Source organism: Burkholderia sp. AU18528 (assembly GCF_002223215.2).
Classification (GTDB): Bacteria; Pseudomonadota; Gammaproteobacteria; order Burkholderiales; family Burkholderiaceae; genus Burkholderia; species Burkholderia semiarida.
On sequence record NZ_NKFC02000006.1, the window covers coordinates 456,156 to 513,826 of the forward strand.

The following is a 57,671-nucleotide window of genomic DNA, read 5'->3' on the forward strand; positions in this document are numbered from 1 at the left end:
AATACGCGGCCGTGTAGTCGATGAACGCCTTCACCTTCGCGGGCAGCAGCGAGCGGTTCGCGTACGCGAGCTTGATTTCGACGAACGCATCGACGAGATCGGCGCCTTCCAGCAACTGCACGAGCGCGCCCGACGCGAGTTGGGCCTCGACGAGCGTTTTCGGGACGACGCCGATGCCGAAGTCGTGCATCACCATTTCGCGGTTGAACACGGGGCTGTTCGACGAGATGTCGAAACGGAACGGCACGGTGACCGTGTCGCCGTCGACGCGGAAGGACAGCGCCGGGCGGCGCAGCGACGGCGAGATCGGCACGAACGGATGATCGGCGAGGTCGGCCGGGCTTTCGGGGCGCGCATGCGCGTGCAGATACGCAGGCGTGGCGACGATCACGACCGGAATGCGCTCGATCAGCCGTACGACGGTCGATTCGCTCGTCAGCATGTACGGCACGACGATGCCGATGTCGTAGCCTTCGCCGACCAGATCGACAGGGCGCTCGGTCAGCGTGACGTCGAGGCGCACGTTCGGGTGCGCGGCCTTGAAGCCGGCGATCAGCGGCACGAGCCGGTTCAGCGCGGCCGTCGTATGCGCGACGAGGCGCAGCAGGCCCTCGGGCTCGCGCGTGTGTGCCTGCGCTTGAACTTCCAGCGCGTCGAGCTCGTCGAGCACGGCCGCGCAACGCTCGTAGATGCGCTCGGCCGTCTCGGTCAGCGACACCTGGCGCGTGGTCCGGTGCAGCAGACGGCTGCCGAAACGCGCCTCCAGATCGGCCACCGCGCGCGAGACGACTGGCCGCGCGAGGCCGTGCATGTCGGCGGCGCGCGTGAAGCTGCGCATCTCCACCACCGACCGGAAGATCCGCAGCTTGTCGATGTAGTCCATGTCCGTCTCCTTGACGCGATGGCCGGCCGCCGGCCGTTGTTACCGCGGAGTGTACATTGACTTTATGCATATGCACATATAGATTCCGGAACATGAACGACATTCCGATTTCCGAGGCGTGCAACTGTCTCGCGCTGCGCCAGGCGGCGCGCTTCGTCACGCAACTGTACGAACGCCATCTGGCCCCGGTTGGCGTCACGCCCGCCCAATTCTCGATCATGGTGAACCTCAAACGCCGGCCCGGCCTGCTGATGAGCGAACTCGCCGACACGCTCGTGATGGATCGCACGACCTTGCTGCGCGCGCTGAAGCCGTTGCAGCGCGATGGCTTCGTCGCGACGGCTGCATCCGAGCACGATGCGCGTGCGCATGCGCTCCATCTCACGAAGCTCGGCGAGCGCACGTTCGCGCAGGCGAAAGTTGCGTGGCAGGCCGCGCAGGACGAATTCGACGCGCAGTTCGGCCGCGATCGCGCGAAGGCGCTGCGTGACGAGTTGTTCAGCCTGACTGCGGAGCGTTAGGGGGAATTGGATCGGAATGCGAGCCATTATGTGATTTGGTCGCCGAATTTCGCTGAAAGTGGTTTTGTTTGGGTCCGGATTCGTGAAAATCTGGACAGTTTTTATTTCCAGTTGTAGAGTCCTCTGACGGATTTCGCGCAGCCGCCGCCGCCGGCACGCGTCACGAGGAGCAACCGATGCTGCAGTTGAGTGACCGCGACGACGCCATGTTGCGCGGGGATTTCGGCGACGGCGTCGCGCGCGCGATGCGGATCGTCGCGCGCACCGCGCAAGTCATGGCCGCGCCGCACCTGATCGACATTACGTCCGCCCATATCGACGGCTGTCTGTATCACGGCCAGACGAGCCTCGACTTCGTCGACTATTTCGTCGACACGGGCGCGAAGGTCGCGGTGCCGACCACGTTGAACGTCGGGTCGCTCGACCTGATCCATCCCGAGCTGTACCACGGCGACCGCACGATCCAGCGCGATGCGCAGCGCCTGATGGACGCGCATTTGCGGCTCGGCTGCGAATCGAGCTTCACGTGCGCGCCGTATCAACTGAAGCATCGTCCCGCGCTGGGCGAGCAGATCGCGTGGGCCGAATCGAATGCGATCGTGTTCGCGAACTCGGTGCTCGGCGCGCGCACGAGCCGCTACGGCGATTTTCTGGACCTGGCCGCCGCGATCACTGGGCGCGCGCCGTATGCGGGGCTGCATGTCGACGCGAACCGCGCCGCGCGGATCGTGTTCAATGCGCCGGACTTCAGCGGCCTGCCGTCGCGCGACATCTATTTCGCCGCGCTCGGGCTGGCGGTCGGCAAGATCGCGGGCGCGGTCGTGCCGGCGATCGTCGGGCTGCCGGCGGACACCACCGAGGACGAACTCAAGGCGCTCGGCGCGGCCGCCGCGTCGAGCGGGGCCGTCGCGCTGTTCCATGCAGTGGGCGTGACGCCGGAGGCGCCGACGCTCGACGCCGCGTTGCATGGGCACGCGGCGCAGCGCACGGTCGATATCACGATGGCCGATCTCGACGAGATTCGCCGCACGCTGAACCACGCCGCGGCCGGCGACGCGCTCGTCGCGGTCGCGCTCGGCACGCCGCATTTGTCTTTGGCCGAGTTCCGCACGCTCGACACATTGCTCGACGCCTTCGACGGCAAGCCGGCCTGCGATTTCTACGTGAACACGAGCCGTTTCATTTTGTGGGAACTGGAAGAAGCCGGCCTCGCGGAGAAATTCGCCGCGCGCGGCATCCAGATCGTCGTTGATACCTGCACGTACATCACGCCGGTGATGAAGCAGTTGTCGGGGCTGGTGATGACCAACTCGGGGAAGTGGGCGTCATATGCGCCCGCGAACATCGGCGTGACGGTCGCGTACGGCAGCATGCGCGAATGCGTGCGGTCCGCGTACGAAGGCAAGGTGCGATTCGATGACTGAAGCGACGGGCAAGTTCTTGGCGGGCGACACGCTCGTGCCGGGCAGCGCGTGTGCGCGTCCGTTCGTGCTCGACAAGCCGCTGAGCTTCTGGGGCGGCTACGACTCGGGCGCGGGCAGGATCGTCGATCGTGGGCATCCGCAAGCCGGCGCGAGCCTTGCCGGCAAGGTGATGGTGATGCCGCACGCGAAGGGCTCGAGTTCGAGCAGCAGCGTGCTCGCGGAAGCGGTGCGCAACGGCACGGGGCCGGTCGGGATCGTGCTGAAGGAGCGCGACCTGATCGTCTCGATCGGCGCGATCGTGGCCGCCGAGCTGTATGCGATCGCGGTGCCGGTGGTGTGCGTGACGGACGACGTGTACGACGCGATCGCCGCCGCGACGGGCGACGTGCGTATCGAGGCTGGGGAGGGGGACGGCGGGGCGCGGATTGATATCGGCTGCTGATACGTCGCGCGCTCGTCGCGGCATGCACCTCGGGCCACACGATCAAGCTGAACGCGACGCGCAGTACCGGTGAAATCGCGGGACGGTGTCTCGTGTCGCCAGTGGTTGCGTATCAGTCGCGCGCCGCACCCGCTTCCCGGTATGCGCTTGGCGTTTGCCCGGCCCACCGCCGGAACGCGCGCGTGAAATTCGCCGGGTCGGTGAACTGCAGCCGCTCGGCGATCGTCTTCAGGTCGAGGTCCGACGCGGCGAGCAACTGCTTCGCGTCGCGAAACCGCGCTTCGTCGAGCAATTGCCGATAGCTCGAACCGGCTTCCTCCAGCCGGCGCCGCAACGTGCGCGTCGACACGAGCAGCGCCTCGGCGAGCATGTCGGGCCCCGGGTATTCGCCGGCGGCGCGCGCCAGCTCCGCGCGAACCCGCTCGACCAGATCGCCTTCCTCCTGCCGCACCTGCGCATATTCGCGTTCCACCTGCACGAGCGCCTGCCGGTGCGCGACTTCATCGGCGAGCGGCAGCGGCCAGTCGAGCACGTCGTGCGCGACCCACAGCGCATTGGCCGCGCAGCCGAATTCGACCGGCGGCAACTTATCGCGGTAGCGCGCGAAATACGCGGGCTCCGGCCACGCGAATTGCAGCCTGATCGGCGGCGACGGGCGACCGGCCCATTGCGCGATGTTCTGCGCGAGCCCCGTCAGCACGAATTCGAACATCACGTGATGCTGCAGCACGGGATTCGCCTGCACGCCGTGCAGTTCGAGCGTCGCGCCGCGTTCGTCTTCCGCATAGGTCAGCCGGTACTGGCGATTGCGCATGCGGAAGTAGCGCTGCGTGACCGACAGTGCTTCGCGGATGTCCCGCGCGGTCAGCGTCGCATAGCCGAGAAAGCCGTGCACGGTCGGCTTCAGCAGCAGCCCGAACGCGAGCCCGATGCCCGGATCGCCGCCGATCTCGATCGCGTTGAGCACGAGCCGCCCCCATTGCGACGGCGCGACGCGCGCATCCGGTTCGGCCAGCACCGCGTCGCGCAGGCCCGTGCCGGCACGCACGGCGGCCAGATCGACGCCGCGTGCGGCCAGCGCCTGCAGCAGCAGGCGCGTATAGGCGACCGGAATCGTCGGCCGGCGCAGCCCGAGGCGGTCCTTGCGAGACGGGGAGGTCATGTCGTTTTGGCCGGAAATGACAAGCATTATGGCTGTTTGCCCCCTCACGTTCAAGGCGCCGCCCGCCTACGATGGCAGGCATCGCTTACTGGCCGAATCATCATGACGACCCCCTTTCCCCACCTGCTCGCTCCGCTCGATCTCGGCTTCACGACGCTGAAGAACCGCGTGTTGATGGGCTCGATGCATACCGGCCTCGAGGACAGCCGCAAGACGCTGCCGCGCCTCGCCGAGTATTTCGCCGAGCGCGCGCGCGGCGGCGTCGGCCTGATCGTGACGGGCGGCTTCGCGCCGAACGTGGCCGGCTGGACCAAGCCGTTCGGCGGCACGCTGATGACGTCGGCCGCCGCGCGCCGGCATCGCGAGATCACGGATGCGGTGCATGCGGAGGACGGCAAGATCGCGCTGCAGATCCTGCATACGGGCCGCTACGGTTATCACCCGTTCGCGGTCGCGCCGTCGAAGATCAAGTCGCCGATCTCGCCGTTCGCGCCGCACGAACTGAGCGCGCGCGGCGTCGAGCGGCAGATCCGCGCGTTCGTGCGTTGCGCGAAGCTGGCGCGCGAAGCCGGTTATGACGGCGTCGAGATCATGGGCTCCGAAGGCTACCTGATCAACCAGTTCATCTCGATGCATACGAACAAGCGCAGCGACCAGTGGGGCGGTGCGTACGAGAACCGCATCCGCTTGCCGATCGAGATCATCGAGCGCACGCGCGAAGCGGTTGGCCGCGACTTCATCCTGATCTACCGGCTGTCGATGCTCGACCTGATTCCGGATGGCAGCGACTGGAACGAAACCGTGCAGCTCGCGAAGGCGGTCGAGCGCGCGGGTGCGACCATCATCAACACGGGGATCGGCTGGCACGAGGCGCGCGTGCCGACGATCGCGACGTCGGTGCCGCGCGGCGCGTTTGCGTGGGTGACGAAGAAGATGAAGGGCAAGGTCGGCATTCCGCTCGTGACGACCAACCGGATCAACCGGCCCGAAGTGGCCGAGCAGATTCTCGCGGACGGCTGCGCGGACATGGTGTCGATGGCGCGCCCGTTGCTCGCGGATCCCGAGTTCGTCGTCAAGGCGGCGCAGGGCCGGGCCGACGAAATCAACACGTGCATCGGCTGCAACCAGGCGTGCCTCGATCATGCGTTCAAGAACCGAATCGCGTCGTGCCTGCTGAATCCGCGTGCGTGCCACGAGACGGAGCTGAAATACACGCCCGCGCCGCAGTCGAAGCGCATCGCGGTGGTGGGCGCGGGGCCGGCCGGGCTCGCGTGCTCGACGGTGCTCGCGCAGCGCGGCCATCAGGTCGACCTGTTCGACGCGGCGCCGGAGATCGGCGGCCAGTTCAACATGGCGAAGCGGATCCCGGGCAAGGAGGAGTTTCACGAAGCGTTGCGCTACTTCGGCCGGCAGGTCGAGTTGACCGGCGTGAAGCTGCACCTGAACCGCCGCGTCGACGCGAGCGACCTGATCGCGGGCGGCTACGACGAAATCGTGCTCGCGACCGGCGTCGCGCCGCGCGACCCGAAGATTCCGGGGCAGGACGGGCCGAACGTGCTCAGCTATATCGACGTGCTCGCGGGCAGGCAGCCGGTCGGCCGGCGGGTCGCGGTGGTGGGCGCGGGCGGGATCGGCTTCGATGTCGCCGAATATCTGGTACAGGACGGCGAGTCGCCGGCGCTCGATCTGGACGCGTGGAAGGCCGAGTGGGGCGTGACCGACCCGGCCGCGACGCGCGGCGGTGTGACGCGTGCGCGGGTGTCGGCGCCCGCACGGGAGGTGACGTTGCTGCAGCGCAAGGCCGCACCGCTCGGCAAGGGCCTCGGCAAGACGACCGGCTGGATTCACCGTGCGACGCTGAAGATGAAGCAGGTGAAGATGATCGGCGGCGTGAATTACGAACTGATCGATGCACGCGGATTGCACGTGTCGTATGGCGAGCAGCGCACCGATCACGAATTGATCGAAGCCGACACGGTCGTGCTCTGCACGGGGCAGGAGCCGCAGCGCGCTTTGCTCGCGCCGCTGCAGGCGGCCGGGCGCTCGGTGCACCTGATCGGCGGCGCGGAACTGGCCGCCGAACTCGATGCGAAGCGTGCGATCGATCAGGGGGCGCGGCTGGCGGCGCGGCTGTAACGGGCGTTGCTGCGCCGTTCGCCCGGTGGCAGTCACCGGCGGTGATCCGCGGCGGGCGGGGCTTGTCGCGCGCTGCGCCGATGCGTCGAACCGCGGAAGCCGAACCGCGATGAGCGGCCGCGTCGATCGCGCTGCCACCCGACGTGCGGCAGAACGCAGCCGCGCAAGGCCCGCGCGGCTCAGGCCGCTTCGGCCCGTTCTTCCTCTTCCGCTTCGAGCATCGCCTTGACGATCAGATAGACGGCCGGCAGGTCGTCGTCGTCGCGGCGCCAGTCGACCGGCTCCTCGACGTCCGCGGCGACCAGCCGACTGTCGCGCAGTCGGATGAATGCATCGACGACGGCCGGCTCGTTGCGGCTCAGGAAACCGGCATTCGAGAATGCCAGCTCCTCGACGTTCAGCAACGCCTGCCAGCTCATCGTGCGGACGGCGGCCGGGTGGGTGCGGCGCCGCAGGCCGAGCGCCCGCTGGGCAGGGCCGCTGACGACACGCTGCAGATCGACGACCGCCCGCTGCGCGGCGCGCTCGAAATGGACGGGATTGAAGCCGGGTTGCTCGGGATCGAATGCGGATGACTGGAACATGGTCGCCTCACTAAAGACCGTCTCGGGATGATGGAATTCGGGTCAAATGACGCAGAAACACTGTAAATATATACAGTGATCGACCGACTTTCAAGCCCCCGGTGACAGCAGATGTCAGCCGCGTCATGACCGGCGTGTCAGACTGCCGCCGCGATCGTCTCCCGCAGCCATCGATGCGCCGGATCGCGATGCATGCGCTCGTGCCACAGCATCGACATTTCATAGCCGGGCACCTCGACCGGGGCGTCCACCACGCGCAGCGCGGGCACGTCGCGCACCAGCCGTTCGGGCACCATCGCGACGAGATCGGTACTCGCGACGGCCGACATCACGAACAGAAAGTGCGGCACCGACAGCACGACGCGCCGGGCGGCGCCGACCTTCGCGAGCGCTTCGTCCGTCACGCCGAAGAAGCCGCCGCCGTCGGGCGACACGATCACGTGTTCGAGCGAGCCGAACTGCGCGAGCGTGGGGCGCCGCTTCAGCTTCGGATGGCCGGCACGGCCGATCAGGACGTAACGCTCGACGAACAGCGGCAGGCGCCGCATGCCGGGCGGCGAGCCTTCGGTCGTGTGAAAAGCCAGGTCGATGCCGTTTCGTTCGGCATCCTGCTCGATGCGCGGCGGCACGAGCTCGACGACGGCGAGCCGCGTGGCGGGCGCGGTCGAGCGCAGCGTGTGCAGCGCGGGCAGCACGATCGTCGATTCGCCGTAGTCGGTCGCGGCCACGCGCCACGTGTTCGTCGCGGTTGCAGGGTCGAACGGCGTGGCCGGAAGCACGGCCCGCTCGACGGCCTCGAGCGCCTCCCGCAACGGCTCGCGCAGCGCTTCCGCGCGCGCGGTCGGCCGCATCCCGCGGGGCCCCGGCAGCAGCAGCGGATCGCCGAACACGTCGCGCAGTTTTTGCAGCTGGACGCTGACCGACGGTTGCGACATGTTCAGTTTCTCGGCCGCCCGCGTGACGTTGTGCTCGGCGAGCAGGACGTCGAGCGTGACGAGCAGGTTCAGATCGAGCCTTCTGAGATTATTCATCGCTATACCTGGGATATCAGGAATTCATTTCAAATATACCGTTGAAGGCGGCATCCTGCAGTCATTCAATCCACGGAGTGACGAACATGAATGTGCTGATCGTGTATGCCCATCCCGAGCCGCGCTCGCTGAACGGCGCGCTGCGCGACTTCGCCGTCGCGCACCTCGAAGCGGCCGGCCACACGGTGCAAGTGACCGACCTCTATGCGATGAACTGGAAGGCGACGCTCGATGCGCACGACATGGCCGGCCGTGCACCCGACGATCGCTTCGATCCGGCGCTCGATTCGAAGCGCGCGTTCGAGACGGGCACACAGCGCGACGACATCGCGCGCGAACAGGGCAAGCTGAAGTGGGCGGACGCGGTGATTCTGCAGTTTCCGCTGTGGTGGTTCTCGATGCCGGCGATCATGAAGGGCTGGTTCGAGCGCGTGTACGCGTACGGGTTTGCTTATGGTGTCGGCGAGCATTCCGACACGCATTGGGGCGATCGCTACGGCGAAGGGTCGCTCGCCGGCAAGCGGGCGATGGTGATCGTCACGACGGGCGGGTGGGAACCGCACTACAGCCCGCGCGGTATCAACGGGCCGATCGACGACCTGCTGTTCCCGATCCAGCACGGCATGCTGTATTACCCGGGGTTCGACGTGCTGCCGCCGTTCGTGATCTATCGGACGGGCAAGATGAACGCGGCGCGCTTCGACGAAACGCGCGCGGCGCTCGGCCGGCGTCTCGACGATCTGTGGACCACGCAGCCGATTCCGTTTCGCCGGCAGAACGCGGGCGATTACGAGATTCCGGCACTGACGCTGAAGGACGGGATCGCGCCGGGGAAGGTTGGATTTAGTGCGCATCTGGCGCACGAGGGTTGATCGTGCGCGATCACGATGGGTCGATGCGCCGGACGACGTGCAGGCGGCCCGGCGGCTCGAAGTAGGTGCCGAAGCGTACGAGCCCGGCGTTCTTCAGATGGCAGGTCATCTCGAAGCTGACGAGAATGCCGGGATCGCGGTTGTCGACGATCGCGACGTCGATCGCGCGAATGCGCGGTTCGTATTTCAACAGCGTCGCTTCCATCTGCTGCTTGAGTAGATGCGCGGACGCGGGCAATGCCTTGTAGATGTTCGTCAGGTCGGGCAGCCCGTAGTCGGGTAGATGCTTGAGCGCGCCGGCTCGCGTATTGAGAATACGGCGGACGTTCTGCTGGACGCTCAGGCATTCAAGCGTGCGATCGTCGTAGGCGCCGATCGGTTCGCCGCCGATCTGGCCGAGCAGCATGTCGTACAGCGACGGGCCGGCTGTCATTGTCGGCTCCATCGTTCGGTGCCGTCGTCGGCCGTCGGCGCATCGACGAAATCGATCGTCAACGTGCCTTCGGCAGTCGCGGACAACGAGATCTGCCGTGGCGCGATGCCCGATGCCATCCGCGCAAGCAATTCGCGGGACACGACGGGCAGCACGCGCTGGTTCAGGAACGCATCGACGCTGCGTGCGCCCGATTCCCGCGATACGCAGTGCCGCGCGATCGAGTCGATCAGATCGTCCGCACACGTCAGTGTCACGCCGTGTTGCCGGTGCAGGCGTGCTGCGATCATGTTCAGTTTGATGCGCACGATCGACGCGAGCGCCGCGGCATCGAGCGGCCGATAGACGAGCGTCTGGAACCGCGCGAGCAGTGCCGGCTGAAAATGCGCGACCAGTTGCGCGTGAATGACTTCCCGCAATGCCGCCTGCGTGATCGATGCGTCCTCAGCCGTCGCATCGTCGATTTGCGCACTGCCGAGATTGGACGTCATCACGATCACGCAGTGGCGGAAATCGATCTCGCGCCCTTCGCCGTCGCGCATCGTGCCCCGGTCGAATACCTGATAGAAGATGTCGAGCACATCGCGATGCGCCTTTTCGACCTCGTCCAGCAGCACCACGCTGTACGGCCGCTGACGCACGGCTTCGGTCAGCACGCCGCCGCGCCCGTAGCCGACGTAGCCGGGCGGCGAGCCCTTGAGTTGCGACACGGTATGCGCTTCCTGGTACTCCGACAGGTTGATGGTCGTCAGCGCGGCGTCGCCGCCGAACAACAGGTCGGCCAGCGCTCGCGCGGTTTCGGTCTTGCCGACGCCGGACGGCCCGGCCAGCAGGAACACGCCGAGCGGTGCGTGTTCGCTCTTCAGGCCGGCCTTGGCGGTGCGCAGACTCTCGGCCAATGCCGCGATCGCATCGTCTTGTGCGACCACGCGCGTCGCCAGCGTCGCTTCGAGGGCGAGCAGGTTGCGCAGTTCGTCCTCGACGAGGATGCCGACCGGTACGCCGGTCCATTCGGCGACGACGCGCGCGATGGACGGCGCGTCGACGTCGGCGGCAATCATCGGCGACTTGCGTTGAACGGCCGACAACGCATCGAGCGCATCCGACACGGCTGCCGGATCGACCGCTTGATTCGTTGCGTCGCGAAGGGCATGCACGATGCCGACGAGTTCGCGTTCCCGCGTGTACTGATCCAGCAGCCTGTCGGCGGCGCCGCGCGCGGTGTCGTGTTCCGTGTCGATCGACGCACGCCGTTCGGCGACAGCGGCGATCCCGGCGTGGCGGTCCGCGTCCAGCGCGGCGCGCTCCAGTTCGAGCGCCGCCAGCGTCGCACGCGCCTGCTGCAGTTCCGCGGGCGGCACGTCGAGCGACATGCGCACGCGTGCGGCGGCCGTGTCGATCAGGTCGACGGCCTTGTCCGGCAACTGTCGCGCGGGAATATAGCGGCGCGACAACCGCACGGCCGCGACGATCGCTTCGTCGCGGATATGCACGCCGTGATGCTTCGCGTAGCGGCTCGCGAGCCCGCGCAGCATCAGGCAGGCGGTGTCGTCGTCCGGTTCGTCGACCTTGATGACCTGGAAGCGCCGTTCGAGTGCGGCGTCGCGCTCGAAATACTGCTTGTACTCGGCCCACGTGGTGGCCGCGATCGTGCGCAATTCCCCGCGCGCGAGTGCCGGCTTGAGCAGGTTGGCCGCATCGGCGCCGCCCGCCGCGTTGCCCGCGCCGATCAACGTATGGGCTTCGTCGATGAACAGCAGGATCGGTGTTTCGGACGCGCGCACTTCGTCGATCACGTTCTTCAGCCGTTGCTCGAATTCGCCCTTGACGCCCGCGCCGGCCTGCAACAAGCCGAGATCGAGTGTCAGGATGCGCGTGTCGCGGATCGTTTCCGGCACGCTGCCTTCCACCACACGCAGCGCGAGCCCTTCGACGAGCGCGGTCTTGCCGACGCCTGGTTCGCCGACCAGGATCGGATTGTTCTTGCGGCGGCGCGCGAGTACGTCGATCATTTGCCGGATCTCGCGGTCGCGGCCGAATACCGGGTCGATCTCGCCTTCGCGCGCCTTTTCGGTCAGGTCGAGCGCGAAACGGGCGAGCGCATCGCCGTCGATCGCGCGCGCCGGCACGTGCGGCGCATGCGGGGCCGCGTTGCCGGTGGTGGTCGATGCCGCCGTCCCGGCGCCGCGCTGACTGCCGGCCGGGTTGGTCTCCCACGTCGATACCGTTTCGTCGCATGCGTTTTCACACGAGCGCCGCCCGAGCCGGGGCAGCACACGCCTGATCTGCGTACTCGAAACCGACAGCAGCGGCCATGCCCGCTGGGTGCGGAGCACATGCGGTGCGTCGACGATCGCCTGTAGCAGATGCCCGGAGCGAATGGCGCCGTTGCGGTCGTCGGATACCGCCTGCGCCCATGCGTCCTCGATCACCGTGGCGAGCTGCCGTGACAACGCCGGCACGCCGCGCAGCGTACGCGGCATGCGGTCGATCACGTCGATCATCGCATCCCAGACGGCATCGATGTCGAGATCGTAGTGACGCAGGATCGCCGGAATATCGCCGTCGTCCGCCTCGATCAGCTTCAGCACCCAGTGCTCGACCGCGATTTCGTCGGCGAGCCGGGTCTGACAAAGGCTTGCAGCGGCTTCGAGCGCCCGCGTGCAATGAGGATTGAGACGGCGAATGAGATGGGAAGCGTCCCGGAGCGGCGGCGTCATGTCGGTAGCGGATCAGGAGAGGGAGAGGGCGCGCATCCGTCGATGCGCATGCGAACCGGCGGAATCCGGTGCGCGCACGCACCGGATTCCGCCGGCCGGTCAACACGTCAGGAACGTTCGTTCCACGTGTCCTTGTGGATGATGTTGCCGTCCTTGTACGACCACGTGATCGTCTCGTAGCGCAGTTCCACGTCTTCGAGATGGTTGTGCTTCTCGTAGTCGGGGTTCTTGATGTCGAGCATCTTCGGCTTCACCGCGACGATCTTCACGTTGTCGAGCTTCGTGTTGAAGTATTCCTTCTCCTTGCCCGCGTCGTCGATCCGATACCATTTGATCTCGACCGACTTCAGCGTCTGGCCGCTCGTCACGGCCTTGTACAGGTACGGCGTCGACGCGTCCGTTTCCTTCGTCAGCATGATCGGCTTGTGCACGCGCGTGCCGGTGAGCTTGCCCGTATTGCCGTCGGTCGGGATGTGCACGCCGTGGTCGAACGCGACCAGTTCGACGCTGCCCTCGCGATCCTGGACGGTTACCGAGCCCTTGATGTCCGCGCCACCGTCGTCCTTGAGCCACATGTAGGCCGGAATTGCCATTTGTTCACTCCTTCTTTTCGTACTGCGAATCGCCGGAACGGCGTTCCGGCGCTGACAAGCCCGAGGCGTCGCCCCGGGACCCAAAAATGTTGCGTATTACCGCGCGGCGCTCGTCGGGACGGCCGGCGGCGTATCGGGAACGAGCGTGATTTCGACCCGACGATTCCTCGCTCGCCCCTGCGGTGTCGCGTTGTCCGCGACCGGCCGTGTATCGCCGTAGCCCTGGATCGCGAACTGCGTCGGCGGGATGCCCGATGCATCGACGAGCCAGTCACGCACGGCCGACGCACGATCGATCGACAGCTTGAGGTTCCGATCGGGCCGACCCCGATCGTCCGTGTAACCGGCGACGAGCACGCGCTTGCCCGGATGAGCCTTGATGAGGTCGAGCGCATCGACCATCGCGCGCGTGGTGCCGGCCTTGAGCCGCGCGTTGCCGCTGTCGAACAGCGACATGCTGTCCAGCGTGACGACGGCGGGCGGCGGCGGGGGCGGTTCGTAAGAGGCGATCGCGTCGTCGAGAAGCGGCAGTAGCTGCGCACCGCGATAGGTGCCGAACGACAGCCGCAGCGGAACGCCGACGCGGGCGTATCGGTCGAGTTGATCGCGGTCCGCTGCAAGAGACAGCAGCGCGTCGCGCTTCGCGGCGTCCTGCGTGACGGGGATGTGGTTGTAGCGCTCCAGATGCGCGCCGACGCGGGCCATCAGCGCTTCATTGTTCCGGGCGGCTGCGCAAATGGCGACGACCGCCGCGCACGCGACGATCGCAATCGCATGCGCGACTGCGGCGACGCGCGGCGATCGCCACGCGCGGCGCGGCATCGTATCGATCAGCGGTTGCGGAAAGGGCCACGGGAGCGGCGACGCCGGCAATGCGGCCGGCGTGATACCCGTCAGCGCGCGCACTTCGCGTTCCCATGGTTTGCCTGGGCCGGACGCCGGGCCGTGATCGATCCAGCCGGCGCCGAGCAGCGGCCACGGCGACGCGGGCTGACGTCGGTCCGTCAGCGTGTCGAACACGAGACGGCGGGTCCATCCGACGATCGATGCGATTCCGGCGGCGCGGGCCGAGACGGCCGGATTTGCGTCGGCATGGAGTGCGTCCGACTCGGCCGCCGCGATTGCGGTGTCGAAGCCGTGCAGATTCGCGATGGCCGAGCCGGTCGACATGCCGTACCACTGCGCCGCCGATGCGCCGGCGGCAGCCTTCGTCGCCACGCTCGCATCCGACAGTCGCTGATAGACGGCGACGTAGCCCGGCAGCGACGTGCCCAGCATGCGACACGCATCGGCGACGGCCTGCCGGATCACGCGCAGGTTCTGCGACAACGTATCGTCGCTCGCATGGAGGCCGGGCGCGACCGAGAGCACGACGCAATCGGGTGCATGGCCGTCTCGCCACTGACGGACGGCGACGGCAAGCCGGGCGAGATCCTGCGGGCGATCGGCGCGCAGCCAGATTGCGCCGTCGCCCACGTGAACGAAACGTGCGCGCGCCGTATCGCGATCGAACAAGGCGGACAGGCCGTCGCCGGTGACGAGCGCGAGCGGCATTTTCGTGCGCAGTGCGACGGGCAGGTCGGCGGTCGCCGCGCCGAGTTGCGCAAGCACGTGCACGTTCCGTTCGCGGGCACGTGTCAGCCGGCGCGAATGCAGCCAGACGACGAGCGCGGAGAACGCAACGACGCTCGCCGTCAATCCCCACATGACGCCGCGATCGACGGCCAAAACCCATCCGATGATAGCCAGCGCGAGCGTCGCGGATAGCGTGACGATCGTGCGCAGCGGATAGCCGAGACCCGACAGCGCCGCGTTTGCGGCATCGGATTCGACGTGGGTCGCCGCCCGTGGGAGAGGGGTATCCGACGTCACGGCCGCTTCACTTTCTGGACGAGTTGCGCCAGTTCCGCGTCGAGAATGCGATCCCACGCGAACCATGCGAGTATCGCGATCACGCAGGCCGTTCCGGCGATCGCCCATGGCGACAGATGCCTGAGCCGGTCGATCAGTCGCGTGTTCGAACGATCGGTGACGAACCCCGGCCGCACAGCCGGCCGCAATTGATCGATTTGCGCGACCAGCGCGGCCAGCAATGCCAGGCGCGTTGCCTCGCCCTCGTGGGCGTCCGCCGACGAGCCCGCGCGAGCGGCGTAGCGGCCGCGGAATCCCAGACCGAAAATGGCCGCATAGCATTCGAGCAGATCGACGTTCGGCGCGGGTTCGCGCATCCGGTACTCGAGCCGCTCGTAAATGCGCGTGCCTGCGTCGTGCGTGCCGAACCGGTCGACCTGCAGCGGCCTGGACTCCCAGTTCGCCTTGTCGGCGGCGGGCAGATGCCGCAGCGCGGTTTCATCGATCAGCGCGCATTGCGCGACGAGCAGATCGTCCCGTATGTCGGCGGCGACCCCCTGTGCATCGAGTGCCGTCGCCAACTGCGCGACGAGCCGGGCGCACTGCTGACGCAGCCCTTCCGGGTTGTCGACCTCGCCGCCGCTCGACAGCTGCGCGACGAGCAGTGCCGTATCGCGCAGCAGCGCACGCATCGAAGGCCCGGCCGCGTGGCTGGACGATGGCTCCCGCGCCAGCAACGCGGAATCGTGACGTGTGGAGACGATGGCGTTCATCAGCGCAGCACCGCGTAGAGTTCGATCGATGCGTCGGGAACCGACGCCGGCAGATAGATCTGGCAAGCGCGCGCGGCCAGCATTCGCGCATGGGCGGCGTCGTGCGCATCCAGCGCGAAATAATGGTTGTCCAGCCGCACCGGAATGGCGCCCGGCACGCGCTGCACGGCCTTGAGCGGAATCCCCGCCACCGCGGAATTGACGATGTGCTCGACGTCGTCCGGCGCACCGATCTTGCACAGGCGCGGGAACTGTTCGACGAGCTCGAACGCCGGTAGCGCCGCATTGACGGACAGGTACCAGTCCGCCGCGCCCTCGACGATCCGCTCGTCAAGGAACCGGCCGGCCCAGGTGGTCGGCGTTGTGTGCGATAGCCCGATCGACACGACCCGCGACGGGATGATCGCGTCGAGCAGATCGCGGATCAACGCCTCGAGCGTCGCGAACACCTCGTGTGCGCCGGCATGATCGTAAGGCGGGATGTCGGTCAGCGACACGTGTGTCGAGAAAGTGCTCAACGAGCCTGCCAATTGCGCGAGCACTTGGTACAGGCGATCCGTGGGCTGCGCGGGATGCGACGCGAGGAAGCGCAGTTGCGGCCACGCCTGATGAATGCAGTGCAGGAGCCAGAAGAGCTGGACGTCGGCGACGCCGTATTCGGCAACCTGTTCGATCCGTTCGCTGCGGCGCGCGCCGAGGAGCGCGCTCTTGGCGGCGAGGATATCCGCGAGCCGCCGGATGCGTTCGATATGCAGCGGATGACCCGATAGCGACAGACAGGGCGGTACATATTCGCGATCGATCTGGAACTGGCCGCTCGTCGTGCGCGTCAGGCGAGCGATTGCGCATGCGGTGTCGTCTGCGTGCGATTCGTGGCCGAACAGCAAGCGGACGGCGTGGCGCTCGGCTGCGATTTCGGCTTCGCCCGCGCCGTTCAGGTCCACCACCTTCACGAACTCCCGATACGCGCGACGCGGACGGGCCAACGCCGTCTCGTCGAAACGGCAGTTGCCGCCGTTCGCATCGGGCAGCGCGAGTGCGGCGAGCACGTCGACGGTCTGGGTATCGGCGGGAATTTCGCGGCCGAGGTCACGCGCGGGCGGCAGTGCGTCGGCGATGGTCGTGTCGATCGGCGTGCCGTCCGGAAAGCGTAGCCGAAGCCGCGTGAGCTTCAGACGGCCGGACGCCAGTGCTTCTTCGTCGACATCGACGTTCAGCGTTCCCCACGGCGACGCGGCGACCGCCGACGCCAGTTGTTGCAGCGCGAACCCGTTCCAGCGGTCCTGCTGCTGGAAATGCTGCTGCGTGAGAATCAGCCCTTCATGCCAGAGCGGCTTTTCGATCCGCATGGTGTAGTCAATATCGATCAGAAGTTATGAGGCGCCGATTCTAACCATCATTTGCCGATTTCGTCACTCCGTCATCGGGTAATTTGTTGACGAATGTGTCATTTATATCGAGATAAGAGCGGGGTTGATTTTGAGATTGTGGTGTGAATTGTTTTTGTGATCTACGGGAATTTGTGTGCGCTGATTTATCGAGATTTCTGCGAGTGTCGTTTGCTGAATTTCGTTATAAATATCAATGAGTTGTGGTGAGAATTCAGTTATTTGAGATTGATTTTGGTGTAGTTCATGTCTGCCTCGGGCGAGGGGGTGATATAGGACGAGTATTAATTGATCCGTTTCTCGTTAGGTCGGATGTGATTTTTGATTTCTGTCTGTTTACTTTTCATGAAATTGCATGATATTTTCTGCCGTCTGAATCGGCACGTCATGCCGCGAATATCCGATTCGGTCGTGCGTCAATACGGGTTGCGATTTTCTACAAAAGTGACGTGAACGACGGTGCACTCGTGGTCCGGGGTGCATATCGCGGAATCTTCAAGCTTTCTGAGATAAGGAGAACGAATTGGATAGCTTTCAGCGAGAGATCCCGAAGAGCCGGGTGTCGATCACTCTCGACTTGCATACGGGCGGCGCGCAGAAGAAGGTCGAGCTGCCCCTGAAGCTGTTGGTGGCGGGCGACTTCAGCGCCGGCCGCGAGCAGGCGCCGCTTGCCGAGCGCAAGAAGGTGAACATCGACAAGAACAATTTCGATGCCGTGCTGGCCGACTACGCGCCGGATCTCAAGATCGCCGCGAACAACACGCTGGCCGGCGACGGTTCCGAGTTGCCCGTCAACCTGTCGTTCCGGTCGATCAAGGATTTCGAACCCGAGCAGGTGGCGCGCCAGATTCCCGAGCTTCAGGCGCTCCTCGCGATGCGCAACCTGCTGCGCGACCTGAAATCGAATTTGCTCGACAACGGGACGTTCCGTCGCGAGTTCGAGAAGGTGCTGAAGGACGACCGCCTGTCCGCGAAGCTGCGCGGCGAGCTCGCGCAGATCGCGACCGCCGCGACGCAGCCTGAAGGGCATGCGTGAGCGACGCCGGGCAAAACGCGCGTTCAGCGCATTCCGCAACTTCGTAGCCATTCGACCGCAGACAGGATCCGAGATGAAACCCACTGAAACGCAGCAGGCCGGCGCGACCGAGACCGTCGTGCTGGACGCCCCGCATGGGGATATCGACAGCGTCTACGCGTCGCTGTGCAGCAAGATCAACCTGAAGCCCATTAGCGAGGCGCGCCCGCTCGAGGCGTTCCGCGACAACGACATGCTGTCCGAGGCGTCGGCCGACGAGCGCATCGCGCGCGGGATGAGCGCGTTCCTCGAACTCGTCGCGAACGCGCGCCAGCCGGTGGACCGGCTCGACAAATCGCTGCTCGACTTCCACATTGGCCAGATCGACCGGCAAATCAGCCGCCAGCTCGACGCCGTGATGCACACGCCGGAATTCCAGGCGCTCGAAGCACGCTGGCGGGGCCTGAAGATGCTCGTGAGCCGTACCGATTTCCGCAAGAACGCGCGCATCGAGGTGCTCGACGTATCGAAGGACGCGCTGCAGCGCGACTTCGAGGACACGCCGGAACTGATCCAGAGCGGCCTGTATCGCCTCACCTACATCGAGGAATACGACACGCCGGGCGGCCAGCCGATCAGCGCGATGATCAGCGACTTCGAGTTCGCGAATTCACCGATGGACGTTGCGCTGCTGCGCAATATTTCGAAGGTCGCGGCTGCCGCGCACATGCCGTTCATCGGCTCGGTCGGGCCGGCGTTCTTCGGCAAGCGGTCGATGGAGGAAGTGGCGGCGATCCAGGACATCGGCAACTACTTCGATCGCGCCGAATACATCAAGTGGAAGAGCTTCCGTGATACCGACGATGCGCGTTACGTCGGCCTGACGATGCCGCGCGTGCTCGGCCGTTTGCCGTACGGCAAGGACACGGCGCCGGTGCGGGCGTTCAACTATGAGGAGGCCGTCAAGGGCCCCGATCACGACAAGTACCTGTGGATGAACGCGTCGTTCGCGTTCGCGGCGAACATGGTGCGCAGCTTCGTGAGCAATGGATGGTGCGTGCAGATTCGCGGGCCGCAGGCGGGCGGCAAGGTCGAGGATCTGCCGGTTCACCTGTACGACCTCGGCACCGGCTACCAGCCGAAGATCCCGACCGAAGTGCTGATCCCGGAGACGCGCGAATTCGAATTCGCGAATCTCGGCTTCATCCCGCTGTCGTTCTACAAGAACCACGACTTCGCGTGCTTCTTCTCCGCGAACTCGGCGCAGAAGCCGGCGCTGTACGAAACCAAGGAAGCGACCGCGAACAGCCGCATCAACGCACGGCTGCCGTACATCTTCCTGTTGTCTCGCATCGCGCACTACCTGAAGCTGATCCAGCGCGAAAACATCGGCACGACCAAGGATCGCCGGCTGCTTGAACTCGAACTGAACAACTGGATCAAGGGGCTCGTCACCGAGATGAAGGATCCGGGCGACGAGTTGCAGGCGTCGCATCCGCTGCGCGAGGCGAAGGTCACGGTCGAGGATATCGAGGACAACCCGGGCTTCTTCCGGATCAAGCTGTTCATCGTCCCGCACTTCCAGGTCGAAGGCATGGACATCGGGCTGTCGCTCGTGTCGCAGATGCCGAAGGCCAAGAACTGATCCGACGTGTGATGGCGAACCGCCGGGGTGACGATGATTGCCCCGGCGGCACCGCCTGTTTGCGCAACCGAGAGAGTCGATGTCGATGATTTTGCCTACGCAGGCTTATGAATTGAAGCTGGCGCCGCATCCGGCGCCGTTCTCGATCCTGAAGTTCACGGGGCTGGACCGCGTGAGCCAGCTTTATCGGTACGAGATCGAATTCACAAGCCCCGTGGCCGGGATTCCGATGGACCAGGTGCTGGGCCGGCCGGCGAAGTTCGTTGCGGATCCGATCGACCCGGACATGGATTACTTGCGAAAGATGTTCGGGGAGAACGCGGCTCGGTTCAGTACGAAGCCGGCGGCGTATACGGTTCATGGTGTGATCACGCAATTCGACGAGCTTGAGACTTCGGCGGACGAAACGCGTTACCGCGTCGTGCTGGAACCGACGCTCGCGGATCTCGATCGCGGCGTGACCAGCCGCTTGTTTCAGAAGCAGTCGGTCGAGGAGATCGTGACCGACACGCTTCGGCACTACGGTTATCGCGCGGGGGTGGATTTTCAGTTCCAGTTGCGCGGGCAGTACAAGCGCCGTGAATACGTGACGCAGTATCACGAGACTACGTTCGCGTTCATCCGGCGCATGTGTGCGGAAGAGGGGATCTGGTTTCGCTGGGAGCAGAAGAAGGATCGCGCGGTGGTGGTGTTCGGCGACGATCTCGATGCGTATGCGCGCAAGCAGCGCACGGTGCCGTATCGGCGTGATTCGGGGCTGGAGAGTGTCGGTGCGGATGCGATCAAGACGCTCGGGCGCGAGATGAAGCGCGTGCCGGAGGCCGTGCGGCTGCATGACTACAACCATCGACAGGCCGGGGTGTCGCTGCTGGTTGAGGAAAACACGGCACGCGACGACAAGACGACGAACGCCGTCGATTATCGCTGGGGCGAGCATTACGAGACGCCCGAAGAGGGCAAGCGGGTGGCGCGGTTGCGGCACGAGGCCTATCTGGCCGGGCAGATCACGTTCAAGGGAACGGGCAATCCGTTCTGGCTCGAAGCCGGCGAGGTCATGCGCGTCGAGCCGAAGCCGGCCGATGCGAAGCATGGCGTCTTCGTTACGTCGGTCGAGTCGCACGGCGGGCGTAACGAGTCGTACTGGGTGGCGTTCGAAGGGATTCCGTCGGATCGCGTGTGGCGCACGTCGATGGCCTCGATTTCGCGGCCGGTGGTCGACGGGATTCTGCCAGCGCGGATTACGTCGCCAGGCAACTACAAGTATGCGTACCTGACCGAGCAGGGCTGGTACGTGATCAAGCTGCCATTCGATCTCGACGAATGGAGCCCGGGTGGGACGAGCCGGCCGGTGCGGCTGGCGAAGCCGTATAGCGGTGGCGATTATGGGCATCACTTTCCGTTGATCGACGGGGCGGAAGTGGCGATCGTCCATACGGACGGCGATCCGAACCGGCCGGTGATCATCGGGGCGATGCATGACAGCGCGCATCCGGATCTGGTCAACAATCTGAACCATACGCGGAATCTTATTCGGACGGCTGCGCGCAATGAGTTGCGGATGGAGGATAGGGAGGGCAATGAGCATGTCCACTTGACGACGCCGTTTCAGACCAGTGAGCTGAATCTGGGGAACATGGTTGACGATGCCCGTAACGAACGAGGTCAAGGGGCCGAGCTACGTACCGATGGGCATCTTGCTGCGCGCGGCCCGAAGGGCATGCTGCTGAGTACCGAGGCGCAGGTTGGAGCGTCGGGGCACCAACTCGACATGAAAGACGCGCAGGAGCAGCTGCGGCGGGCGATCGATCGCATGGAGTCCCTTTCCGAGGCGGTGCGAGCTGCAGAGGCGACCGTCGCCGAGCTGCAGCAACAGAAGTCGTTCTATGCGGAAGCACTGGATGGCTTGAAACGCTCCGCAATTCTCGCGAGTGCGCCCTCGGGTATCGGGCTCACGTCCGGGGCGCATTTGCAGGTCAATGCAGACCGGAATCTGATCGCGACTGCCGGCGGGAATTTCGACGTCGGAATCATGCGGAACTTCACCGTTGCGGCGGGAAAACAGGTGTCGCTCTTCGCGCAGGCACAGGGGGTGCGGGTCACCGCGGCCAAACAGGATGTTGTCATCCAGGCCCGCACGGGTGCGATGGCGCTATCGGCATCGAAGGACTTGAACTTCACGAGTAGCGATGGCGCGATTCTCGCGGCCTCGCGTGGTGCGCTGACACTGACAAGCGGTGGCGCGTATCTCAAGATCGATGGCGGCAACATCGAACTCGGATGCCCGGGCGATATCACGCTCAAGTGCGGAAATTTCCACTGGACCGGTCCCGCTTCTCTTTCGGCTCCCCTGCCGAGTATGCCCATTGGGCCATGCAGGGAGTGTTTGCTGGATGCGCACCGTGGTGTCGAAGCGATGACGGAGGTTGCCTGATGGCCGGAACCGAGCTTGCGATGTCGACCGGTGATTCGGACGCGGCATGGGAGGCGTGGCGTAATCGATTGTTGGCGCAATTCGAAGCGTTCGATGCCGAGGACGTTTCGGCGCGCCTGTACATACTCGCCGATGCGCGTGCCAATCCGGATCTCGACAAACTGCTGGTTCGGGTTCCCGGGCTTGAATGGCAGTCGCTGTGGGGCGGCACCGTTCTCGAGTCCTATACGGACATCGCCCCCTATCTGATTGCGATCGATCGCTTCGCGTTGGATGATGCGCGCGATCTACGGAGCCGGCTCGTGCGGCGGCTCTGGAAAGAGTCGAGCGGACTGCACATGCTGACGTGGATATGGTCTCCGTTTCCGACTCGGTTTCTGGTTGAGCATTTTCGATCGTTCTGTCGTTATTCGACGCCGGACAAGCGCGCGTACTTCCTTCATTTTTACGATAACCGGATTCTTGCGCGGTTGAGTGTGGTCTGGACTGGAGAACAGGCGAAGACGTTTCTCTCGCCGTGCGCCGAGATCTGGTATCGCGATCGCGAATTGAGCGAGATCGTATGGTGTAACGACGCGAGTGTGGCAGAGGCGATCGTCGATGGAGAGCAGATGATGACAGTTGAGCAACATATGGCGTTGCTGCGGCTTGGTCGTGCCGACAAACTCGCGATGCAGCTGCGCACGATGTATGGATCGATGCTCGACGATTTTACGGATCTGACGCTTTACCAACGTGTTTCCGAACAGTTGGAGCGTGCTGATCGATACCGTATAGCTGACGATGACGATCTCTTGAACTACGTTTCAAAGGGCGTCGTCATTTCGCCGCGGTTCGATGAACATCCGGCGATTCGCGAGAGGCTGGCCCGCGCGATGAGCGGCGAGCAGAAATTTGGGGATGCGTTGAGTCGTATCGACGGTGATGTGTTGCGGGAGGCGTCCCGCATGACCACGGATTTCGCGGATGCGGGAGGGGCCTCGCATGATTAGGTGGCTCTTCGCTTTATTGGCGGTAGCACTAGCGCTAGCGCAAGCCGGCTGCGACGCGTTTTCATCCGAGCCGACCTACCGCAGCGTCAGCATCATGGGGCTCAACTATACGGCGTTCAATCTGAGCGATTTCACGATTCGTGACAAATACGGCAACAGAGCGAGTGGAGGAGGCGATTTGCCACCGGGCGCTGGCGCGGGAAGGTTGAGTTGCTGCTATAAGCTGAAGGGAACGGAATTCACTGTCGACTGGGAGATATACGACCAGGACGAGTTCATGAAAAATCCGTATGCGCCGATCAAGAAGATTCACAAGAAAACCGAGGTCAAATTTCCACCGGCAAAAGTCAAGGGCGGCGCAGGGGAGGACGTGCTTGCCGTGCACTTTTATCCAGACGATCACATCGAGTTTGAGATTCGTAACGACATGAGTGGATCGAGAATCTCCTATGCCAAGGTGGATCATTGGTTGCAAACGAAGTACGGGAAGGTGGCCAACCCGGACGATGCAGATATGGCCGTCGCGTTCAGACGTACAGCTCGGATTGCGTCGCAGGGTTGGTTGAAGTATCGCCTGACCGACACGAAGGACCTCGAGCAGTACGTGTACTACACGCAACTCGTCAACCCGAAGTTCGATGAGCATCCTGTCGTGCAACGGATCTTGACGGACACCAAAGGAAAGCCTGGAGCCTTCGGCACTGCGATGCAGAGCTTGCCGGATGTTGTTGTACAGGAGATCAAGCAAGGGCGCATTGATTAGGCATTGTTTCGTGGCCGGTATGGGTTATCTGAGTTGGCGCTATTCGGACCGAGACGGGATCCGTTTGCGAGACGAGGCCTGCGCGTCGGGTCCTGGTTTTTGAATTTGAGGTGTTTCAGCAATGATCAAGCGGTTTGTCATTTTGTTTGCTGCAGTGCTGACGTTAGCCGGATGTGACGCATTTTCATCCGAGCCGACCTACCGCGGCATCAGCATCATGGGGCTCAACTACACGCCATTCAATCTGAGCGATTTCACGATCCGTGACAAATACGGCAACCGAGCGAGCGGAGGAGGTGACTTGCCGCCGGGTTCGGGCGCGGGAAGATTGAGCTGTTGCTACAAGCTAAAGGGAACAGAATTCGCGGTCGACTGGGAAGTCTATGACGCAGATGAAGCCATCAAGGATCTATATGCGCCGATCAAGAAGATTCACAAGAAAACCGAGGTCAAATTCCCACCGGCAAAAGTCAAGGGCGGCGCAGGGGAGGACGTGCTTGCCGTGCACTTCTATCCAGACGATCACATCGAGTTTGAGATTCGTAACGACATGAGCGGGACGAGGATCGATTACACGGAAGTGGATTACTGGTTTCAAACCAAGTACGGAAAGGCGGCCAACCCGGACGACGCAGATATAGCCATCGCGTTTAGACGTACAGCCCGGATTGCTTCACAAGGCTGGTTGAAGTATCGCCTGACTGACACGAAGGATCTTGAGCAGTACGTGTACTACACGCAACTTGTCAATTCTAATTTTGACAAGCATCCGGTTGTGCAGCGAATCTTGAAGGAGGCAGAAGGCAAGCCCGGCGCATTCGGTGCGGCGATGCAGAGTTTGCCAGACGTAGTTGTCCGCGAAATCAAGAATAACCGCTTTGATCGAGATACCGTGAGAGGACATCGTGACTGATAAAACTTTCCAGGATCCGGCTGACCGAACCCCGCCCGAAGTGCGTGCTGCAATTGGAGAAAATAAGCGGGCGTATCCGAATGACGATTGCATTCCGTGTGGTGCCGTTATACACATCGGATTTTTTTTTGATGGATTCGGCCGTCATCGAGACCACGATGACAAGAACACTTCCCGATACTCAAATATTTGTAGGCTGTGGGAGGCTCACAGTGATAACAAGGATCGACGTCGGCGGCAAGAGTCTAACCACTTTTGGTACCCGCTCTACTATTCCGGACTAGGAACGGAGTTGAATAAGGAGGCCCGAGATGGTCAAATCGTCTCCGCGGCGTTTAAGCTTGGAAAGCTGGGCGCCGAAGCGGCTGGTTCAGTCGCAGTTAACGCCGGCAAGAAAGTAACCGGCGTGAAGCGGCTTCCCATTGATCCGAAAGGCACGATCACCGAGGGGCTCAAGAAGGGGTTCAAGGAATTTTCGTACCGGCCGATCGTGAAGTCATTCAAAGATTTGGTCGACTCGGTCGAATCCGCGCCGCGCAATATCGGCCGAGTGTTGCAACTGCAGCACGACAACCGCTGGGTTCAACGTGGCCGCGCGGCTACGCGCTTGATTCTTTACGATGCGAAGAAGAATTTTCTGTCTATTGGATGGAGTGCCGCCAAGTCGGTGTTCTTTGGCGTGGTGATCGATTCGATTCCATGGTTTCGTGACAACCGCGCCATCGCCCGTGTATTTGGAACAGGCGTCGAGGACCGGCTGATGGCCGCGATGAAGCAGTTCGAAAAATCGATTGACGACGTCAAGCAGAAAACGCCGAAGATCCAGCGGATCCAGGTATCCATCTTCGGCGCCGATCGCGGCTGTGTTCTCGCACGGGCGCTGGCGAATGAACTGACTCGACGGTATAAGCACCCCAGCGATACGAAGCTTGCTTTTATCGATCCGAAAGACCCTAACCAAACGGCCATTCCGGTCGAGATCAAGTTTCTCGGGCTACTGGACGCCGTGTCTTCTGTGATGGAAGAAAACAAGCTATTGGGAATCGTGCCGGTGCTTGGCCTGCTCAAGCAAAACTACGGGGACCGCGAGCTATCGATACCGGCTTCGGTGCAGCGATGTGTGCATTTTGCCGCGGCTCATGAACTGCGGTTTTATCAACGGCTCGATAGCCTCGAGAAAACTCGTGGACTGCAGTACCTCTATCCGGGAACCAGCGAAGACATCACCGGCGGGGCGCCTCCAGGAACGCTCGGAGCACGCGCTGAATTGCAACGCGTCGTTTTGCGCGACATGCTCAATGAGGCGGTTTCGCATGGTGTCGTGCTGGATACGATGGAGGACTTGGCGAAATGGAAGCCAGAAGTGCTTCAGAGATTCACGCTCGCCAACCCCATCTCCGACGGCAAAGCCTCGTACAAAATCGGAGAACTGATTGACGCATACCGTCAGATAGTTCCCTACGTCGCGCGTCTGAACTTTGTCGAACACATGCAGGTATTCCTGCGCTGGATGGCAGTTCGCTACCAATCCCCGGCATTTCGCGCGACCGTGACGAGTCACTTCGACGACCTCGCCGCCCGGCACCGGGCGCTTCTGAAGGAGCGCAACGATGCCGAGGCTGCGTATCTCGCGCTGCGCAATCAACGGCCGCCTGCAGATCGGGAGACGCTTGACAGGGCCTATGCGCGCTGGCAGAACGCGGTCTTGCCGGAAATGCTTTCCGGTCGCGACGCCGGTATCGAGCAAAAGCGTCCCTCCGTGGGCGTATGGGACCGCATTCAAAGCGAATCCGAAGCGCTGATGCGACGCGAATCTCAACAGGCCCGGTTGCAGAAATCGGCGAATCGCATACGTGAATTGGCTCGAGAGGGGTCGTTGCCGTGGGACGCAAACCCGGAGTTCAGCGCATCGATGATCGAGGCCTGGAAGATGACGCCCGAAGAGGAGACGCTGATCCAGGCATGGAAGATGGGCCTGAGCGGCAAGAACCCGCTGCCGCCCAAGGTCATGGCGCTCTTCGACCTGCTGGTTCACGACACGATGCTGACGAGCTGGCACGACCACGTGCTGTCGTCGAATCTGTACTTCCAGACACGTGCGATCGACACATTCGGAACCAGCAACTACGTGAGCGAAGACAAGAAGCGCGAGCGCGACGAAAAACATGGTGAGCGCGTCAGGCAGGCCAGCGAAGCGATGAAGCCCGCAGCCCGGTTGCCGGGGCGCTTATAACTCGATATCAACCGCTCACTGTCGAACCGCAGTGACGATGTCGATTCATTTCGGAGATACATATGACGGGCATCATTCGCGTCGGAGACCGCCACACCGGCGGCGGTCACGTAACGTCCGGTTCGGATACGCGCTTTTTCATGGGGCGTCCGCTTGCCCGGCTCCACGATCCCGTGACCTGCCCGCGGCACGGCGACAACCGCATCGCGATGGCTACTTCGGGTGCATTCGATGAAGGTCGCGAAGTCGCCCAGCACGATGACTTGTGCGAGTGCGGTTGCCGTTTGATTTCTTCTCTTCCGAACAGTGGGCGCCGCTAGGTAATGGCGCTGGATTTCTCGTCCCTTCCGCCGGAGAAGCCGGTTCCCGATAAATCCCCGTCGCGGACTCTCTGGGCTGCGACGTTCATCGCGCTGACCGCGGTCGGCGCATTAGCCGTGCTGATGCTCTGGCCGGCGGATGAGCCGACTCACACGCCGTGGTTCTGGATCTGCGTGTCCATATACCCGACGGGTTTTTCCGCCTTCGTCGTGTCCCGGCGCTATCGGGCATACGAACTCGAACGCGCGAAAGTCCAGGCCTGGAACGATGCAAGCAGGAAGTACAACGCGCAGGCCTTTGCGCGAGAGAGCGTGCCGATGATTGTGCTGGCAGCGGCTGCACGCGTAACCGCTGACGATACGGAAAACGGTATCGATCCGATTGTCGATGGAACGATGACGTTGCATGCCAGAGCCTCCGAGCAGGAAGCAAACGAATCGGTTTCGGCGAGATGGTTCGACCCGATCGAAGCGCGCCTCGCCGCAGACGATGCGCAACGTCACGATGAGGTTCTCGAATGGCTGTACGAGCGGCTGCTGAACGATCTGAAGGAAACCTTGAACGCGCTTCCTGCGGATCTGCCGTTGCGCGTATTGCTCGATATTTCCGGCTATGTCGGCGCGTCCGACGTGATCGAACCATGGCGAAAGGAATGGAGGCGTCACGAGTTGCGCTTCGCGAGAATGGAGCGTGCGCCCGAATCGCTAGATTTGATGACGATCGATTCCTGGCTCGACGGTCGGACCGGCCCATTGCATCAGCACGCGGTGTTACTCGTATCCGTGGCGCTCAGCAAAGTAATCGACGAGCCGCCGGCACCCGATTCAGCCGAGGCTGGGGTCGGATTGTTGCTGGTTTCGAAGGCGCTTGCGTCGCGCTTCGAATTGCAGCCGATCGCCGCGTTCCACCGGCCCCGGCGAGCAGGCAACGACGACCCCGGCCATGCGCTGACGTACGGGCTCCGTTGGGGCGACGCCGCGCCGGACGAAGTCGGTACGTTGTGGATGAGCGGATTCGACAGCCAGGCGGCCGGTTCGTTACGCATGGCGTTAAGCGCGGGTAGACCGGAAGGGAGGAGCGACGAAGCGGTACCGGAGTTTGAACTCGATCGAATCGTCGGCAACACGGGCGCCTCGGCAGCATGGCTTGCTGCGGCTTGCGCGACATACCTGGCCGGTCAATCGCAAAAGCCACAACTGGTCGCACAGCGCGACGAAGGCCACATGTTCGTTGCTGTCGTGACGAACATGGATAACGCATCAACAACACACGCACTTCCGCATGAACCGGATATTCAAACTTGACCTGTTCGGGTCCTTTGTTTTTGTCGTCATTCCCGGACTGATCGCCTGGAAGCGACCGCACTGGATCGGACTATCCGATACGGATCGAGGATTGGCGGTTGTCATTTTCTGCGCCGTATTCGTCGCACTCCTGTTGATCTTCAGCTTCAGTGATTCGTCTCGGCCGGCCAACGCCTGGCGTGCCGTGAAGAAATGGGTCAATGATCACGCTCGTTACGCGCCCGCTTCGTCGGGAAGTGGTCCAACGGCCGATGCCGCCACTCGGGCGGAGTCGCTCGCGCAAGCCCAGAAGGAGAGGTACGGCTGGCGATGGCGCTATCGCGATCGTTGGGTCCTTGTCGCCGGCGACTATCCGCTCGTTCGACGTCTCGCGCCTGGATTGGCAGATACCGGCTACGCGATTCTCGGCAATATGGTCGTGCTGTATGCGCGGCAAATTGATGACAAACTCGACACGGAATGGCTCGATCGGATTCGTCGACTGCGCCGTCGCCGTCCTGTAGACGCGATCGTGGCCATTACCCGTCACCGAAGTTCCAGCGATGCATCGTTTGACGGGGATGCACTCGCTGCGCGGCTTGCTCGCCACACACGCGCGTTGCGCTGGGCTGCACCCACCTATCTCCTGGACGTGACGGATTTCGGGAGCGAAGGGGCCAATCCGGACGAAGCGATCGGCTTCACATGGGCCAACCCACGCTTGAATGCGGCATTGATTGACGAGTCGCTGGGAAATCTCGTAGCCAACCTTTCCGACGCCGGTGTCGTGCGTCTTGCTGTGAATTCCGATGATCGGTACCCGGCCGAACTGGCGCAGCATGTTTCGAGGCTGCGCGCAGGATTATCCGACCTGCTGCGTCGGACCGCCGAATCCACCGTTTCGAGGCACACGATTCACGGGCTATTGTTTGCGCCTCTGTTCAAGGAGAGGGCGCCCCTGTCTCAGGATTTCGATTCGCCAGCCGACGATTCGAATGATCTTGCTGCGCCGCTCAATCCTCAACACCGCACCATCTGGCAAACCGTCGCCGACCACAGCCGCAAGGTACACGGCCGCCGCATCGGTTTTTCGCTATCGACCACGGCGGCATGGGTGGCGACCGCGCTGATCGGTTGCTGGCTCGTCGGCACGCTGCTGTCCGGCTTCGCCAACCGCGCGACGATCGGGAGCGCCACGAATACGGTTGCGAAGCTCACCGGAACGCTGAACCCGACGCAATCGCTGCAAACGCTCACCGACCTCGATCGCCAGATCGACACGCTCGAAATCCGTCAGCGCACCGGCGCGCCGTTGATTGCCCGTTTCGGCCTGAATCGCGACGAAGCGTTGCTCGACGCCCTTTGGCCGCACTACGCCGATGCCGCGAACCGTATCCTCATCGGCCCGATCCGCCGGAAGCTCGAGGCAAGACTGCATCAACTCGCGTCGCTGTCCGACGCGGAAATCGCGAGCGGCGGCGAAGCCCAGGTGCAGGCCGCTTACGACACGCTCAAGACGTACCTGATGCTTGCCAGGCCCGAGCGGGCCGTGGCCGCGTTCCTGGCGCCGCAACTCGTCGCGACGTCCGCGCCCGAACGCCCGGCCGGTTCGCAACTGTCGCGCGGCAAATGGGAAGATATGCGTCAGCACGCGATCACGTTCCTCGCCAATCACATCGGGCACGGAGCCGGAGCGGACCGCACCGCGCCGGCGATCGTCCCGGACGGCGCGCTGATCGCGTCCACCCGCCAGACGATTGTCGGCGTGCGCGGCATTCAGAACTCGGGAGATGCGATCTACCAGCAGATCGTCGACGAAGCGACACCGAAATACCCGCCGCTATCACTCGCGACATTGCTCGGCGACGCGGCGTCGCAATCCTCTGCCGGTGGTGCAACGAGCCGGGGCCTGTTCGGCACGACCGCCACGGTACCCGGCGTATTCACGCGTGCAGCATGGGAAGAGCGCATCTCGAAGGCAATCGACGAAGCCGGCGAACAACGCGATGTGGCGAGCGACTGGGTACTCTCCGACACCAAGGTTGCCAATGCATCTCCGTCGACATTGAAGGCCGAACTGCGTCAGCGCTATTTCGACGATTACGCGCGGGCATGGGGGCTATTCCTCAACAGTCTGCGTTGGCAACCCGCACCTACGCTATCAGCCACGGCCGATCAACTCACGCTACTGGGCGACCCGCAGCGCTCGCCGCTCGTCGCGCTGATGAATGCGGTCGTCTATCAGGCGGGAACGGGCGCCAACGCACAGTCGCTGTCCGACACGCTGATCAGCAAGGCGCAGCAACTGGTCGGCGCCGACGAGAAAGATCCGTCGAAGCAGGCGACGCCACCACTTGCGCCGCTCGCGGCCGCGTTCGGACCGATCTTGCGTCTGACCGGCAGCGATCTCGTTTCGGTGGCGCGATCCGGCGGCAAGGGCGTCAGCCCGCCCGCAGCAACCGGCGACCTGAGTCTGGCGCGCTACCTGGAGCGGATCACCGCGATGCGCCTGAAAACGGCTCAGATCGTCTCCAGTCCGGATCCGGACGCGATTGCGCGTCTGGCCGCGCAGTCCGTGCTGCAGGGCAAGACGTCCGATATCGCCGACAGTCGCGATTACGCGAGCCGCGTCGCTGCAAGCCTCGGCGAACAATGGTCCGGATTCGGTGCATTGTTCCGTGCGCCGTTCGATCAGTCTTGGCAAGTCATCGTGCAGCCGGCCGCCGCAAGCCTGAACGAAATCTGGCGTACCGCGATTCTTGCCGACTGGAACAGGACGTTCGGCGGCCGTTATCCGTTCGCGGATTCCGACAACGATGCGTCGCTGCCCGAGATGGCGCGCTTCATGCGTCCGGACAGCGGCGTGGTCGCGCAGTTCGTGACGTCGCAACTGGCCGGTGTCGTCGAACGGCATGGCGATCGGTGGGTGGCCTCGCAGGGCGCGGACTCCGGCGCATTGACGATCGATCCGGCTTTCCTGAACGGGCTGAACAAGCTCGCGCGCACGGCGACGGTGCTGTTCCCGTCCGGCGATGCACGGGTGCGCTACGAGCTGAGAGCGGAGCCGACACCGGGCATCACCGACATGCGATTCGTGCTGTCCGGCCGCGAACTGCATTACTTCAACCAGAAGCAGGAATGGACGCCGTTCGAGTGGCCGGGGCAGTCGCTTGAAAATCTGTCGCACATCGAATGGCAGACGGAGCAGGGCGGCTTGCGCACCGCGCTCGATTCGCAGGGGCGCTTCGGTCTCATCCGGCTGCTGGAGCGCGCGAAGGTCGCGCAGCAGGACAACGCGCGCTATCTGCTGACCTGGACGCCGGATACGAGCCAGGGTATGCCGCTCAGGGTGCAATTGCGCAGCGAAGCCGGCGCCGGTCCGATCGACGTGCTCCAGTTGCGTCATTTCGCGTTGCCGGCACGCGTGTTCGTGACGGCGGCCGCGAACGCAGGGGCGCGCGGTTCGGCGAGCGGTCCGCCGCCGTTGCCGACGTCGGCGATCGAGGCCGAGAAGCATGCGGCCGTGCCGCTGCCGTCGGGGCTTCCGGGCAGAAGCCCGTTGCCGGATGAAGCGAGGTGGGCGGCGTCGGAGAAGGTATCCGGCCGGAATGCCGATCGCGAACCGGCTCGAGCGTCGGCACGAACGACCACGGCCGTCCCGACGACACGAACGACGCCGCCGAAGCCCTCGATCTCGCCCGTGGTGACGACGTCGGCGCTTTCGGATCCACCCGCCAGCCCGTTCCGGCACGCCCTCACGCTGCTGGGCGACGCATTCGTTTTTTGAGACCAGCGATGACGCTAGCCCATTTTGTGAAGACCCTTGTAGGCGGACCGCGCGTCGATTCGCTCCAGCGGGCGCGGACGGATACCTGGGCCGCATGGATCGCACCGATACCGGGCGAGCATGCGTGCGGGCGCGATCCCGGCTACGAAGAAGCGTTCTTCGAAATGAAGGACGAAGCCGGCAAGCTGTCGGGAATCGACGACGGGTTGATCGTCCGCGCGTGCGAACACCTGCTGAAGGAGACGGGAAAGGATTTGCGCGTGGCCGGCTACTACGCGTTCGCGCGCCTGCGGCAGGACGGCCCGGCCGGTTTCGCCGACGGGCTCGAACTGGCCGCCGCGCTCGTCGACCGGTTCGGCGAGGCGCTGTTGCCCGCCCGCCACGAAGCGAGGAAAGCCGCGCTGGACATGCTCGCCACCGCGCGTGTGATCGACGCGCTGGACCGCCACGGCGATTTCGCGCCGGCCGATCTCGAGCGTGCGCTTGCCGCACTCGGCGTGCTCGTGACGTGCACGCAGGCGTGGCCCGACGCCGCCCGTCCGAATTTGCAGCCGCTCGTGTCGCGCTTCGATAAAAAGGAAGCACCGGCGCACGGGGCCGATTCCGGCACGGCAGTGCCGCCGGCCAGTGCGCCGGGCAAAATTTCAGCCGGCTCGATCGCGTCGACGCGCGACTTGCTCGATCAGGCACGTGCGATGTCGACGTGGCTGCGGGATCAGGAAAACGGCTACCTGCCTTCGGTACGCGTCGCGCGAAGCATTCGTTGGGACACGCTGCACGACGTGCCGCCGGCGGATGCCGCGTCGCATACGCGTCTGGCGCCCCCACGCGCGGAGTTGCGCCAGCAGATGAAGCGCCTCGTGCTGCAGAAGCACTGGCACGAGTTGCTGGAGCGGGTCGAAGGCGCATTCATGGAGGGCGCGAATCACCTGTGGTTCGATCTGCAGTACTTCCAGCATGTGGCGCTCGATCACGTCGGTACGCCGTACGGCGCGTGGCGAGCATTGCTGCGCGCCGATTTCGCGCTATTCCTCGAACGCTTGCCCGGCATCGAACGGCTGGCGTTCAGCGACGGCACGCCCTTCGCCGACGACACGACACTCGAATGGATTGCCCGGCACGCGGTCGTGCGCGACCTGGAGGCGGGAGAGGCCGTTGCGCCGCTGCCGGTCTCCGCGGATAGCGAAAGCGACTCAACCGGCGACTGGCCGGAGATCGAAGCCCAGGCCCGCGAACTGGTGGGGCGTGAGGGTATCGAGGCGGCGTTCGCGTGGCTCGAAGCGCTGCCCGGCATGAAAACCGATCGACATCGCTACTTGCAGCGGCTCGTGATGGCCCGGTTGGCCGACCACGTCGGCCGTCACGATGCAGCGCTCGCGCTCCTGGTCGAACTCGACGCCACGTCCCGCTCGCTGCCACTGATGCGCTGGGAGCCGGCGCTGACGTTCGAGGTCAAGCAACAACTGGTCAACGCATTGAAAGCGACGAGCAGCCGCAAGGATGCCGACAAGCCTGCGCTCGCGCGCCGGATCGGCGAACTGCATGCGGAACTCACGGTACTCGATCCCGCGCGCGCATTGACTCTTTCGTAATGGATTTTTCATGGACAACGACGATCCCATCCTGCGCTACTACGAAGCGGAAATGCGTTACTTGCGCGAGTCCGGCAAGGAATTCGCGAAGGCGCACCCCGATCGGGCGCGCCTGCTCAATCTGGACCGCGTCGGCGATCGCGATCCGTACGTCGAGCGCCTTTTCGAGGGCTTCGCGTTCCTGACGGGCCGGCTACGGCAGAAACTCGACGACGAATTGCCGGAGTTGACCGAAGGGCTCGTCAGCCTGTTGTGGCCGCACTATCTGCGGATGATTCCTTCGCTGTCGATCGTCGAGCTGACGCCGTTCGCGGAGACGCTTCAGAAAACGATCGTCGTGCCTGCCGGCGTGCCGGTGCGTTCCGCGCCGATCAACGTGCCGTCTGCGAGCGGCGCGGAAGGCGTGGCGCCGCGGACGGTGCAATGTCTGTATCGGACGACGCAGGCCGTTGCGCTGCAGCCGGTCTCGATCACGCATGCCGGGCCGGCCGTGCGTCACGACGGCCGTTCGGTGATCCGCCTGCGCTTCGCGTTGCACGGCTCGGCGCTGCGCAAGGAGACGGATCTGTCGCGGCTGCGGCTGCACCTGAACGCCGATCTGCCGACCGCATTCGCGATGCATCTTGCGTTGACGCGCCAGGTCGATGCGATTCACTGGCGCGTTCCGGAAATACGCGACGGAGAAGCCGTGCCGCTGCCGGGCGTCACGATCGAGCCGGCCGGCTTTTCGACGGAAGAACGGCTGTGGCCCAAAGCCGATGCGGCATTCTCCGGATATCAGCTGCTGCTCGAATACTTCACGTTCCGCGAGAAGTTTCTGTTCGTCGATCTGTGCGGGCTGGACATCTCCACGCTTCCGGAAACATCGACCCGCTTCGAGCTGGAGATGGTCCTCAAGGACGCCTATCCGTCGGACCAGCGCTTCAACGCGGAAAACGTGCGGCTGTTCTGCTCGCCGGTGATCAACCTGTTCGAACTCGATGCCGAGCCGATCGAGATCGATCATCACGAAACCGAATATCGCGTGGTGCCGGCCGGCCATCAGGGCGAGCATGTCGAGACGTATTCGGTCGATGCAGTCGCGACGTTCGATCACGATACGGCCGAGCGATACGAATACGTGCCGTTCGCGACGTTCCGGCACCGCGGCGGCATGCTGCGGCACGAGGCGCCGGAGCGCTATTTCCACACGCGCGTGCGTTCGGGCGTATCGGGGTTGCACGAAATGTGGGTGATCCTCGGCGGGCACGCGTGGGAGTCGATGGACACGCTGCCCGAGGAAAGCCTGTCGCTGCGCGTGACGGGGACGAACGGGCTGCTGCCGCGCAAGGGGCTGCGCGAGGCGAGCCTCGACGAGCTGGCGGCCAGCACGCCGAACGTCGGGGGTGTGCGCAATCTCGTCGCGCCGACGTTGCCGCTGTATCCGCCGACCGAAGACCGCTTCCAGTGGCGCGTGCTGTCGCATCTCGCGCCGAATTTCCTGTCGATGATGAACGCGGAGGTATTGCGCGGCGCGTTGGCGCTGTACGACTGGACGAACGAGGAGCTGAACCGGCGGCGGCTCGCCGGCATCCTGCATGTGTCGCAGGACATGCTGGAAGAAGTATCGGGCGGCGCGGTGGAACGCGGTGTGCTGATCGAGATCACGCTCGATTCGCACGCGTTCTCCGGCGAAGGCGACGTGATGCTGTTCGGCGAGCTGCTGCATCGGTTCTTCGGCGCGTATGCGGAGATCAATCTGTTCACGAAGCTGGCGATCGTCAGCCTGCCGTCCCGGTCGCGGACGGAGTGGCCGCGCAGCAAGGCTCGGCGGGCGCCGCTATGACGGCTTCGATCGATCGGACGGTGGCCGAAGCTGCCGCGTCGAAGGGGGTGCCGACGGTTGTCGGGATGCTGTTCCAGCGAGCGCCGAAGATGACGTTCATGCAGTTCTGTCGGCTGCTGGAGGCGTGTACGCCCGAACGCGCCGGATTCGGTACGCGCGATACGCCGGAGCACGAGCCGGTGCGGTTCCGGCCGCGTCCGCGGTTGGGGTTTCCGGCGGGCGAGATGGCCGCGGTCGAATTCGACGACGAGCACCCCGAGGCACCGCCGACCGTGCGCACGACGTTCATGGGGCTTTACGGCGTCGATGCGGCGATGCCGTCGCACATGATCGACGAGATCGTACTGCGGGAGGAAGGGCATGAGGCGGTCGAGGCGTTTCTCGATCCGTTCAACCACCGGGTGGCGACGCTGCTGTATCGCGCATGGAAGAAATATCGTTATCCGGAGCGTTTCCAGGTCGGCGGAGTCGACGATTATTCGCGCAGCCTGTTGTGTCTCGCCGGATTCGGATGGGGCGACAAGCCCTTGCGTGCGGGTTTGCCGGATTCCCGGATGCTTGCCCTGCTGGGGCTGCTGATCCAGCGGACACGCACGTCGGAAGGGCTGGCCGGCGTGGTGGCGCTCGCCGCGCCGGGAGCCGATGTTCGGGTGGACGAATTCTGGGCGGTGACGACGAGTAGCGGTCGGCCAAAGCCGTTGACGTCGGCGAAGCCGGATGCGGACGCGCTGTCGGACGGGAAGCGCGGCGGGCTCGGCGGCGGTTACGTGCTCGGCAGGCGTCTCGCGTATCGCAGCCGCGCGGTGCGCGTGACATTGCGGCCGGTCGACGAACGGCAGGCTCAGGACCTGTTGCCCGGTGCGTGGCTGCATCGAGAGGTGATGGCATTCATCCAGCTGTATGTCGGCGTCAAGGCCGATGTGCATTTGCGGATGGAAGTGTCGTCAAGGTTCGTTCCGCATCCGACCGTCGGCGTCGAACATGCCGGCCCGGCGCCGCGTCTCGGCTGGACGACGGTGCTGCCGTCGGTCGATGAACGCATGATCGTCATCGCGCTTGGCGTGTACGAGGCGTTCCCCGTACCGCAACCCAACCCGCATCTCGTGCCGCGCACGATCTGATTCCGGAGTTCCCATGTTTTATCGAATGAGTGCGGCTACCGCCGTCGCCGTCTTGCTACTGTCAGGTTGCGGTGCCTGGCAGTCCGTGTCGGACGCGTCGTCGAATGCGTATCGCGCCGTGTTGTTCAAGCAGGTGAAGGTGCTTGACGTCGATCTGGTCGCCCGTGCCGAACTGAACCCCGACGACGCAGGGCGGCCGACGTCGGTTGCCGTTCGCGTCTACCAGTTGAAGAACCGCAAGATGTTCGACGGAGCATCGTACGACGATCTGTTGAAGAACGACCGGACGGTGCTTGCTCAGGATCTGCAGGCCGATATGTCGGCCGTCGTGAACCCCGGAGCTTCGTCGAGCTTGTCTCAACCGATGCAACGCGAGACGGAGTATGTGGCGATCGTCGCGTTGTATCGCGTCCCGGACGCAGCCGGCGGCTGGAAGCGCGTCATCGAGAAAAGGAAGCTCGATCCGGACAAGCCGCTACGCGTCGGTTTGACGTCGACCGGATTGCAGATGGCGGGGGATAGGCCGAAGTGATCGCACTGCTGTCGGGGGCGCGAAAGAGACCGCGCTGACGCAGGCGACTTGAACTGAAAATGCGGCCCATGCGCCGGCTGCCCGGCGATGATGGGCCGCAAGGGTATCACCGATCGTCGTCCCGTACCGAAGACGGATGCCGGCACAGCGCCCGCACGTCCATCTCCATGTACGGAAACAGCGGCAACTGGCTCAGCACGTCGTGCAGTTGCTGCACGCTCTCGACGTCGAAAATGCTGACGTTCGCATACTGCCCTGCGATGCGCCACAGATGGCGCCAGACGCCTTCGTTCATCAGCCGCTGGCACATCGCCTTTTCCTCGGCCTTCAGCGTGGCCGCCTTGACCGGGTCCATGTCCGCCGGCAGGCGAACGGTCATTTCCACATGAAACAGCATCCTGCACTCCTTGCGTTGTCGATTCGTCGAACGGGAAGGGCGCTCACGCCTGCGCGCGGGCCCGCTCGACTTCGCTGCCCGGCACGTCCTGCTTTTCCTTGACCAGCGAGAAGTCGAAGTCGATCAGCGCGAACTGCCCGTCGACGCCGTACGGCTTGCCTTCCGCGCCCTCGGCCTGCCTGACCGGCGGGATCAGCCCGTCGCGCGTCGCGAACGCGAAGTCGTCCCACAGATGCGGATCGCCATCGATGTTGATCTGCGTCGTCAGCTTACGATAACCGTCCGCGGAAACGAAGAAGTGAATGTGCGCCGGACGATGGCCGTGGCGGCCGAGCTGGTCGAGCAGTTGCTCGGTCTTGCTGCCCGGCGGCACGCTGTAGCCGACCGGCAGCACGCTGCGGAAGCTGTAGCGGCCTTCGGCATCGGTGCGGATCGAGCGGCGCAGGTTGAACGCGGGCTGCGACGGGTCGAAGTACGAGTAATTGCCCAGATGGTTCGCATGCCACACCTCGACCAGCGCGTTCGCGAGCGGTGCGCCATGCTCACCGAGCACCTGGCCGCGCATGATCAGCGTCTGGCCCGGATCGGTGCCGTCGTCGAGGCGCGCATGGCCGACCGATTCCGGCGCGCCGGCGACATACAGCGGGCCTTCGATCGTGCGCGGCGTGCCGCCCTGGATGCCGGCCTTTTCCTCGGCTTCGTCCATCCGCACGTCGAGGAAGCGCTCGAGGCCAAGGCCCGCGGCGATCAGCCCGAATTCGCGGCCGGCTTCGTTCAGGAAGTTGAGCGCCGTCCAGAATTCGCTCGGCTGCACGTCGAAGTCCTCGATCGTGTAGCAGATGTCCTTCACGATCCGGTTGACGATCGCGCGCACGCGCGGGTTGCCGGGCTTCTCGGCCGCGTCGTCGAAGGTCTTCAGCAGGGCGTCGATGGCTTGCTTGTTCATCTGTGTCTCCGGTTTCGGTTGTCGTGTGGGGTCAGCGGGCGCCGCGTCGCATCCGTTCGATGCGGGCCCAGTCGAAGGTGATGCCGAGGCCGGGCGCGGCCGGCAGATGCAGCTTGAAATCCTGGTAGCGCAGCGGCTCGACGAGAATCTCCTCGGTGAGCAGCAGCGGGCCGAACAGTTCGGTGCCCCATTTCAGCGAGTCGAACGTGCTGAACAACTGGGCGGACGCCATCGTGCCGGCCGCGCCTTCGAGCATCGTGCCGCCGTACAGCTCGATGCCGGCGGCCGCGGCGATCGACGCGACGCTCGCCGCGCCCTGCAGGCCGCCCGATTGCGCGATCTTCACCGCGAACACGTCGGCCGCGCGATCCTGCGCGAGCGCGAACGCATCGACGGGACCGTGCAGCGCCTCGTCGGCCATGATCGGCACCTGCGCGAGCTGCGTGAGGCGTTTCAGCCCCGCGCGATTGGTCGCGGCGATCGGCTGCTCGACGAGGCTCACGCCAGCGTCGGCGAGCCGCGCGCCGGCCCAGATCGCATCGGTTTCGCTCCAGGCCTGGTTCACGTCGACGCGCACGTCGCCGCGCTCGCCGAGCGCGCGCTTGATCGCGACGACGTGCGCCACGTCGTCGGCGACCGCGTTCGAGCCGATCTTCAGCTTGAACGCGCGATGGCGGCGTGCGTCGAGCATCGCTTCGGCTTCCGCGATGTCACGTTGGGTATCACCGCTCGCGAGCGTCCACGCGACATCGACCGCATCGGTCCGGCGCCCGCCAAACAGCTCGGACAGCGGCACGCCCAGGCGCCGCGCCTGCGCGTCGAACAGCGCGGTCTCGAGCGCGCACTTCGCGAAGCGGTTGCCCTGGAACAGCTTGCGCGCACGCGCCATCGCGACGCCCGGACGCGTCGCGTCCATGCCCTGCAGCAGCGGCGCGAAGTAGGTATCGATATTGACCTTGATGCTTTCGGGGCTCTCTTCACCGTAGGCGAGACCGCCGATGGTGGTCGCCTCGCCAACGCCTTCAATACCGTCCGTGCATCGAATTCGGACCAGCACGAGCGTCTGGCAATTCATCGTCGCGACCGACAATTTGTGGGGTCGGATCGTCGGCACGTCGACCAGCAGCGTCTCGATGCGTTCGATAGTGGCGGCAGTTGCTATCATGCGATTCCTCCTGTTGGTGCACATGGTAGGAATTCCCGCCCCGCGTCGTCCAACACTCTTTCCGACTACTTCCATACCTTTGAGGCATGAAATGGAATTGCGTCAGCTCCGTTACTTCATCGCCGTCGCCGAGGAAATGAACATCACGCGGGCCGCGGAGCGGCTGCACATGACGCAGCCGCCGCTGAGCCGCCAGCTCCAGGCGATCGAGGAGGAGATCGGGCTGCCGCTGTTCGAGCGCGGCGCGCGGCCGTTGAAACTGACCGATGCCGGGCGCGTGTTCCATGCTCAGGCGAAACGTCTGGTCGACCAGGCCGACGAATTGGGGCCGCTGACGCGGCGGCTCGCGCAACTGTCGGAGCGGATCGTGATCGGTTTCGTGCCGTCGACGCTGTACGGCGCGCTGCCGGACGTGATCCGCGCGTTTCGCGAGGCGCAGCCGGACGTCGAGCTGTCGCTGATCGAAATGTTCACGCTCGAACAGCTCGGCGCGCTGAAGGGCGGGCGGATCGACGTGGGGTTCGGCCGCTTGCGCTTCGACGACGACCAACTGGTGCGCGAGGCGTTGATCGAGGAAAAGCTGATCGCGGCGCTGCCGCTCGGGCATCGGCTCGCCGATCCGGCCCGGCCGCTGACGCTCGCGGATCTCGCGGACGAGACGATGATCGTCTACCCGAGCACGCCGCGGCCGAGCTTCGCCGATCAGCAGTTGTCGGCGCTGCGCGACGGCGCGGTCGTGCCGGCGGCCGTGCACGAGGTGCGCGAGTTGCAGACGGCGCTTGGGCTCGTGGCGGCGCAGGTGGGCGTGTCGCTGGTGCCGGAAAGCGTGGAGGGCGTGCGCGTGAAGGGGGTGGTTTACCGGCGGCTGCCAGAGCCGGCCGCGACGTCACCGATCATCATGAGCCGCCGGCTGCACGGTGAGAGCGCGGCCACGGCGGCGTTCTGTGCGATTGCACGGCAGATGTTCGTGCCGGTGACGTGACCTGACTCGAGCACGAATCGCAGCTAACGGCCTATTTCGACGCGCTCCTCCGAGGGGGAATCGGGCTTGTCGCCGCGGCTTCGTGCCGTCGAGCTGGCGCCGGCCGCCCTATTAATGAGATAACTGGTCGGCGAAACAAGCGTCTCTCAGGCTGCACTCAATTTAATGTATTAAAAAATAAACGTAATAATGAGATAATGGGTGGCGACGCATATTGATTCTTGCTGTGTGTGGTTTTAATTGTTGCAATATCGAATCATAAATAATCTGATTTTCTCCCCGTAAACCAGGGTCATGAAGCGGCACTTTTCATTCATTGCCGACCTAGAAAACCGGAGGGGAACGAGGTGAGTCGATTTGCGAAAAGCATAAAGTTCAGGATTTTTGCCACCCTTGCGGTGTGCGTCGCGTTGATGGTCGCAATTGGCACGTTCGGTGTATTCGGTCTGTCCAGACTGAATTCGAATCTCCATCGCGCCTATACGGGCAATACGGTGCCGATCGTCGAATTGACGGAAATCAGCGCGCTCGCGTTCAACATACGGTTGCAAATGCGCCGGCTGCAGGCCGAGCATGACCCCGCGCTCATGCGCAGCGCGGTCGACGACATTCGCACGCAACAAAGCCGTCTCGATACGATCTGGGGCCGTTATTACGGGGAATCGATCACGAGCGACAAGGAACGCATCATCGCCGAGCGCATCCGCAGCGTGCTGCCGCAGTTCCGGGCCGGGGTGAACGACGTGGCCGCGGCGATGAACGGCGGCGATCACGACGCGGCCAGGGCGGTGATCGAGCGATTGTCGCCGACCGCGAACCTGCTCAGGCAGGCGCTCGAGGACGACATCGCGCTGAACGTCGAGCAGGCGAAATCGTTCGTCGACGACAGCGAATCGACCTTCCGCAACATTCTGTGGATCGCGATCGGCCTGATCGGTGTCGGTCTGCTGGTCGCGGTGTGGGCGTCGGCGCATCTGCTGCGGCATATCTCGACGCCGCTCGGCAAGGCCGTGCGCGTGGCCGACCAAATCGCGGGCGGCCGGCTGGACAACCGGATCGACATCGACTCGCACGACGAATTCGGCCAGTTGCTCGGCGCGCTGGAGACGATGGACCGGCAGCTCGGCACGACGGTGCGCGGCATCAAGCGCAGCGCGGAATCGGTGGCGATCGCGTCGCACCAGATCGCGAGCGGCAATGCCGATCTGTCGGCTCGCACGGAGGAGCAGGCCGCGTCGCTCGAGGAAACCGCGTCGAGCATGACGCAACTGACCGAGACGGTGAAGCAGAACGCCGACAACGCGCAGCAGGCCAATACGCTCGCGACGCGCGCGACCGGAATGGCCGACGCCGGCCACGACGCCGTGCAGCACATGGTCGCGACGATCGAGCAGATCAGCGATCGCTCCAGCCAGGTGTCCGACATCACGGGCGTCATCGAGGGAATCGCGTTCCAGACCAACATTCTCGCGCTCAATGCGGCGGTGGAAGCGGCGCGCGCGGGCGAACAGGGGCGTGGTTTCGCGGTGGTCGCGAGCGAAGTGCGCAACCTCGCGCAACGCTCCGCGAGCGCCGCGAAGGAGATCAAGGAACTGATCGGTGCGTCGGTGTCGATGATCCATGACAGCGCGCAGCAGGCCGCGGACGTCGGCGCGACGATGGGGCAGGTGAAGCAGGCGATCAAGCAGGTGTCCGACATCGTCGCCGAAATCGCGGCTGCGTCGCGGGAGCAGAGCCAGGGAATCGAGCAGGTCAACGTGGCGATCGGGCAGATGGAGGGCGTGACGCAGCAGAATGCGGCGCTCGTCGAGCAGGCGGCCGCGGCGTCGCATTCGCTCGAGGAGCAGGCCGGCCATTTGCAGGCGGCGATGTCGGCGTTCCGGCTGGCGGAGGTCTCCCCGGACGAGCCCGCCGCGCCGGCGGTTGCGCCTGCGGCGCGGGTGCAGCCTCCGGCGGCGGCGCGGCCGCCGAGCGTGCCGGTAGCGGCAGCGGGCGGGGCCGCCGAGTGGCACGCGTTTTGAACGCCACGCGGTCCGCGCTTGTGGCGACGTGCATGCCGGTGCGCCAGACACGCCGGCGCGCGCGTTCGCCGTTCACTTTCACGATCCGTCCGCGGCGATGCGGGCGGTGGCTCTGTTCATGACGCTCATGACGAACCCGACTCAGGCAGTACTGACGCTCGACGCGCTCGTCGACACGTGCGCGCGTTTCGATCCGTCCGACGCGGATCAGCGGCTGATCGTGCGCACGATGGTCGTGCCGATGCTGGCGCGGCGGCTGAAATGGCTGGAATTGCTGCTGCGCGCGTGCCCGCATAGCCCGGCCACGCGGGCGATGTTCGAACAGGTGGAACGCGCGCTGGCCTGCGCGTCGTCGCGACTGGATGGCCCGCGATTGCCGCCCGCGGGCGCTGCCGACACAGCGCAACCGGCATGACCGGCGCAAACGGCGCAGGCATGGGCACCAGCGGCACTAACCGCTGACGCCGCTGACGCCGCTCGCGCTGCGCGCGCCATCGCAGCAACCGGTGCCGGAGACGGCTGCGGCCACCGAAGCGGTCGGCGCCGCGCGGTACCGCAATGATCGTCGGCCCGCTTGTCGCCGTGCGCGCGTGCCATGCAACAGGCAACTGCCCGCGCTGCCGCGGGCGCGTCCGCCCGAAAACGCGCGGGCGTGCGTTCAGCGCAGCCCGTCGAGCGTCTCCGACGGCGATTCGCCGAACTTTTCCCGATACGCGATCGCGAACCGCCCGAGATGGGTAAACCCGCAGTCGAGCGCGATATCGGCGATCCGCCGGTTGGATGCCGCGCCGCGCAGCAGTTCGCGCGCGTGCGCGAGCCGCGTCGCGCGCAGGTATTGCATCGGGCTCATGCCGCGGAATTGCAGGAACGCGTCGCGCAGCGTCCGTTCGGGCACGTTGGCGGCCTGGACGATATCGGCGAGCTGCAGCGGCTGTGCGTAATGCGCATCGACGAACTCCTGCGCGCGCCGCACGAAGCCCGGCGCCGGGTCGCGGTGCGACGCGTGCGGCACGGACGACGGCGGATGGCCTTCGATCAGCAGGTCGATCAGCAGATGCTCGAGCTGCGACGCGACCCGCGGGTTCGCGTTCGCGCGTTCGAGCAGCTCGGGCGAGCGCGCGACGAGCATCAACTGCTGGCGCCACGCGGCGAGCGCGGCGTCGCTGACGTGCAGCACGGGATCGAGCGTCGCGCGCGGGTCGCCGGTCAGCGAGCCGACGGTCGCCGCGTCGATGCGCAGCACGAATTGTTCGCAATCGGCCGACAGCACCGCGTCGAAGCGCTCGCCGGGCGCGCACAGCACGCCGGTCTGGCCGTCGACGCCGAGCCGACGCCCCATCGCATGGACTTCCGCGTGCCCGGACAGGCAGAACATCAGCAGGTAATAGCCGTCGACTGCGTCGACCTGCACGCGCATCGCGTCGCCGAACGCGATGGTGCCGATCCCGAGCCCGCCCAGCCTGACGAAATCCATGTGCGACGCCCCGTGCACGCGGCCGTTCGGCAGCAGCGCGTGCGGCTGCATCACGCGCGAGATCCGCTCGCGCGTCTCGTCGAGATCGCGGGATTCGAACAGCCGGTGCGCGCGCAGCGCGAGCGGCTCGAACGACGTTGGGGACATGGACTTCAGCCTTGGTATGGACGGCACGCGCTTCGATCCGGCGAACGGGGGCGCGATCGTGCGCCAGCCGCGTGTGCCGCCATGCTAGCGCAGAAATCCGCCGAAAGTGGATATTGCGCCGCCGCAATCGCACTTTCCGGATAGACGCCGAATATTAGCTTTTCAAAAATCGGCTCCATGCATTCAACGCAACGGATCGACAAGGAGTCCGACATGGAGCAGACAGAATCGCCCGTCGTTTTCGCCGCACGCGGCGACGCATCCGACGTGACTTTCCCGCACGACGACGGCTCGCGCGTGCCGTACAAGGTGTTCAGCTCGCGGGCGGTCTACGATCGCGAGCAGGAACGCATCTTCCGCGGGCCGACGTGGAATTTCGTCGCGCTCGAAGCGGAAATCCCGAACGCCGGCGACTTCAAGAGCACGTTCGTCGGCGACACGCCCGTGGTCGTCACGCGCACCGAGGACGGCGCGCTGTCCGCATGGGTGAACCGCTGCGCGCACCGCGGCGCGCAGGTGTGCCGCAAGTCGCGCGGCAACGCGAGTTCGCACACGTGCGTCTATCACCAGTGGAGCTTCGACAACCAGGGCAACCTGCTCGGCGTGCCGTTCCGGCGCGGCCAGAAGGGGATGACCGGGATGCCGGCCGATTTCGATCCGAAGCAGCACGGGCTGCGCAAGCTGCGCGTCGACAGCTATCGCGGGCTCGTGTTCGCGACCTTCAGCGACGAGGTCGCGCCGCTGCCCGACTATCTCGGCGAGCAGATGCGCCCCTGGATCGACCGGATCTTCCACAAGCCGATCGAGTATCTCGGCTGCACGCGCCAGTATTCGAAGTCGAACTGGAAGTTGTACATGGAGAACGTGAAGGACCCGTATCACGCGAGCATGCTGCACCTGTTCCATACGACCTTCAACATCTTCCGCGTCGGGATGAAGGCGCGCTCGATTCCCGATGCGAACCACGGGCTGCACAGCATCATCACGGTGACGAAGACGGGTGACGATACGTCGGCCGCGTACAAGCAGCAGAACATCCGTTCGTTCGACGAGGGCTTCCATCTGGAAGACGAGTCGATCCTCGATCTCGTGTCGGAATACGACGAGGACTGCACGAACCATATCCAGCCGATCTTCCCGCAGCTCGTGATCCAGCAGATCCACAACACGCTGGTCGCGCGGCAGATCTTGCCGAAGGGGCCGGACAACTTCGAGCTGATCTTCCACTTCTTCGGCTATGCGGACGACACGCCCGAGCTGCGCGCGCTGCGCATCAAGCAGGCGAACCTGGTCGGGCCGGCCGGCTACATCTCGATGGAAGACACGGAGGCGACCGAGCTCGTGCAGCGCGGCACGGTGCGCGATGCCGACGCGACGTCGGTGATCGAGATGTCGCGCGGCAATCCGGACCAGCAGGACACGGTGATCACCGAGAGCCTGATCCGCAAGTTCTGGGTCGGCTATCAGAAGCTGATGGGCTATTGAGGCGGGAGCAAGAAATGACGGAAGACATGAAGACGTGGTTCGAGATTTACATGCTCCAGAACCGCTACATCGGGCACCTCGACAACGACCGGCTCGAACACTGGCCGGAGATGTTCACCGAGGACTGCACGTACGAAATCGTGCCGAAGGAGAACGCCGATCTCGGGCTGCCGGTCGGGATCGTCCACTGCACGAACCAGCGGATGCTGCGCGACCGCGTGGTGTCGCTGCGGCACGCGAACATCTACGAGGAGCATACGTACCGGCACATGACGTCGGGCCTGACGATCGTCGCCGAACGCGACGGCGAATTCGATACCGAGAGCAACTACGTGGTCGTGCAGACGCGCAGCAACGGCGAATCGAACGTGTACCAGGCCGGCAAGTACTACGACACGGTGGTCCGCACGCCCGACGGCTTGCGCTACAAGACCAAGCGCGTGATCTACGACACGTCGCGCGTGCAGACGCTGCTCGCGACGCCGATCTGACCGCTCCGACGAAGCAAGGAAACGACATGACCGAAGCAACGCTGGCCGAGTGGCATCCGCTCGGCGCTTTCGACGAATTCTCCGAAGACGAACCGGCGGCGCGCGTCGCCGGCCAGAAGCCGATCGCCGTGTTCCGGATCGGCGACGAACTGTTCGCGATGCACGACCTCTGTTCGCATGGTCACGCGCGCTTGTCCGAAGGTTATGTGGAGGACGGCTGCGTCGAATGCCCGCTGCACCAGGGGCTGATCGACATTCGCACGGGCGCGCCGAAATGCGCGCCGATCACCGAGCCGGTGCGGACCTATCCGATCCGGATCGTCGACGGGCAGGTGGAAGTCGATGTCGGCTGATCCGTTCGTGATCGTCGGCGCCGGCCACGCGGCGCGGCGCACCGCCGAAGCGCTGCGCGCACGCGATGCGGCGGCGCGCATCGTGATGATCGGCGCGGAGCGCGAGCTGCCGTACGACCGGCCGGCGCTGTCGAAGGACGCGCTGCTGAGCGATGGCGGCGAACAGCGCGCGTTCATCCGGGATGCGGCGTGGTACGACGCGCAGCGCATCGCGCTGCGGCTCGGCACGCGCGTCGAGGCGATCGAGCGCGATGCACGGCGCGTGCGCCTCGACGACGGGACGACGCTGCCGTATGCGCGACTCGTGCTCGCGACGGGTTCGCGGGTGCGTGCGTTCGGTGGTCCGGTCGACGAGGGCGTCGTGCCGCATTACGTGCGTACCGTTGGCGATGCACGTTCGTTGCGTGCGCAACTTGATGCAGGGCGTCGTGTGGCGGTGCTCGGCGGCGGCTTCATCGGCCTCGAGGTCGCGGCGGCGGCGCGCCAGCTCGGCTGCGCCGTGACGGTGATCGATCCTGCGCCCCGGTTGCTGCAGCGCGCGTTGCCGGAAGTGGTCGGTGCGTTCGCGCATCGGCTGCACGATGCGCGCGGCGTGAGCTTCCGGTTGGCGACGCTGCCGCGCGCGATCCGTCGCGCGCCGGGCGGCGGCGCGATCGTCGAAACCGATCGCGGCGACGTGCCGGCCGATATCGTCGTGGTCGGCATCGGCGTGGTGCCCAACGTCGAGCTCGCACAGGCGGCCGGGCTCGACGTCGACAACGGGATACGCGTCGATGCGGGCTGCCGCACGGCCGATGCGGCGATCTTCGCGGCGGGCGAGGTGACGATGCACTTCAATCCGCTGCTCGGGCGGCACGTGCGGATCGAATCGTGGCAGGTGGCCGAGAACCAGCCGGCCGTCGCGGCCGCGAACCTGCTCGGCGCCGACGAGCGCTATGCCGAGCTGCCGTGGCTGTGGTCCGATCAGTACGACTACAACCTGCAGATGCTCGGGCTGTTCGGCGGCGAACGCACGATCGTCGTGCGCGGCGATCCGGCGAGCGGGCCGTTCACGGTGTTCGGGCTCGGCGACGACGGCAGGGTCGTCGCGGTGGCCGCGGCGAACCTCGGGCGCGACATCGGCGCGTCGCGCCGGCTGATCGCGGCAGGCGCGGCGCCCGATCCGGTGAAGCTGGCCGATCCGGCGGTCAGTCTGAAGGCGTTCATGTAGCGGGGCACACGCGGCGCGCATGCGCCGTGTGTGCGACGCCGGCCGCGGGTTTGTCGGCTGCGGCGAAATCGGGGATATTAACGACATCGCCGATCCGCCCGTCCTCCATGACGCCAGACAAAGCCCTCGAACTGAAACGAAGCAAGCGCCGTGCGCTGTGGCTGCTGCTGGCGGCCGTCGCGGTGTTCGTCACGACCATCCTGCTGCCGCGCGGCCCGTGGGTCGACGGTTTCAAGGCCGTCGCCGAAGCCGCGATGGTCGGCGCGCTGGCCGACTGGTTCGCGGTCGTCGCACTGTTCCGCCGCGTGCCGATCCCGTTCGTGTCGCGCCACACCGAGATCATCCCGAAGAACAAGGACAAGATCGCCGACAACCTCGCGGTGTTCGTGCGCGAGAAATTCCTCGGCCCCGACGCGCTCGCCGCGCAGATCCGCCAGCACGACCCGGCGCGGATGCTCGGCGCGTGGCTCGGCGAGCCGGCGAACACCGACGCGCTCGGCGGCTACGTGACGAAGCTGATGAGCTTCGCGCTCGACATGACCGACGACGCGCGGATCCAGTCGTTCGTCCACGATGCATTCCGCGCGGTGATCGACCGGGTCGACCTGTCGCAATCGGCCGGTGCGATCCTCGACACGCTGACGAAGGACGGCCGCCACCAGGCGCTGCTCGACGACGCGATCGAACAGGTGGTGGACGTGCTCGGCAAGGAAGAGAACCGCGAGGTGATCGCGGGCTTCATCGTCGAATGGCTGAAGACGCAATACCCGAAGGTCGAGAAGATCATGCCGACGCAGTGGTTCGGCGAGAACGGCGCGCGGATGCTCGCGAGTGCGGTGAGCCGCGTGCTGGAAGGCGTGGCGGCCGACCCCGAGCATGAACTGCGGCAACGCTTCGATCGGACGGTCGTGCGGTTGACCGAGCGGTTGAAGCACGACCCCGCATTCATCGCGAAGGGCGACGAGATCAAACGCTACATCCGCGACGGCGACGCGTTCAACGACTATGTGCGCGACTTGTGGGGCCAGTTGCGGGCCTGGCTGAAGGCCGATCTCGCGCGCGCCGATTCTGCGCTGCACCGGCAGGCCGCGACGCTCGGCGGCTGGCTCGGCGCGCGGCTCGCCGAGAGCCCGGCGCTGCGCGCGTCGCTGAACGAGCATATCGAGAAGGCCGTGCACGAGATGGCGCCCGATTTTGCCGATTTCCTGATGCGTCACATTCGCGACACGGTGCGCAACTGGGATGCGCGCGAGATGTCGCGACAGATCGAACTGAACATCGGCAAGGATCTGCAGTACATCCGCATCAACGGCACGCTGGTCGGCGGGCTGATCGGACTCGGGTTGTATCTGGTGTCGCTGGCGCCGCGCTGGGCGGCCGGCTGGCTGCACTGACGCGGGCACGGGCGTTGCGCGCATGACGCGACGCCGCGCGCCGCCGGATCACGCGGACGCTTTGGCGCCGTGCAATTGCAGGCCGAGCGCCTTGATGACTTTCAGGATCGTGCCGAAGCTCGGATTGCCGTCGTGCGACAGCGCCTTGTACAGCCCTTCGCGCGACAGGCCCGCATCGCGCGCGACCTGCGACATGCCGCGCGCGCGGGCGATCACGCCGAGCGCGTGCGCGATGAAGGCCGGATCGTCGCCGGCCTCCTGCAGGCAGGCGTCGAAGTAGTCGGCCATGTCGTCTTCGGTTTTCAGGTGTTCGGCCGAATCCCACGGCCGCGTCTTGATCTTGTCCATCGATCACTCCATGTCGAGGTGCGCGAGCATTGCGTGCGCGGCGCGTATGTCGGCCTGTTGCGTCGATTTATCGCCGCCGCAGAGCAGGATCACCCAGATCGTCCCGCGCCTCGCGTAGTAGACGCGATAGCCGGGCCCATGATCGATGCGCATTTCGACGACGGGCGAGCCGGCGGATTTCCAGTCGCCCGGATTGCCCATCGACAGGCGGTCGATGCGCGCCTGAATGCGGCGCCTGGCGATGCGATCGGGCAGGCCGGCAAACCAGGCGTCGAAGACGTCGGTGGTCCGGATGCTGAATGCAGGAGGACTGTAGGGCATGAATTGCAGTGTGTCAACCATGGTTCACATGTCTGTTGAATGGAACATCGTTGCCATTACAGCCCGGCCGGCGCGTCGGCGGGTGTTGACTGGCCGTCAGGCCGATCTTTCCGCTGGCGGAGCCGGCCATCCGGTCGAAGCCGGAATTTCAGGAATCCGTCTACAATCGAAAACGTCTTTGCCGTTCGCGCGAGCTGGCCGCGCGCGGGCGGATCCGTTCGTCCTCCATCATCCGGAGGCGCCGCCGCGCATCGCGCATCACGCTCCGGCATCGCGTGCCGCGCGGCGAGCAGTGTCGTGGTTTGTGTCCAGCAGGTAAGGCGTCCGCGTGCCGTAGGCCGGCGCGCGTCCTGAACGCCGCGTGTCCGTAGGCCGGGCAGGCGGCATAACCGAGAGTCCCATGAAAGCATCGGATCTGTTCGTGAAGGCGCTGGAAGCCGAAGGCGTCGAGTACGTGTTCGGCATTCCAGGCGAAGAAAACCTCGATCTGCTCGAATCGCTGCGGCGATCGAAGATCAAGCTCGTGCTGACCCGGCACGAGCAGGCGGCCGGGTTCATGGCCGCCACCTACGGCCGCCTCACGGGCCGCACCGGCGTGTGTCTCGCGACGCTCGGGCCGGGTGCGACGAACTTCGTGACGGCCGCCGCGTATGCGCAGCTCGGCGGGATGCCGATGCTGATGATCACCGGGCAGAAGCCGATCAAGTCCAGCAAGCAGGGCCACTTCCAGATCGTCGACGTGGTCGACATGATGCAGCCGCTCACGAAGTTCACGCGGCAGATCGTGTCGATCGGCAACATCCCGTCGGCCGTGCGCGAGGCGTTTCGCCGCGCGGAGGAAGAGCGTCCGGGCGCCGCGCACCTCGAACTGCCCGAGGACATCGCGCACGAGGAGGGCGACGGCAAGCCGATCCCGCGCAGCTACAGCCGGCGGCCGGTGGCCGAGGAGAAGGCGGTCGCGCATGCGGTCGACGCGATCCAGGCCGCGCGTCATCCGCTGTTGATGATCGGCGCGGGCGGCAACCGCAAGACCACCTGCAAGATGCTGCTCGAATTCGTCGACAAGACGGGCATTCCGTTCTTCACGACGCAGATGGGCAAGGGCGTGATCGACGAGACGCACCCGCTGTGGCTCGGCAACGCGACGCTGTCCGACGGCGACTTCGTGCATCGCGCGATCGAGCATGCGGACTGCATCATCAACGTCGGCCACGACGTGATCGAGAAGCCGCCGTTCTTCATGCGCACCGACGACAAGACCGTGATCCACGTGAACTTCCTCGGCGCGCAGGTCGACCCCGTCTATTTCCCGCAGATCGAGGTGGTCGGCGACATCGCGAATGCGGTGTGGCAGATGAAGGAGGCGCTGACGCCGCAATCGCACTGGGATTTCGAGCGCTTCAGGATGATCAAGTCGCATTTCGACGCGCATCTGGAAAAGGGCCAGCACGATCCGCGCTTCCCGATGTACCCGGTGCGGATCGTGAACGACCTGTACAACGCGTTGCCGGTGGACGGCATCGTCTGTCTCGACAACGGGATGTACAAGATCTGGTTCGCGCGGTACTGGCGTGCGCACGAGCCGAACTCGCTGCTGCTCGACAACGCGCTCGCGTCGATGGGCGCGGGCCTGCCGTCGGCGATCGCGACGAAGATCGTGCATCCGCAGCGCAAGGTGATCGCCGTGTGCGGCGACGGCGGCTTCATGATGAATTCGCAGGAACTCGAAACGGCCGTGCGGCTGAAGCTCGACATCGTCGTGATGATCCTGCGCGACGACGCGTTCGGGATGATCCGCTGGAAGCAGGAGAACATGAACTTTCCCGATTTCGCGATGACGCTGCAGAACCCCGATTTCGTGTCGTACGCGCAAAGCTACGGTGCGCACGGGCATCGCGTCGAGTCGGCCGACGATCTCGAGCCGCTGCTGCGCGAATGCTTCGCGTCGCCGGGCGTGCACGTGATCGACGTGCCGATCGACTACTCGGACAACGAGCGCGTGCTGAACCGCGAGATCAAGCGCCTGTCGGCGCAACTCTGAATTCCCCGTTCACAGGAAGGAGTCGTTCCATGTTGAAGGAAACCTATCCGTACTATCTCGCCAACGAAGCCGTCTACGCGAACACCGATCTGGAGGTGACCGACAAGTTCAGCGGCAAGGTCGCCACGCGCGTCGCGCTGGCCGACGCGAAGGCGATCGACGCGGCGATCGCCGCGGCAGTCGACGCCACGAAGCCGATGCGCGAGATGCCGGCCTACAAGCGGCAGGCCGTGCTCGATCATTGCGTCGCGCGGTTTCGCGAACGTTTCGACGAGCTGGCCGAGGCGCTGTGCATCGAGGCCGGCAAGCCGATCAACGATTCGAAGGGCGAAGTCACGCGGCTGATCGACACGTTCCGCGTCGCGTCCGAGGAATCGGTGCGCATCGACGGCGAGATCGTCAATCTCGAGATTTCCGCGCGGGCGCAGGGCTATACGGGCTACACGAAGCGCGTGCCGGTCGGCCCGTGCTCGTTCATCTCGCCGTTCAACTTCCCGTTGAACCTCGCCGCGCACAAGGTCGCGCCCGCGCTCGCGGCCGGCTGCCCGTTCGTGCTGAAGCCGGCGAGCCGCACGCCGATCGGCGCGCTGATCATCGGCGAGGTGCTCGCGGAAACCGACCTGCCGAAGGGTGCATTCTCGGTGCTGCCCGCGCATCGCGATGGCGCCGACCTCTTCACGACCGACGAGCGCTTCAAGCTGCTGTCGTTCACCGGTTCGCCGGCGGTAGGCTGGGCGCTGAAGGAGAAGGCCGGCAAGAAGAAAGTCGTGCTGGAACTCGGCGGTAACGCGGCCGCGATCGTCGATGCCGATCAGCGCGAGCGGCTCGACTACGTGGTCGATCGCCTCGCGTTCGGCGCGTACTACCAGTCGGGCCAGAGCTGCATCGGCGTGCAGCGGATTCTCGCGCATGCCGACCTGTACGACGCGCTGCGCGAGAAGCTGATCGCGAAGACGCGTTCGCTGAAGATGGGCGATCCGAAGGATCCGTCGACGTTCGTCGGGCCGATGATCTCCGAATCCGAGTCGCGCCGGCTGTCGGGCTGGATGGACGCGGCCGTCGCGGCGGGCGCGAAGATCGTCGCGGGCGGCAAGGTCGACGGCGCGATGTTCGAGGCGACGCTGCTGGAGAACGTCGGGCGCGAGCAGGACCTGTACCGGAAGGAGGCGTTCGGCCCCGTCGCGATCCTCGAGAAGTTCGACCGCTTCGACGACGCGCTCGCGCGCGTGAACGACAGCGACTTCGGGCTGCAGGCCGGCGTGTTCACCGATTCGCTCACGCATGCGCAGCGCGCGTGGGACGAGCTCGAGGTGGGCGGCGTCGTGATCAACGACGTGCCGTCGTTCCGCGTCGACAACATGCCGTACGGCGGCGTGAAGGATTCGGGCCTCGGCCGCGAAGGCGTCCGCTACGCGATCGAGGACATGACCGAGCCGCGGTTGATGGTCGTGCGGCGCCGGTAACGCGCGGCAGGCGGCGCGGCGCCACGACGGCACGCGGGCGGGCGATCGGGCCGGCCCGCGTGCCGTTCTTTCATCGCGCGTCGCGAGCGTGGTGCGGCGCCGCGCGTGTCCCGCGCGCCGAACTGCCCGAAACGGGCTCGACGATGGGCGTCGCCTCGTGATGTAATCGCGCGAAACTGCCGACCGGGGTACGACGCCGGAACGCGCGAATTCATTCTTCACGAGGTCGATTCATGTCCCCCGTCTCGGCATTCAAGCTGGTTCTGTTGTCATTCCTCGCGATCGTCGCGCTCGAATGCATCGCCAAGCGGCTGCGGCTGCCGCCCGCGGCCGCGCTGTTGATCGGCGGCATCGGCATCGCGTTCATCCCCGGCCTGCCGCCGATCGATCTCGATCCCGAGCTGGTGCTGCTGGTGTTCCTGCCGCCGCTGCTGATGGACGGTGCGTACTTCTCCGTGTGGGAAGAATTCAAGCGCAACGTCGGCGGCATCCTGATGCTGGCGATCGGCGCGGTCGTATTCACGACGTTCGCGGTCGGCTTCGCCGTGCACTGGGTGGTGCCGACGCTGCCGTGGGCCGCGTGCTTCGCGCTCGGCGCGATTGTGTCGCCGCCCGATGCGGTGGCCGCGAAGGCCGTGCTCGAACGCGTCGCGCTGCCGCGCCGGCTGATGGTGCTGCTCGAAGGCGAGAGCCTGCTGAACGACGCGGCCGGCCTCGTGCTGTTCCGCTTCGCGGTCGCGGCCGCGCTCACCGGCGCGTTCAGCCTCGAGCACGCGGTCGTGCGCTTCGCGGAGCTCGGGCTCGGCGGCGTGGTGGTCGGCTTCGTGGTCGGCAAGCTCGTCGTGTGGTTCCTGAAGCTGCTCGACGACGACTATCTCGTGATCACCGTCGCGGTGATCGCCGGCTGGATCGCGTACATCGCGGGTGAAATGGTCGAGGTGTCGGGCGTGATATCGACCGTCACGGCCGGCATGATCGTCGGCTGGCATCAGCACGAAGTGTTTTCGGCGGCCGTGCGCACGCGCGGCACCGCGTTCTGGCAGGTCATCGTGTTCCTGCTCGAGGCGCTGGTGTTCGTGCTGATCGGGCTGTCGCTGCGCGGCGCGATCCACCGGCTCGGCGGCTTCGAGCAGGTGCTCGGCACGATGGTGCCGCCGGTGCTCGCGGTGCTGGCGGCGGTGATCGTGTCGCGCTTCGTGTGGATCTACGCGGTCGAGGCGCTGAAGTGGCCGGTGCGCGGCCTCGCGGGCCGCGGCGAGGCGCCCGACTGGAAGGCCGCGACGATCATGAGCTGGGCCGGGATGCGCGGCGTGGTGACGCTGGCGATCGCGCTGTCGCTGCCCGAGGCGCTGCCCGGCCGCGACGTGATCCTGGTCGCATCGTTCGCGGTGATCCTCGTCACCGTGCTGCTGCAGGGCACGACGATCGGGCCGCTGATCCGGCTGCTGCGCCTGCCGCCGCGCGACGAGCGCGCCGCGCACCACCTGACCGAGCCGCAGACGTGGGCGTACGTCGAGGCCGCGCAGCTCGCGGCGATCCAGCCGCTCGTGCGCGACGAGAACGGCGTCGTGATCCATCCGCGCCTGCTCGAGCAGTACACGTATCGCGCCGAGCTGACCGAGCGGTCGAAGAACGCGCCCGCGTATCCGGTGGAAGTGCGCACCGCGCACTACGACGTGGTGCTGGCCGCGATCCGGGCCGGGCGCGCCGAGCTGTTGCGCCTGCACCGGTCGGGGCGCATTCACGACGAGATGCTGCACACGCTCGAACGCGACCTCGACCTGCAGGAAGTGTCCGCGCAGCACGCGCGCGGCTAATCGGCCGCGGGCTCACGACTCCCCCCACGGGGGCCGGCGTCCTGCCGGCTCCCCGCCGGTTCTCATACGCATGCGGATCGAGCGTCGCCCGCCGCGCGATTTCCCCTCGCACTGCCGATTTGACTCGCCACGATCAGGCCCCAATACGACCGATCCCGCAGCCTTGCACGACATGCAAGCCTTATGGCGCGGGTCTCGCAAACGTTATCGTGCGTCGAATCCGGAAATGATCCGATTTATCCGTTGCCGTCTCTTTCTGCATATTTGGCAAAACTAAACCGGAAGGAGATAGATGCTGTGTTCTAATTTCATTTAGAATCAGCCGGTTATGTTTATTGAGAGAAAGAATGCGGAGGTAATGCGGTCGTCGACGGGGAAACAACGGCGCCCGAAGCCCCGCAAGGCAGTGCCGACAGGCCTAATCGGCGGAATCAGGCGGGTTTTTCAACTGCCAATATAAGATGGCGTCCCAGTCGGATAAACAACTCCTATGAAAGAATCGTTTGGAGATTCGGCGTTTGAAACTGGATTTATGAAAGAATCGAGTAGTGATAATGCCTCGGATTGCCTCGAATCGGGGTTATCGGTCCTCCTTGTGGACGACCAGCCATTCGTCGGCGAGGTGATCCGCCGCGCGTTGCGCAGCGAGCACGACATCGACCTGCACGTGTGCACCGACGCACATCGGGCAATGGCGGTCGCGCGCGACGTGAAGCCGACGGTCATCCTGCAGGATCTCGTGATGCCGGAGATCGACGGCCTCGATCTCGTGCGCGCGTGGCGCGCGGACGCCGGCACCGCGCGCGTGCCGATCATCGTGCTGTCGGCGAAGGAAGAGCCGATCGTCAAGCGCGAGGCGTTCATTGCCGGCGCGAACGACTATCTGGTGAAACTTCCCGACGCGATGGAGCTGACCGCGCGCATTCGCTACCACTCGAATTCGTACCTGATGTCGCGGCAGCGCGACGAGGCGCTCGATTTCCTGTCGCACGACATGCGTTCGCCGCAGACGTCGATCCTCGCGCTGCTCGACGTCTACCGGGCCGAACACGGCGACATGCCGGCGATCATGGAGCGCATCGCCGGCCATGCGCGGCGCGCGCTCGCGCTCGCCGACGGCTTCATCCACCTGACCCGCGCGCAGTCCGAGCGCCGCGCGCACGAAGTCGTGAGTCTCAACGAGATCGTGGTCGACGCCGTCGACCAGCTGTGGGAGAAGGCGGCCGGGCTCGGCTGCCGGGTGATCGCGCACGTGCCCGACGGCGAGTGCGTGACGATGGGCGACCGCATGATGCTGACGCGCGCGGTCGCGAACCTGGTCGACAACGGGCTGAAATACGGCCCGGCCGGGATGGACGTACATTGCACGCTGGGCGGCGAGGACGGCGCCTGGCTGATCGGCGTCGAGGATGCCGGCGCCGGCATCGCGCCGGAGCAGCGCACGGCCGCGACCGAGTCGTTCGTGCAGCTCGAATCCGCGCATGGCGCGGCGCGCGGCGGTTTCGGCCTCGGCCTCGCATTCGTCCGCGCAACGGCGGCGCGGCATCGCGGCCAGATCCTGATGCGCAATACGGCGCGCGGTTTCATGGTCGCGCTTCGGCTGCCGGCGCAGGCGGAGCGGTGACGTCGCGGCGCGGCCTGCCGCGGCCTGCCGCCGCCGCGCCGCCCGAGAGACCTCGATGCGCTCGTGGCGCGCCATTCGGCGCGCACGCGGGCGCGGTTTTTTCAACGCTGAATTTAGAAAGCCCATAACGAACATGGCCACCGTGACGCCCCGCGCGACCAATGAAAGCCTGCATCCGACGATCGGCGCCGCCCGGCTGACGCTCGGCAATCGCATCCTGCTCAGCTTCGGCCTGCTGTTCGTGCTGATGCTGGTGACGGCCGGCGTGTCGTACGAGCGACTGCGTGCGATCAACGCCGAAGCCGTCAGCATCGAGCGCGACTCGCTGCCCGGCGTCTACCTCGCGTCGACGCTGCGCGGCGCGGTCAACGAATCGTTCACGCTGCTGCAGCGCGCGATCTTCGTCGAAACCGATCCCGACGCCGCGCAGCGCGATCTCGCGAAGATCGCCGACGCGCTGAAGGAGGTCGAGTCGTTGACGGTGGACTACCAGAACACGACGTTTCGCGACGACGACCGGCAGCGCTTCACGGCGTTCCGCGGCGCCTACGATCACTACGTGCCGTTGCTGAACGAAGCGGTGCAGAAGGGCCGCGCGTCGCGCGAAGACGCGGTCGCCGCGTACGCGAAAACGCTGCCCGCGTGGACCGAGGTCGTGCGCAACGCGAACGTGCTGGTGCAGGAGAACCGCAAGTTCGCCGAGCAGTCCGCGAAGCTGATCCGCGA

48 protein-coding genes (2 of these 48 cut by a window edge) are annotated in these 57,671 nt (G+C 65.0%); 32 read left to right on the top strand and 16 right to left on the bottom strand.

Features of this window, described 5'->3' with window-relative positions:
* A protein-coding gene (locus tag CFB52_RS18845) for a LysR family transcriptional regulator (protein WP_059575302.1) crosses the window boundary here: on the bottom strand, positions 1-883 show its 5' portion. Its footprint begins 38 nt before the window's first position; the window shows 883 of its 921 coding nt (coding positions 1-883); its start codon is at positions 881-883; its stop codon lies beyond the left edge, outside the window.
* Between the two features lie 92 nt (positions 884-975).
* On the opposite strand from CFB52_RS18845, the gene CFB52_RS18850 reads away from it, so the two are divergent.
* The 3 genes from CFB52_RS18850 to CFB52_RS18860 all read left to right on the top strand — a co-directional run bounded on the left by CFB52_RS18850 (position 976) and on the right by CFB52_RS18860 (position 3,270).
* Positions 976-1,404 (top strand): MarR family winged helix-turn-helix transcriptional regulator, encoded by a 429-nt coding sequence (locus CFB52_RS18850; RefSeq protein ID WP_060967826.1) that lies wholly within the window; start codon positions 976-978, stop codon positions 1,402-1,404.
* A gap of 176 nt (positions 1,405-1,580) precedes the next feature.
* Positions 1,581-2,828: an aconitase X gene (locus CFB52_RS18855; protein WP_099317176.1), complete on the top strand. Its 1,248-nt coding sequence runs from the start codon at positions 1,581-1,583 to the stop codon at positions 2,826-2,828.
* Positions 2,821-3,270 carry an aconitase X swivel domain-containing protein gene (locus CFB52_RS18860; protein ID WP_099317177.1) on the top strand — a complete coding sequence of 150 codons (450 nt, stop codon included), beginning with the start codon at positions 2,821-2,823 and terminating at the stop codon, positions 3,268-3,270. The genes CFB52_RS18855 and CFB52_RS18860 overlap by 8 nt, the downstream gene beginning before the upstream one ends.
* 112 nt (positions 3,271-3,382) lie before the next feature.
* On the opposite strand, the gene CFB52_RS18865 is transcribed toward CFB52_RS18860, so the two are convergent.
* On the bottom strand, positions 3,383-4,459 hold the full coding sequence (locus tag CFB52_RS18865) for an AraC family transcriptional regulator (RefSeq protein ID WP_099317178.1): 1,077 nt from the start codon (positions 4,457-4,459) through the stop codon (positions 3,383-3,385).
* A gap of 75 nt (positions 4,460-4,534) precedes the next feature.
* Between CFB52_RS18865 and CFB52_RS18870 the strand changes: the two genes are divergently transcribed.
* Positions 4,535-6,568 carry an NADPH-dependent 2,4-dienoyl-CoA reductase gene (locus CFB52_RS18870; protein ID WP_059575320.1) on the top strand — a complete coding sequence of 678 codons (2,034 nt, stop codon included), beginning with the start codon at positions 4,535-4,537 and terminating at the stop codon, positions 6,566-6,568.
* 179 nt (positions 6,569-6,747) lie between these two features.
* Here the strand turns inward: CFB52_RS18870 and CFB52_RS18875 are convergent, their stop codons facing one another.
* On the bottom strand, positions 6,748-7,152 hold the full coding sequence (locus tag CFB52_RS18875) for a DUF2471 family protein (protein ID WP_059575323.1): 405 nt from the start codon (positions 7,150-7,152) through the stop codon (positions 6,748-6,750).
* Positions 7,153-7,289: 137 nt separating this feature from the next.
* Positions 7,290-8,183 (bottom strand): LysR family transcriptional regulator, encoded by an 894-nt coding sequence (locus CFB52_RS18880; protein ID WP_089465439.1) that lies wholly within the window; start codon positions 8,181-8,183, stop codon positions 7,290-7,292.
* A gap of 86 nt (positions 8,184-8,269) precedes the next feature.
* Here CFB52_RS18880 and CFB52_RS18885 point away from each other — a divergent pair, with 86 nt between their 5' ends.
* Positions 8,270-9,055, top strand: a complete 786-nt coding sequence (locus CFB52_RS18885; protein WP_099317872.1) for an NAD(P)H-dependent oxidoreductase — start codon at positions 8,270-8,272, stop codon at positions 9,053-9,055.
* Positions 9,056-9,065: 10 nt separating this feature from the next.
* Here the strand turns inward: CFB52_RS18885 and tssE are convergent, their stop codons facing one another.
* The 6 genes from tssE to tssK all read right to left on the bottom strand — a co-directional run bounded on the left by tssE (position 9,066) and on the right by tssK (position 16,774).
* The gene (tssE, locus tag CFB52_RS18890; protein WP_059575349.1) at positions 9,066-9,488 is read right to left on the bottom strand and encodes a type VI secretion system baseplate subunit TssE; all 423 of its coding nucleotides are present in this window, start codon (positions 9,486-9,488) and stop codon (positions 9,066-9,068) included.
* On the bottom strand, positions 9,485-12,208 hold the full coding sequence (gene tssH, locus CFB52_RS18895; RefSeq protein WP_099317179.1) for a type VI secretion system ATPase TssH: 2,724 nt from the start codon (positions 12,206-12,208) through the stop codon (positions 9,485-9,487). Before tssH ends, tssE begins: the two co-directional genes overlap by 4 nt.
* Positions 12,209-12,315: 107 nt before the next feature.
* Positions 12,316-12,801 carry an Hcp family type VI secretion system effector gene (locus tag CFB52_RS18900; protein WP_059575329.1) on the bottom strand — a complete coding sequence of 162 codons (486 nt, stop codon included), beginning with the start codon at positions 12,799-12,801 and terminating at the stop codon, positions 12,316-12,318.
* 96 nt (positions 12,802-12,897) lie between these two features.
* Positions 12,898-14,673, bottom strand: a complete 1,776-nt coding sequence (locus CFB52_RS18905; protein ID WP_257220514.1) for an OmpA family protein — start codon at positions 14,671-14,673, stop codon at positions 12,898-12,900.
* Positions 14,670-15,425, bottom strand: coding sequence for a DotU family type IV/VI secretion system protein (locus tag CFB52_RS18910; protein WP_180278266.1), 756 nt, complete (start codon positions 15,423-15,425; stop codon positions 14,670-14,672). The genes CFB52_RS18905 and CFB52_RS18910 overlap by 4 nt, the downstream gene beginning before the upstream one ends.
* Positions 15,425-16,774 carry a type VI secretion system baseplate subunit TssK gene (gene tssK, locus CFB52_RS18915; RefSeq protein ID WP_089465443.1) on the bottom strand — a complete coding sequence of 450 codons (1,350 nt, stop codon included), beginning with the start codon at positions 16,772-16,774 and terminating at the stop codon, positions 15,425-15,427. The genes CFB52_RS18910 and tssK overlap by 1 nt, the downstream gene beginning before the upstream one ends.
* A gap of 562 nt (positions 16,775-17,336) precedes the next feature.
* Between tssK and tssB the strand changes: the two genes are divergently transcribed.
* From tssB to tssJ, 14 genes are all read left to right on the top strand, one after another.
* Entirely contained in the window at positions 17,337-17,849 is a 513-nt protein-coding gene (gene tssB, locus CFB52_RS18920; protein ID WP_059575337.1) for a type VI secretion system contractile sheath small subunit, read from the top strand.
* Between the two features lie 73 nt (positions 17,850-17,922).
* Positions 17,923-19,473, top strand: a complete 1,551-nt coding sequence (gene tssC / locus CFB52_RS18925; RefSeq protein WP_099317182.1) for a type VI secretion system contractile sheath large subunit — start codon at positions 17,923-17,925, stop codon at positions 19,471-19,473.
* Positions 19,474-19,552: 79 nt separating this feature from the next.
* Positions 19,553-21,904: a type VI secretion system Vgr family protein gene (locus CFB52_RS18930; protein WP_099317183.1), complete on the top strand. Its 2,352-nt coding sequence runs from the start codon at positions 19,553-19,555 to the stop codon at positions 21,902-21,904.
* On the top strand, positions 21,904-22,896 hold the full coding sequence (locus CFB52_RS18935) for a DUF4123 domain-containing protein (protein ID WP_099317184.1): 993 nt from the start codon (positions 21,904-21,906) through the stop codon (positions 22,894-22,896). The genes CFB52_RS18930 and CFB52_RS18935 overlap by 1 nt, the downstream gene beginning before the upstream one ends.
* A complete protein-coding gene (locus CFB52_RS18940) occupies positions 22,889-23,659 on the top strand; it encodes a DUF3304 domain-containing protein (protein WP_099317873.1) in 771 nt (256 codons plus the stop codon). Before CFB52_RS18935 ends, CFB52_RS18940 begins: the two co-directional genes overlap by 8 nt.
* 121 nt (positions 23,660-23,780) lie before the next feature.
* Entirely contained in the window at positions 23,781-24,572 is a 792-nt protein-coding gene (locus tag CFB52_RS18945) for a DUF3304 domain-containing protein (protein WP_099317185.1), read from the top strand.
* Positions 24,565-26,805: a DUF2235 domain-containing protein gene (locus CFB52_RS18950; protein ID WP_099317186.1), complete on the top strand. Its 2,241-nt coding sequence runs from the start codon at positions 24,565-24,567 to the stop codon at positions 26,803-26,805. The genes CFB52_RS18945 and CFB52_RS18950 overlap by 8 nt, the downstream gene beginning before the upstream one ends.
* 62 nt (positions 26,806-26,867) lie before the next feature.
* Positions 26,868-27,125 carry a PAAR domain-containing protein gene (locus CFB52_RS18955; RefSeq protein ID WP_099317187.1) on the top strand — a complete coding sequence of 86 codons (258 nt, stop codon included), beginning with the start codon at positions 26,868-26,870 and terminating at the stop codon, positions 27,123-27,125.
* A gap of 3 nt (positions 27,126-27,128) precedes the next feature.
* A complete protein-coding gene (locus CFB52_RS18960; RefSeq protein WP_257220516.1) occupies positions 27,129-28,430 on the top strand; it encodes a hypothetical protein in 1,302 nt (433 codons plus the stop codon).
* Complete coding sequence (locus CFB52_RS18965; protein ID WP_180278230.1) at positions 28,408-32,196, top strand: ImcF-related family protein; 3,789 nt, start codon at positions 28,408-28,410, stop codon at positions 32,194-32,196. Before CFB52_RS18960 ends, CFB52_RS18965 begins: the two co-directional genes overlap by 23 nt.
* 8 nt (positions 32,197-32,204) lie before the next feature.
* On the top strand, positions 32,205-33,788 hold the full coding sequence (gene tssA, locus CFB52_RS18970; RefSeq protein ID WP_099317188.1) for a type VI secretion system protein TssA: 1,584 nt from the start codon (positions 32,205-32,207) through the stop codon (positions 33,786-33,788).
* Between the two features lie 10 nt (positions 33,789-33,798).
* Positions 33,799-35,613 carry a type VI secretion system baseplate subunit TssF gene (gene tssF / locus CFB52_RS18975; RefSeq protein ID WP_059573736.1) on the top strand — a complete coding sequence of 605 codons (1,815 nt, stop codon included), beginning with the start codon at positions 33,799-33,801 and terminating at the stop codon, positions 35,611-35,613.
* A gap of 65 nt (positions 35,614-35,678) precedes the next feature.
* Complete coding sequence (gene tssG / locus CFB52_RS18980; protein ID WP_257220649.1) at positions 35,679-36,734, top strand: type VI secretion system baseplate subunit TssG; 1,056 nt, start codon at positions 35,679-35,681, stop codon at positions 36,732-36,734.
* Positions 36,735-36,747: 13 nt separating this feature from the next.
* On the top strand, positions 36,748-37,266 hold the full coding sequence (gene tssJ / locus CFB52_RS18985; RefSeq protein WP_099317189.1) for a type VI secretion system lipoprotein TssJ: 519 nt from the start codon (positions 36,748-36,750) through the stop codon (positions 37,264-37,266).
* A 106-nt stretch (positions 37,267-37,372) separates the two neighbouring features.
* On the opposite strand, the gene catC is transcribed toward tssJ, so the two are convergent.
* From catC to CFB52_RS19000, 3 genes are read right to left on the bottom strand one after another with little or no spacing between them, the layout of a single operon-like run.
* Positions 37,373-37,663, bottom strand: coding sequence for a muconolactone Delta-isomerase (gene catC / locus CFB52_RS18990; protein WP_059573738.1), 291 nt, complete (start codon positions 37,661-37,663; stop codon positions 37,373-37,375).
* A 43-nt stretch (positions 37,664-37,706) separates the two neighbouring features.
* Entirely contained in the window at positions 37,707-38,609 is a 903-nt protein-coding gene (gene catA / locus CFB52_RS18995; RefSeq protein ID WP_060311418.1) for a catechol 1,2-dioxygenase, read from the bottom strand.
* 31 nt (positions 38,610-38,640) lie between these two features.
* On the bottom strand, positions 38,641-39,774 hold the full coding sequence (locus CFB52_RS19000) for a muconate/chloromuconate family cycloisomerase (protein ID WP_099317190.1): 1,134 nt from the start codon (positions 39,772-39,774) through the stop codon (positions 38,641-38,643).
* 91 nt (positions 39,775-39,865) lie between these two features.
* Here CFB52_RS19000 and CFB52_RS19005 point away from each other — a divergent pair, with 91 nt between their 5' ends.
* From CFB52_RS19005 to CFB52_RS19015, 3 genes are all read left to right on the top strand, one after another.
* Positions 39,866-40,756, top strand: a complete 891-nt coding sequence (locus tag CFB52_RS19005; RefSeq protein WP_059573741.1) for a LysR family transcriptional regulator — start codon at positions 39,866-39,868, stop codon at positions 40,754-40,756.
* Between the two features lie 347 nt (positions 40,757-41,103).
* Entirely contained in the window at positions 41,104-42,777 is a 1,674-nt protein-coding gene (locus CFB52_RS19010; RefSeq protein WP_099317191.1) for a methyl-accepting chemotaxis protein, read from the top strand.
* A gap of 28 nt (positions 42,778-42,805) precedes the next feature.
* The gene (locus CFB52_RS19015; RefSeq protein ID WP_257220517.1) at positions 42,806-43,192 is read left to right on the top strand and encodes a hypothetical protein; all 387 of its coding nucleotides are present in this window, start codon (positions 42,806-42,808) and stop codon (positions 43,190-43,192) included.
* Between the two features lie 243 nt (positions 43,193-43,435).
* Here CFB52_RS19015 and andR read toward each other — a convergent pair whose 3' ends face one another.
* A complete protein-coding gene (gene andR, locus CFB52_RS19020) occupies positions 43,436-44,398 on the bottom strand; it encodes an anthranilate 1,2-dioxygenase regulatory protein AndR (RefSeq protein WP_059573743.1) in 963 nt (320 codons plus the stop codon).
* A gap of 213 nt (positions 44,399-44,611) precedes the next feature.
* On the opposite strand from andR, the gene andAc reads away from it, so the two are divergent.
* The 5 genes from andAc (at position 44,612) to CFB52_RS19045 (ending at position 49,331) form a co-directional block, all read left to right on the top strand.
* The gene (andAc, locus tag CFB52_RS19025; protein ID WP_034174903.1) at positions 44,612-45,883 is read left to right on the top strand and encodes an anthranilate 1,2-dioxygenase large subunit AndAc; all 1,272 of its coding nucleotides are present in this window, start codon (positions 44,612-44,614) and stop codon (positions 45,881-45,883) included.
* A 14-nt stretch (positions 45,884-45,897) separates the two neighbouring features.
* Positions 45,898-46,374, top strand: a complete 477-nt coding sequence (gene andAd, locus CFB52_RS19030; RefSeq protein WP_006479528.1) for an anthranilate 1,2-dioxygenase small subunit AndAd — start codon at positions 45,898-45,900, stop codon at positions 46,372-46,374.
* 26 nt (positions 46,375-46,400) lie between these two features.
* Positions 46,401-46,727: an anthranilate 1,2-dioxygenase ferredoxin subunit AndAb gene (gene andAb / locus CFB52_RS19035; protein ID WP_099317192.1), complete on the top strand. Its 327-nt coding sequence runs from the start codon at positions 46,401-46,403 to the stop codon at positions 46,725-46,727.
* Positions 46,717-47,937, top strand: a complete 1,221-nt coding sequence (gene andAa / locus CFB52_RS19040) for an anthranilate 1,2-dioxygenase system ferredoxin--NAD(+) reductase (protein WP_099317193.1) — start codon at positions 46,717-46,719, stop codon at positions 47,935-47,937. The genes andAb and andAa overlap by 11 nt, the downstream gene beginning before the upstream one ends.
* Before the next feature lie 107 nt (positions 47,938-48,044).
* Complete coding sequence (locus tag CFB52_RS19045; RefSeq protein ID WP_089465445.1) at positions 48,045-49,331, top strand: DUF445 domain-containing protein; 1,287 nt, start codon at positions 48,045-48,047, stop codon at positions 49,329-49,331.
* A 48-nt stretch (positions 49,332-49,379) separates the two neighbouring features.
* On the opposite strand, the gene CFB52_RS19050 is transcribed toward CFB52_RS19045, so the two are convergent.
* Entirely contained in the window at positions 49,380-49,679 is a 300-nt protein-coding gene (locus tag CFB52_RS19050; protein WP_059573746.1) for an addiction module antidote protein, read from the bottom strand.
* A 3-nt stretch (positions 49,680-49,682) separates the two neighbouring features.
* On the bottom strand, positions 49,683-50,000 hold the full coding sequence (locus CFB52_RS19055) for a type II toxin-antitoxin system RelE/ParE family toxin (RefSeq protein WP_060163117.1): 318 nt from the start codon (positions 49,998-50,000) through the stop codon (positions 49,683-49,685).
* Positions 50,001-50,400: 400 nt separating this feature from the next.
* Here CFB52_RS19055 and CFB52_RS19065 point away from each other — a divergent pair, with 400 nt between their 5' ends.
* The 5 genes from CFB52_RS19065 to CFB52_RS19090 form a co-directional block, all read left to right on the top strand.
* Positions 50,401-52,041: an acetolactate synthase large subunit gene (locus CFB52_RS19065; RefSeq protein WP_059639075.1), complete on the top strand. Its 1,641-nt coding sequence runs from the start codon at positions 50,401-50,403 to the stop codon at positions 52,039-52,041.
* 29 nt (positions 52,042-52,070) lie between these two features.
* Positions 52,071-53,504, top strand: a complete 1,434-nt coding sequence (locus CFB52_RS19070) for an aldehyde dehydrogenase family protein (RefSeq protein WP_099317194.1) — start codon at positions 52,071-52,073, stop codon at positions 53,502-53,504.
* A gap of 233 nt (positions 53,505-53,737) precedes the next feature.
* Positions 53,738-55,321: a Na+/H+ antiporter gene (locus tag CFB52_RS19075; RefSeq protein WP_099317195.1), complete on the top strand. Its 1,584-nt coding sequence runs from the start codon at positions 53,738-53,740 to the stop codon at positions 55,319-55,321.
* Positions 55,322-55,811: 490 nt separating this feature from the next.
* Entirely contained in the window at positions 55,812-56,945 is a 1,134-nt protein-coding gene (locus CFB52_RS19080) for a hybrid sensor histidine kinase/response regulator (protein ID WP_059573751.1), read from the top strand.
* Positions 56,946-57,078: 133 nt separating this feature from the next.
* A protein-coding gene (locus CFB52_RS19090) for a methyl-accepting chemotaxis protein (RefSeq protein WP_099317196.1) crosses the window boundary here: on the top strand, positions 57,079-57,671 show its 5' portion. It continues 1,084 nt past the right edge of the window; the window shows 593 of its 1,677 coding nt (coding positions 1-593); it begins with the start codon at positions 57,079-57,081; its stop codon lies off the right edge, out of view.

What these genes read in the sequence shown, in the direction of transcription:
- CFB52_RS18850 (WP_060967826.1), top strand. Translation starts at nt 976, where the DNA reads ATGAACGACATTCCGATTTCCGAGGCGTGCAACTGTCTCGCGCTGCGC.
- CFB52_RS18855 (WP_099317176.1), top strand. Translation starts at nt 1,581, where the DNA reads ATGCTGCAGTTGAGTGACCGCGACGACGCCATGTTGCGCGGGGATTTC.
- CFB52_RS18860 (WP_099317177.1), top strand. Translation starts at nt 2,821, where the DNA reads ATGACTGAAGCGACGGGCAAGTTCTTGGCGGGCGACACGCTCGTGCCG.
- CFB52_RS18865 (WP_099317178.1), bottom strand. Translation starts at nt 4,459, where the DNA reads ATGCTTGTCATTTCCGGCCAAAACGACATGACCTCCCCGTCTCGCAAG.
- CFB52_RS18870 (WP_059575320.1), top strand. Translation starts at nt 4,535, where the DNA reads ATGACGACCCCCTTTCCCCACCTGCTCGCTCCGCTCGATCTCGGCTTC.
- CFB52_RS18875 (WP_059575323.1), bottom strand. Translation starts at nt 7,152, where the DNA reads ATGTTCCAGTCATCCGCATTCGATCCCGAGCAACCCGGCTTCAATCCC.
- CFB52_RS18880 (WP_089465439.1), bottom strand. Translation starts at nt 8,183, where the DNA reads ATGAATAATCTCAGAAGGCTCGATCTGAACCTGCTCGTCACGCTCGAC.
- CFB52_RS18885 (WP_099317872.1), top strand. Translation starts at nt 8,270, where the DNA reads ATGAATGTGCTGATCGTGTATGCCCATCCCGAGCCGCGCTCGCTGAAC.
- tssE (WP_059575349.1), bottom strand. Translation starts at nt 9,488, where the DNA reads ATGACAGCCGGCCCGTCGCTGTACGACATGCTGCTCGGCCAGATCGGC.
- tssH (WP_099317179.1), bottom strand. Translation starts at nt 12,208, where the DNA reads ATGACGCCGCCGCTCCGGGACGCTTCCCATCTCATTCGCCGTCTCAAT.
- CFB52_RS18900 (WP_059575329.1), bottom strand. Translation starts at nt 12,801, where the DNA reads ATGGCAATTCCGGCCTACATGTGGCTCAAGGACGACGGTGGCGCGGAC.
- CFB52_RS18910 (WP_180278266.1), bottom strand. Translation starts at nt 15,425, where the DNA reads ATGAACGCCATCGTCTCCACACGTCACGATTCCGCGTTGCTGGCGCGG.
- tssK (WP_089465443.1), bottom strand. Translation starts at nt 16,774, where the DNA reads ATGCGGATCGAAAAGCCGCTCTGGCATGAAGGGCTGATTCTCACGCAG.
- tssC (WP_099317182.1), top strand. Translation starts at nt 17,923, where the DNA reads ATGAAACCCACTGAAACGCAGCAGGCCGGCGCGACCGAGACCGTCGTG.
- CFB52_RS18930 (WP_099317183.1), top strand. Translation starts at nt 19,553, where the DNA reads ATGTCGATGATTTTGCCTACGCAGGCTTATGAATTGAAGCTGGCGCCG.
- CFB52_RS18935 (WP_099317184.1), top strand. Translation starts at nt 21,904, where the DNA reads ATGGCCGGAACCGAGCTTGCGATGTCGACCGGTGATTCGGACGCGGCA.
- CFB52_RS18940 (WP_099317873.1), top strand. Translation starts at nt 22,889, where the DNA reads ATGATTAGGTGGCTCTTCGCTTTATTGGCGGTAGCACTAGCGCTAGCG.
- CFB52_RS18945 (WP_099317185.1), top strand. Translation starts at nt 23,781, where the DNA reads ATGATCAAGCGGTTTGTCATTTTGTTTGCTGCAGTGCTGACGTTAGCC.
- CFB52_RS18955 (WP_099317187.1), top strand. Translation starts at nt 26,868, where the DNA reads ATGACGGGCATCATTCGCGTCGGAGACCGCCACACCGGCGGCGGTCAC.
- CFB52_RS18960 (WP_257220516.1), top strand. Translation starts at nt 27,129, where the DNA reads ATGGCGCTGGATTTCTCGTCCCTTCCGCCGGAGAAGCCGGTTCCCGAT.
- CFB52_RS18965 (WP_180278230.1), top strand. Translation starts at nt 28,408, where the DNA reads ATGAACCGGATATTCAAACTTGACCTGTTCGGGTCCTTTGTTTTTGTC.
- tssA (WP_099317188.1), top strand. Translation starts at nt 32,205, where the DNA reads ATGACGCTAGCCCATTTTGTGAAGACCCTTGTAGGCGGACCGCGCGTC.
- tssF (WP_059573736.1), top strand. Translation starts at nt 33,799, where the DNA reads ATGGACAACGACGATCCCATCCTGCGCTACTACGAAGCGGAAATGCGT.
- tssG (WP_257220649.1), top strand. Translation starts at nt 35,679, where the DNA reads ATGCTGTTCCAGCGAGCGCCGAAGATGACGTTCATGCAGTTCTGTCGG.
- tssJ (WP_099317189.1), top strand. Translation starts at nt 36,748, where the DNA reads ATGTTTTATCGAATGAGTGCGGCTACCGCCGTCGCCGTCTTGCTACTG.
- catC (WP_059573738.1), bottom strand. Translation starts at nt 37,663, where the DNA reads ATGCTGTTTCATGTGGAAATGACCGTTCGCCTGCCGGCGGACATGGAC.
- catA (WP_060311418.1), bottom strand. Translation starts at nt 38,609, where the DNA reads ATGAACAAGCAAGCCATCGACGCCCTGCTGAAGACCTTCGACGACGCG.
- CFB52_RS19000 (WP_099317190.1), bottom strand. Translation starts at nt 39,774, where the DNA reads ATGATAGCAACTGCCGCCACTATCGAACGCATCGAGACGCTGCTGGTC.
- CFB52_RS19005 (WP_059573741.1), top strand. Translation starts at nt 39,866, where the DNA reads ATGGAATTGCGTCAGCTCCGTTACTTCATCGCCGTCGCCGAGGAAATG.
- andR (WP_059573743.1), bottom strand. Translation starts at nt 44,398, where the DNA reads ATGTCCCCAACGTCGTTCGAGCCGCTCGCGCTGCGCGCGCACCGGCTG.
- andAc (WP_034174903.1), top strand. Translation starts at nt 44,612, where the DNA reads ATGGAGCAGACAGAATCGCCCGTCGTTTTCGCCGCACGCGGCGACGCA.
- andAd (WP_006479528.1), top strand. Translation starts at nt 45,898, where the DNA reads ATGACGGAAGACATGAAGACGTGGTTCGAGATTTACATGCTCCAGAAC.
- andAb (WP_099317192.1), top strand. Translation starts at nt 46,401, where the DNA reads ATGACCGAAGCAACGCTGGCCGAGTGGCATCCGCTCGGCGCTTTCGAC.
- andAa (WP_099317193.1), top strand. Translation starts at nt 46,717, where the DNA reads ATGTCGGCTGATCCGTTCGTGATCGTCGGCGCCGGCCACGCGGCGCGG.
- CFB52_RS19045 (WP_089465445.1), top strand. Translation starts at nt 48,045, where the DNA reads ATGACGCCAGACAAAGCCCTCGAACTGAAACGAAGCAAGCGCCGTGCG.
- CFB52_RS19050 (WP_059573746.1), bottom strand. Translation starts at nt 49,679, where the DNA reads ATGGACAAGATCAAGACGCGGCCGTGGGATTCGGCCGAACACCTGAAA.
- CFB52_RS19055 (WP_060163117.1), bottom strand. Translation starts at nt 50,000, where the DNA reads ATGCCCTACAGTCCTCCTGCATTCAGCATCCGGACCACCGACGTCTTC.
- CFB52_RS19065 (WP_059639075.1), top strand. Translation starts at nt 50,401, where the DNA reads ATGAAAGCATCGGATCTGTTCGTGAAGGCGCTGGAAGCCGAAGGCGTC.
- CFB52_RS19070 (WP_099317194.1), top strand. Translation starts at nt 52,071, where the DNA reads ATGTTGAAGGAAACCTATCCGTACTATCTCGCCAACGAAGCCGTCTAC.
- CFB52_RS19075 (WP_099317195.1), top strand. Translation starts at nt 53,738, where the DNA reads ATGTCCCCCGTCTCGGCATTCAAGCTGGTTCTGTTGTCATTCCTCGCG.
- CFB52_RS19080 (WP_059573751.1), top strand. Translation starts at nt 55,812, where the DNA reads ATGAAAGAATCGTTTGGAGATTCGGCGTTTGAAACTGGATTTATGAAA.